The organism is Streptomyces sp. NPDC091376 (assembly GCF_044757085.1).
Lineage (GTDB): Bacteria > Actinomycetota > Actinomycetes > Streptomycetales > Streptomycetaceae > Streptomyces > Streptomyces pratisoli.
Window position 1 is genome coordinate 1 of the sequence record NZ_JBIVUF010000010.1, and the last position, 57,671, is coordinate 57,671.

The 57,671-nt window shown below is 71.5% G+C and carries 44 protein-coding genes (1 of these 44 running past the window's edge); 21 read left to right on the top strand and 23 right to left on the bottom strand.

Translation table 11 applies throughout. From position 1 onward, the window contains the following. Window positions 1-153: 153 nt before the first annotated feature. The 5 genes from mmsA to iolC are packed head-to-tail and all read right to left on the bottom strand — an operon-like array spanning window position 154 to window position 6,418. Entirely contained in the window at window positions 154-1,656 is a 1,503-nt protein-coding gene (gene mmsA / locus ACIQMR_RS21715) for a CoA-acylating methylmalonate-semialdehyde dehydrogenase (protein ID WP_401389621.1), read from the bottom strand. Window positions 1,657-1,679: 23 nt separating this feature from the next. Further along, window positions 1,680-3,554 carry a 3D-(3,5/4)-trihydroxycyclohexane-1,2-dione acylhydrolase (decyclizing) gene (gene iolD, locus ACIQMR_RS21720; RefSeq protein WP_401389624.1) on the bottom strand — a complete coding sequence of 625 codons (1,875 nt, stop codon included), beginning with the start codon at window positions 3,552-3,554 and terminating at the stop codon, window positions 1,680-1,682. Continuing rightward, complete coding sequence (iolB, locus tag ACIQMR_RS21725) at window positions 3,551-4,378, bottom strand: 5-deoxy-glucuronate isomerase (protein WP_401389627.1); 828 nt, start codon at window positions 4,376-4,378, stop codon at window positions 3,551-3,553. The genes iolD and iolB overlap by 4 nt, the downstream gene beginning before the upstream one ends. A gap of 16 nt (window positions 4,379-4,394) precedes the next feature. Continuing rightward, window positions 4,395-5,285: a deoxyribose-phosphate aldolase gene (locus tag ACIQMR_RS21730; protein ID WP_401389630.1), complete on the bottom strand. Its 891-nt coding sequence runs from the start codon at window positions 5,283-5,285 to the stop codon at window positions 4,395-4,397. Next, entirely contained in the window at window positions 5,282-6,418 is a 1,137-nt protein-coding gene (gene iolC / locus ACIQMR_RS21735; RefSeq protein ID WP_401389633.1) for a 5-dehydro-2-deoxygluconokinase, read from the bottom strand. Before iolC ends, ACIQMR_RS21730 begins: the two co-directional genes overlap by 4 nt. A 130-nt stretch (window positions 6,419-6,548) precedes the next feature. Here iolC and ACIQMR_RS21740 point away from each other — a divergent pair, with 130 nt between their 5' ends. Both ACIQMR_RS21740 and ACIQMR_RS21745 read left to right on the top strand, forming a co-directional pair. After that, the gene (locus tag ACIQMR_RS21740) at window positions 6,549-7,460 is read left to right on the top strand and encodes a sugar phosphate isomerase/epimerase family protein (protein ID WP_401389636.1); all 912 of its coding nucleotides are present in this window, start codon (window positions 6,549-6,551) and stop codon (window positions 7,458-7,460) included. 286 nt (window positions 7,461-7,746) lie between these two features. Beyond that, complete coding sequence (locus ACIQMR_RS21745) at window positions 7,747-7,944, top strand: AlpA family transcriptional regulator (protein ID WP_266374085.1); 198 nt, start codon at window positions 7,747-7,749, stop codon at window positions 7,942-7,944. Window positions 7,945-7,990: 46 nt separating this feature from the next. Here ACIQMR_RS21745 and ACIQMR_RS21750 read toward each other — a convergent pair whose 3' ends face one another. Both ACIQMR_RS21750 and ACIQMR_RS21755 read right to left on the bottom strand, forming a co-directional pair. Further along, window positions 7,991-9,046 carry a zinc-dependent alcohol dehydrogenase family protein gene (locus tag ACIQMR_RS21750; protein ID WP_401389639.1) on the bottom strand — a complete coding sequence of 352 codons (1,056 nt, stop codon included), beginning with the start codon at window positions 9,044-9,046 and terminating at the stop codon, window positions 7,991-7,993. Window positions 9,047-9,090: 44 nt separating this feature from the next. Next, entirely contained in the window at window positions 9,091-11,385 is a 2,295-nt protein-coding gene (locus tag ACIQMR_RS21755) for an MMPL family transporter (protein WP_401389642.1), read from the bottom strand. A 165-nt stretch (window positions 11,386-11,550) separates the two neighbouring features. Between ACIQMR_RS21755 and ACIQMR_RS21760 the strand changes: the two genes are divergently transcribed. Beyond that, entirely contained in the window at window positions 11,551-12,228 is a 678-nt protein-coding gene (locus tag ACIQMR_RS21760; RefSeq protein WP_401389645.1) for a TetR family transcriptional regulator, read from the top strand. A gap of 116 nt (window positions 12,229-12,344) precedes the next feature. Beyond that, the gene (locus tag ACIQMR_RS21765; RefSeq protein ID WP_401390297.1) at window positions 12,345-12,653 is read left to right on the top strand and encodes a heavy-metal-associated domain-containing protein; all 309 of its coding nucleotides are present in this window, start codon (window positions 12,345-12,347) and stop codon (window positions 12,651-12,653) included. Between the two features lie 834 nt (window positions 12,654-13,487). On the opposite strand, the gene ACIQMR_RS21770 is transcribed toward ACIQMR_RS21765, so the two are convergent. Together ACIQMR_RS21770 and ACIQMR_RS21775 are read right to left on the bottom strand one after the other, a co-directional pair. Then, window positions 13,488-14,777 carry a citrate synthase gene (locus ACIQMR_RS21770; protein WP_266374077.1) on the bottom strand — a complete coding sequence of 430 codons (1,290 nt, stop codon included), beginning with the start codon at window positions 14,775-14,777 and terminating at the stop codon, window positions 13,488-13,490. Between the two features lie 168 nt (window positions 14,778-14,945). After that, entirely contained in the window at window positions 14,946-17,174 is a 2,229-nt protein-coding gene (locus tag ACIQMR_RS21775) for an ATP-dependent RecD-like DNA helicase (protein ID WP_401389649.1), read from the bottom strand. Between the two features lie 305 nt (window positions 17,175-17,479). On the opposite strand from ACIQMR_RS21775, the gene ACIQMR_RS21780 reads away from it, so the two are divergent. Next, a complete protein-coding gene (locus tag ACIQMR_RS21780; protein WP_401389652.1) occupies window positions 17,480-18,001 on the top strand; it encodes a DUF937 domain-containing protein in 522 nt (173 codons plus the stop codon). A gap of 72 nt (window positions 18,002-18,073) precedes the next feature. Here the strand turns inward: ACIQMR_RS21780 and ACIQMR_RS21785 are convergent, their stop codons facing one another. The 3 genes from ACIQMR_RS21785 to ACIQMR_RS21795 form a co-directional block, all read right to left on the bottom strand. Further along, entirely contained in the window at window positions 18,074-18,871 is a 798-nt protein-coding gene (locus ACIQMR_RS21785; RefSeq protein ID WP_401389655.1) for a sugar phosphate isomerase/epimerase family protein, read from the bottom strand. Between the two features lie 95 nt (window positions 18,872-18,966). Continuing rightward, window positions 18,967-20,133, bottom strand: coding sequence for a dihydrodipicolinate synthase family protein (locus ACIQMR_RS21790; RefSeq protein ID WP_401389658.1), 1,167 nt, complete (start codon window positions 20,131-20,133; stop codon window positions 18,967-18,969). Continuing rightward, the gene (locus ACIQMR_RS21795) at window positions 20,130-21,281 is read right to left on the bottom strand and encodes a Gfo/Idh/MocA family protein (protein WP_401389661.1); all 1,152 of its coding nucleotides are present in this window, start codon (window positions 21,279-21,281) and stop codon (window positions 20,130-20,132) included. Before ACIQMR_RS21795 ends, ACIQMR_RS21790 begins: the two co-directional genes overlap by 4 nt. A 130-nt stretch (window positions 21,282-21,411) precedes the next feature. Here ACIQMR_RS21795 and ACIQMR_RS21800 point away from each other — a divergent pair, with 130 nt between their 5' ends. From ACIQMR_RS21800 to ACIQMR_RS21825, 6 genes are all read left to right on the top strand, one after another. Further along, the gene (locus ACIQMR_RS21800; protein WP_401389664.1) at window positions 21,412-22,509 is read left to right on the top strand and encodes a LacI family DNA-binding transcriptional regulator; all 1,098 of its coding nucleotides are present in this window, start codon (window positions 21,412-21,414) and stop codon (window positions 22,507-22,509) included. Window positions 22,510-22,623: 114 nt separating this feature from the next. Next, on the top strand, window positions 22,624-23,568 hold the full coding sequence (locus tag ACIQMR_RS21805) for a GNAT family N-acetyltransferase (RefSeq protein WP_401389667.1): 945 nt from the start codon (window positions 22,624-22,626) through the stop codon (window positions 23,566-23,568). Further along, a complete protein-coding gene (locus ACIQMR_RS21810; protein WP_401389670.1) occupies window positions 23,565-24,347 on the top strand; it encodes a sugar phosphate isomerase/epimerase family protein in 783 nt (260 codons plus the stop codon). Before ACIQMR_RS21805 ends, ACIQMR_RS21810 begins: the two co-directional genes overlap by 4 nt. Window positions 24,348-24,524: 177 nt before the next feature. Then, the gene (locus ACIQMR_RS21815) at window positions 24,525-24,941 is read left to right on the top strand and encodes a hypothetical protein (RefSeq protein ID WP_401389672.1); all 417 of its coding nucleotides are present in this window, start codon (window positions 24,525-24,527) and stop codon (window positions 24,939-24,941) included. 393 nt (window positions 24,942-25,334) lie between these two features. After that, window positions 25,335-27,164 carry a glycoside hydrolase family 3 protein gene (locus tag ACIQMR_RS21820; protein WP_401389675.1) on the top strand — a complete coding sequence of 610 codons (1,830 nt, stop codon included), beginning with the start codon at window positions 25,335-25,337 and terminating at the stop codon, window positions 27,162-27,164. 121 nt (window positions 27,165-27,285) lie between these two features. Continuing rightward, window positions 27,286-27,912, top strand: coding sequence for a hypothetical protein (locus tag ACIQMR_RS21825; protein WP_401389678.1), 627 nt, complete (start codon window positions 27,286-27,288; stop codon window positions 27,910-27,912). A gap of 112 nt (window positions 27,913-28,024) precedes the next feature. Here ACIQMR_RS21825 and ACIQMR_RS21830 read toward each other — a convergent pair whose 3' ends face one another. The 4 genes from ACIQMR_RS21830 to ACIQMR_RS21845 form a co-directional block, all read right to left on the bottom strand. Then, window positions 28,025-29,536, bottom strand: a complete 1,512-nt coding sequence (locus tag ACIQMR_RS21830) for an aminopeptidase (RefSeq protein ID WP_401389681.1) — start codon at window positions 29,534-29,536, stop codon at window positions 28,025-28,027. Window positions 29,537-29,627: 91 nt separating this feature from the next. Further along, window positions 29,628-30,008, bottom strand: a complete 381-nt coding sequence (locus ACIQMR_RS21835) for a hypothetical protein (protein ID WP_266374051.1) — start codon at window positions 30,006-30,008, stop codon at window positions 29,628-29,630. A gap of 105 nt (window positions 30,009-30,113) precedes the next feature. Further along, on the bottom strand, window positions 30,114-33,842 hold the full coding sequence (locus tag ACIQMR_RS21840) for an ABC transporter ATP-binding protein (RefSeq protein ID WP_401389684.1): 3,729 nt from the start codon (window positions 33,840-33,842) through the stop codon (window positions 30,114-30,116). A 183-nt stretch (window positions 33,843-34,025) separates the two neighbouring features. After that, window positions 34,026-34,928 (bottom strand): serine hydrolase, encoded by a 903-nt coding sequence (locus ACIQMR_RS21845; RefSeq protein ID WP_401389687.1) that lies wholly within the window; start codon window positions 34,926-34,928, stop codon window positions 34,026-34,028. A gap of 226 nt (window positions 34,929-35,154) precedes the next feature. On the opposite strand from ACIQMR_RS21845, the gene ACIQMR_RS21850 reads away from it, so the two are divergent. Continuing rightward, window positions 35,155-35,532: a hypothetical protein gene (locus ACIQMR_RS21850; RefSeq protein WP_401389690.1), complete on the top strand. Its 378-nt coding sequence runs from the start codon at window positions 35,155-35,157 to the stop codon at window positions 35,530-35,532. A 121-nt stretch (window positions 35,533-35,653) separates the two neighbouring features. On the opposite strand, the gene ACIQMR_RS21855 is transcribed toward ACIQMR_RS21850, so the two are convergent. The 3 genes from ACIQMR_RS21855 to ACIQMR_RS21865 form a co-directional block, all read right to left on the bottom strand. Further along, complete coding sequence (locus ACIQMR_RS21855; RefSeq protein ID WP_401389693.1) at window positions 35,654-37,369, bottom strand: thiamine pyrophosphate-binding protein; 1,716 nt, start codon at window positions 37,367-37,369, stop codon at window positions 35,654-35,656. 464 nt (window positions 37,370-37,833) lie between these two features. Next, window positions 37,834-38,811 carry an agmatinase gene (speB, locus tag ACIQMR_RS21860; protein ID WP_401389695.1) on the bottom strand — a complete coding sequence of 326 codons (978 nt, stop codon included), beginning with the start codon at window positions 38,809-38,811 and terminating at the stop codon, window positions 37,834-37,836. Between the two features lie 60 nt (window positions 38,812-38,871). Beyond that, window positions 38,872-40,359 (bottom strand): sodium:solute symporter, encoded by a 1,488-nt coding sequence (locus ACIQMR_RS21865; protein WP_401389698.1) that lies wholly within the window; start codon window positions 40,357-40,359, stop codon window positions 38,872-38,874. Between the two features lie 201 nt (window positions 40,360-40,560). Between ACIQMR_RS21865 and ACIQMR_RS21870 the strand changes: the two genes are divergently transcribed. Continuing rightward, a complete protein-coding gene (locus ACIQMR_RS21870) occupies window positions 40,561-42,225 on the top strand; it encodes a PucR family transcriptional regulator ligand-binding domain-containing protein (RefSeq protein WP_401389701.1) in 1,665 nt (554 codons plus the stop codon). 106 nt (window positions 42,226-42,331) lie between these two features. Continuing rightward, window positions 42,332-42,826 carry a hypothetical protein gene (locus tag ACIQMR_RS21875; RefSeq protein WP_401389704.1) on the top strand — a complete coding sequence of 165 codons (495 nt, stop codon included), beginning with the start codon at window positions 42,332-42,334 and terminating at the stop codon, window positions 42,824-42,826. Between the two features lie 4 nt (window positions 42,827-42,830). Here ACIQMR_RS21875 and ACIQMR_RS21880 read toward each other — a convergent pair whose 3' ends face one another. Continuing rightward, the gene (locus ACIQMR_RS21880; protein ID WP_401389707.1) at window positions 42,831-44,153 is read right to left on the bottom strand and encodes an MFS transporter; all 1,323 of its coding nucleotides are present in this window, start codon (window positions 44,151-44,153) and stop codon (window positions 42,831-42,833) included. Between the two features lie 175 nt (window positions 44,154-44,328). On the opposite strand from ACIQMR_RS21880, the gene ACIQMR_RS21885 reads away from it, so the two are divergent. Together ACIQMR_RS21885 and tesB are read left to right on the top strand one after the other, a co-directional pair. Next, window positions 44,329-45,486, top strand: a complete 1,158-nt coding sequence (locus ACIQMR_RS21885) for an acyl-CoA dehydrogenase family protein (protein ID WP_401389710.1) — start codon at window positions 44,329-44,331, stop codon at window positions 45,484-45,486. Window positions 45,487-45,491: 5 nt separating this feature from the next. Next, complete coding sequence (tesB, locus tag ACIQMR_RS21890) at window positions 45,492-46,367, top strand: acyl-CoA thioesterase II (protein ID WP_401389713.1); 876 nt, start codon at window positions 45,492-45,494, stop codon at window positions 46,365-46,367. Between the two features lie 87 nt (window positions 46,368-46,454). Here the strand turns inward: tesB and ACIQMR_RS21895 are convergent, their stop codons facing one another. After that, the gene (locus tag ACIQMR_RS21895) at window positions 46,455-49,355 is read right to left on the bottom strand and encodes a BTAD domain-containing putative transcriptional regulator (RefSeq protein ID WP_401389716.1); all 2,901 of its coding nucleotides are present in this window, start codon (window positions 49,353-49,355) and stop codon (window positions 46,455-46,457) included. Between the two features lie 165 nt (window positions 49,356-49,520). Between ACIQMR_RS21895 and ACIQMR_RS21900 the strand changes: the two genes are divergently transcribed. Further along, the gene (locus tag ACIQMR_RS21900; protein WP_401389719.1) at window positions 49,521-50,567 is read left to right on the top strand and encodes a class I SAM-dependent methyltransferase; all 1,047 of its coding nucleotides are present in this window, start codon (window positions 49,521-49,523) and stop codon (window positions 50,565-50,567) included. Between the two features lie 70 nt (window positions 50,568-50,637). Beyond that, entirely contained in the window at window positions 50,638-51,729 is a 1,092-nt protein-coding gene (locus ACIQMR_RS21905; RefSeq protein ID WP_401389722.1) for a cation diffusion facilitator family transporter, read from the top strand. Window positions 51,730-51,740: 11 nt separating this feature from the next. Here ACIQMR_RS21905 and ACIQMR_RS21910 read toward each other — a convergent pair whose 3' ends face one another. Beyond that, window positions 51,741-52,520, bottom strand: coding sequence for a phosphatase (locus ACIQMR_RS21910; protein WP_401389725.1), 780 nt, complete (start codon window positions 52,518-52,520; stop codon window positions 51,741-51,743). A gap of 71 nt (window positions 52,521-52,591) precedes the next feature. After that, window positions 52,592-53,185 (bottom strand): TetR/AcrR family transcriptional regulator, encoded by a 594-nt coding sequence (locus ACIQMR_RS21915; protein WP_401389728.1) that lies wholly within the window; start codon window positions 53,183-53,185, stop codon window positions 52,592-52,594. Between the two features lie 99 nt (window positions 53,186-53,284). Here ACIQMR_RS21915 and ACIQMR_RS21920 point away from each other — a divergent pair, with 99 nt between their 5' ends. The 3 genes in view from ACIQMR_RS21920 to ACIQMR_RS21930 are tightly spaced (at most 29 nt apart) and all read left to right on the top strand, a layout consistent with a single transcriptional unit that may run on beyond the window. Next, entirely contained in the window at window positions 53,285-54,901 is a 1,617-nt protein-coding gene (locus ACIQMR_RS21920; protein ID WP_385477912.1) for a carboxyl transferase domain-containing protein, read from the top strand. A 29-nt stretch (window positions 54,902-54,930) separates the two neighbouring features. Continuing rightward, window positions 54,931-56,916: a biotin carboxylase N-terminal domain-containing protein gene (locus tag ACIQMR_RS21925; RefSeq protein WP_401389732.1), complete on the top strand. Its 1,986-nt coding sequence runs from the start codon at window positions 54,931-54,933 to the stop codon at window positions 56,914-56,916. A gap of 26 nt (window positions 56,917-56,942) precedes the next feature. Then, window positions 56,943-57,671, top strand: the 5' portion of a protein-coding gene (locus ACIQMR_RS21930; RefSeq protein WP_401390299.1) for a hydroxymethylglutaryl-CoA lyase. Its footprint extends 207 nt past the window's final position; only the first 729 of its 936 coding nucleotides appear in the window; its start codon is at window positions 56,943-56,945; the stop codon falls past the right edge of the window.

A 57,671-nucleotide genomic window follows, 5' to 3' on the forward strand; every position in this document is an offset into this window, starting at 1 on the left:
CTCGTGCCCGGCGGCGGGGGCCCCCGGCGCCCGGGCCCACCCGCGCGCTGGCGGCCGGGGTGACGGGGGGCCGCCGGGGGGGGGGGGGGGGGCGGGGGGGGGGGGGGGGGCCCCGGCGCCCCCCCGCGGCGCTCTTCGTCCGACGAGTCGGCGTCAGTGGTTGCGGGGGAAGCCCAGGTCGACGCCGATGTGGCCCTCGGAGGGGTCGGGCCAGCGGGTGGTGACGACCTTGCCGCGGGTGTAGAACTGCACGCCGTCGTTGCCGTAGATGTGCAGGTCGCCGAAGAGCGAGTCCTTCCAGCCGCCGAAGGAGTGGTAGCCCACCGGGACCGGGATCGGCACGTTGACGCCGACCATTCCGGCCTCGACCTCCAGCTGGAAGCGGCGTGCGGCGCCGCCGTCGCGGGTGAAGATCGCGGTGCCGTTGCCGAACGGCGAGGAGTTGATGACCGCGAGGCCCTCCTCGTACGTCTCGGCGCGCAGCACGCACAGCACGGGGCCGAAGATCTCGTCCCGGTAGGCGTCGGAGTCCGTGGCGACCTTGTCGAGGAGGGACAGGCCGATCCAGTGGCCGTCCTCGAAACCGTCCACCGTGTAGCCCGTGCCGTCGAGCACGACATCGGCGCCCTGGTCCGCCGCGCCGTGGACGTACGAGGCGACCTTGTCGCGGTGGGCCTTGGTGATGAGCGGGCCCATCTCGGACGTCGGGTCGTTGCCCGGGCCGATCTTGATCTTCTCCGCCCGCTCGCGGATCTTGTCGACGAGCTCGTCGCCGATCGCGCCGACCGCGACGACCGCGGAGATCGCCATGCAGCGCTCGCCCGCGGAACCGTACGCGGCGGAGACGGCGGCGTCCGCGGCCGCGTCCAGGTCCGCGTCCGGGAGGACGAGCATGTGGTTCTTGGCGCCGCCGAGCGCCTGGACGCGCTTGCCGTTGGCGGAGGCGGTGGTGTGGATGTGCCGGGCGATCGGCGTCGAGCCGACGAAGGAGATCGCCGAGACGTCAGGGTGCTCCAGGAGACGGTCCACCGCGACCTTGTCGCCGTGGAGCACGTTGAAGACACCGTCCGGCAGGCCCGCCTCGGCGAGCAGCTCGGCGATCTTCAGCGACGGCGACGGGTCCTTCTCGCTCGGCTTGAGGACGAAGGTGTTGCCGCAGGCGATGGCGAGCGGGAACATCCACATCGGCACCATCGCCGGGAAGTTGAACGGGGTGATGCCGGCGACGACACCGACGGGCTGGCGGATGGACGCCACGTCCACCCGGTTCGACACCTGGGTGGACAGCTCGCCCTTGAGCTGCGTGGTGATCCCACAGGCCAGGTCCACGATCTCCAGACCGCGGGCCACCTCACCGAGCGCGTCCGAATGGACCTTGCCGTGCTCCGCGGTGATCAGCTCGGCGATCGCGTCACGGTTCGCGTCGAGCAGCGCGCGGAAGCGGAAGAGGATGGTGGTGCGCTGGGCCAGGGAGGACGTGCCCCAGGTCTCGTACGCGGCCTTCGCCGCGGCGACCGCCGCGTCGACCTCGTCGACGGAGGCCAGGGCGACCTGCGTGGTCACGGCCCCGGTCGCCGGGTCGGTGACCGGGCCCCAGTTGCCGGACGCGCCCTCGACGGTCTTGCCACCGATCCAGTGGTTGACGGTCTTCGTCATGTCGGAAAGCTCCTTCGGGTCCCTCAGAGATGGCGGCGTCGGGCTGCGACTTGCCGGTCGTACTCACCTCGTGCCTTGACCGCCGACGGGCGGGTCGCGGTCTCGGCCACAGGAACATCCCACCACGCCTGCGCCGGGGGCGCGCCCGACACAGTGTCTGCCGTTTCGGTCTCGGTGTAGACACATGTGGGGCGGTCCGCCTCACGCGCCTCAGCGAGGGCTTCGCGCAGGTCACGCACGGTCTTGGCGCGGATGACCCGCATCCCGAGGGACTCCGCGTTGGCCGCGAGGTCGACCGGGAGCGGCGCTCCCGTGTACGCCCCGTCGGACTCTCTGTAGCGGTAGGCCGTGCCGAACCGCTCGGAGCCGACCGACTCGGACAGTCCGCCGATCGACGCGTATCCGTGGTTCTGCAGGACGACCACCTTGATCGGGATGTTCTCCTGCACCGCGGTCACGATCTCGGTCGGATTCATCAGATACGTACCGTCACCGACGAGCGCCCACACCGGCCGTCCGGGCGCGGCCATCGCGACGCCGATCGCGGCCGGGATCTCGTATCCCATGCACGAGTAGCCGTACTCGACGTGGTACTGGTCGCGGGAGCGGGCGCGCCACAGCTTGTGGAGGTCCCCGGGGAGCGAACCGGCCGCGTTGATCACGATGTCGTCCTCGGTGACCAGGCCGTCGAGCACGCCGAGGACCTGCGGCTGCGTGGGGCGCATGTCCTCGTCCGCCGCCTCGTAGGCGGCGTCGACGCGGTGCTCCCACCGCTCCTTGGCGTCCGTGTACTCCGTCGCGTAGCCGTCCTCCACATGGTGGCCGTGGAGGGAGGCCATGAGGCCGTGGAGGCTCGCCCGGGCGTCCGCGACGAGCGCGAGCGCGGAGAGCTTGTGGGCGTCGAAGCCGGTGATGTTGAGGTTGAGGAAGCGGACTCCGGGACGGGTGAAGAGGGTGGCGGAGGCGGTGGTGAAGTCGGAGTAGCGGGTGCCGACGCCGATGACCAGGTCCGCGGCGCGCGCCAGCTCGTCGGCGGTCGCGGTGCCGGTGTGGCCGATGCCGCCGACGTCCTGCGGATGGTCGTGGCGGAGCGAGCCCTTGCCCGCCTGGGTCGAGGCGACGGGGATGCCGGTGGCCTCGGCCAGCGTCTTCAGGGCCATCTCCGCGCGGCTGTGGTGCACGCCGCCGCCCGCGACGATCAGGGGACGCCGGGCCGACCGTACCGCCGCTGCCGCCGCCGCCAGTTGGTCCGGGTCGGGCTGCGGACGGCCTACGTGCCAGACGCGCTCGGCGAAGAACTCCTCGGGCCAGTCGTACGCCTCCGCCTGCACGTCCTGCGGAAGCGCGAGCGTGACCGCGCCGGTGGCGGCCGGGTCGGTGAGCACCCGCATCGCCGCGAGTGCGGCAGGGATCAGCGCTTCGGGGCGGGTGATCCGGTCGAAGTACGCCGACACCGGGCGCAGGCAGTCGTTGACGGACACGTCGCCCGCGTACGGGACCTCCAGTTGCTGGAGGACCGGGTCGGCGGGGCGGGCCGCGAAGACGTCGCCGGGGAGGAGAAGGACCGGCAGGCGGTTGATGGTGGCGAGGGCGGCGCCGGTGACCAGGTTGGTGGCGCCCGGCCCGATGGAGGTGGTGACGGCGTGGGTGGAGAGCCTGCCCGACTGGCGGGCGTGGCCGACGGCCGCGTGCACCATCGCCTGCTCGTTGCGGCCCTGGAAGTAGGGCATGTCCTCGGCGGATTCGAGGAGGGCCTGGCCGATCCCCGCGACATTGCCGTGGCCGAAGATGCCCCAGGTGGCGCCGATCAGCCGCTGTCTGTGACCGTCGCGCTCGGCGTGCTGACGGGCCAGGAAGCGCACCAGCGCCTGGGCGACGGTCAGCCTCTGTGCGCTCATCGGTAGCCCTCCGTGTGGTCGGGGTGGAAGCAGATCCGCCATTCCCGCTCGGGCCCGGGGCCCGCCATGACGTTCAGGTAGTACATGTCGTGCCCGGGAGCGGCGATGGACGGGCCGTGCCATCCGTCGGGGACGAGGACGGCGTCTCCGCTGCGGACCTCGGCGAGCAGATCGGTGCCGCCCGGGCGGGACGGGGACACCCGCTGATAGCCGAATCCGTGCTCGCCCCGGATCTCGAAGTAGTAGATCTCCTCCAGCTTCGTCTCCTCGCCGGGCCGCTGCTCGTCGTGCTTGTGCGGCGGGTACGACGACCAGTTGCCGCCCGGGGTCAGCACCTCGACGGCGATGAGACGGTCGCAGTCGAAGGAGCCGGCGGCGGCGAAGTTGTTCACCCGGCGGGCGCAGCTGCCCGAGCCCCGGTCCTCGACGGGGACCTCCGGCGCGGGGCCGTGGCGAGCGGGGAGTCGTCGCTCGCATTTCGCTCCTGCCAAAGCGAAGCGGCCTCCCGCGCCGGAGGCGATCTGCGCATGGGCGTCGCGCGGAACGTACGCGAAGTCGGTGACTCCCGCGAACACGCTGTCCCTGCCCAGCAGTTCCATGGTGATGCCTTCGGTCTGCACCGTGCATCCGCCGCTCAGCGGCAGCACGATCCACTCGCTGTCCCCTGTGCCCAGGAGGTGGGAGCCGCCCGGGGGAAGCTCCAGGATCCGCAGCGCGGAGTAGCCCCAGCCCGCCGTCTTGGGATCGATGTCGAGCGCGTACGGCCCGTCGGCCGCGGTACCCGCCCGTACGTGCCTGTCGTGTGCGGTGTCCCTGTGGTCCATGAGTTCTCCGTACCCCCTAGAGCAGCCCTACGGCCGTATCGACCGCTCCCGCGACGTCTCCGTCGACCGGATAGAGCAGCGAACGGCCCACCACCAGACCCTGGACGGTGGGAAGTTGCAGCGCGCCCCGCCACTTCTCGTACGCCGCCGCCTGGCCGTCGGCGGAATCGCCCACGTCACCGCCGAGGAGCACCGCGGGCAGCGTCGAGGTCTCCATCACCTGTGCCATGTCGTCGGGGTCGTCGGTGACGGGAATCTTCAGCCACGTGTACGCCGAGGTGCCGGCGAGGCCCGACGCGATGGCGATGGAGCGGGTGACCGCCTCGGCGGACAGATCGTTGCGCAGGACCCCGTCCACCCGGCGGCAGATGAACGGCTCGACGAAGACCGGCAACCGGTGGGCCGCCATCTCGTCGATGGCGCGGGCGGTGGAGTGGAGAGTGGCGAGGGAACCGGGGTCGTCGTAGTCGATACGGAGGAGCAGCTTCCCCGCGTCGAAGCCGAGCCGGTCGAGGTCCTCCGCGCGGTGACCGGTGAACCGGTCGTCCAGTTCGAAGGCGGCGCCCGCGAGACCGCCCCGGTTCATCGAGCCCATGACGACCTTGTCGTCGAGGGCACCGAGCAGGAGGAGGTCCTCCAGGATGTCGGCCGTGGCGAGGACGCCGTCGACGCCGGGACGCTCCAGCGCGGTGCAGATCCGCTCCAGGAGGCCGAGGCGGTTGGCCATGGCGAGCCGCTGGTCGCCGACGGAGAGCGCGCCTCGGGCCGGATGATCGGCTGCGATGATCATCAGGCGGCCGCTGCTCCCGACGAGCGGGCGCCTGCGCCGGCGGACGGCCGCTTCGGCGACGGCCTCGGGGTGATGAGCCCTGATCCTGACGAGGTCGGCGACATCGACGCGGGTCACGACGCCGCTCCGGACTCCGAAGCCTTCCCGGATTCCGGCGCTGCTCCGGGCGCCGAAGCCTTTCCGGATGTCGTCGCCGGCCCGGATGCCGTCGCCATCCCGGGCCGGGGAGCGGAGGTCGGGTCGGGACCGGGAGTGAGGTCGGGAGCGGAGGTCGGGACGGGACCGGGTGCGTGGCCGTCGAGGAGGGCGTCCACCTCGGCGGCGTAGGGCATCGCCGAGGAGCAGGCGAGCCGGGCGGCGACGATCGCTCCCGCGGCGTTCGCGAACCGCATCACCCGCTCCAACTCCCAGCCGGCCAGCAGTCCGTGCACCATGGCCCCGCCGAACGCGTCTCCCGCACCGAGCCCGTTGACCACATCGACCTCCACCGGTGGAACTTCGGCGGTCGTGCCGTCCCGGCGTACGGCCAGCACCCCCTTCGGCCCCTGCTTCACCACCGCCAGCTCGACTCCCGCCCCGAGCAGCGCCCGGGCCGCGGCGTACGGCTCGCGCTCGCCGGTCGCGATCTCGCACTCGTCGAGATTGCCGACGGCGACGGTCGCATGGGCGAGCGCCCGGGCGTAGTACGGGCGCGCCTCGTCCGGGGCCGTCCGTGCCGTGCCCTCCCAGAACATGGGCCGCCAGTCCAGGTCGAACACGGTCGTCCCGGACTTCGCCCGGTGCTCCAGCGCAGCCAGGGTCGCGGCCCTGCTCGGCTCGGCGCACAGCCCCGTGCCGGTCATCCAGAACACCCGCGCCGAACCGGTCGCCGCCAAGTCCAGCTCATCCTTGTGCAGTTCGAGATCGGGCGCTTTGGGCTGCCGATAGAAGTACAGCGGGAAGTCGTCCGGCGGGAAGATCTCGCAGAAGGTGACGGGCGTCGGCAGCCCCGGCACCGGCGTCACCCAGCGGTCGTCGACCCCGAACTCGCGCAGCGCCTCGTGGAGATACTCCCCGAAGGCGTCCTGCCCGGTGCGGGTGATCACCGCGGTGCGCCGGCCGAGCCGGGCGGCCGCGACCGCCACGTTGGTGGCGGAACCGCCGAGGAACTTCCCGAAGGTGTCGACCCGCGCCAGGGGAACCCCGGTCTGGAGGGGGTAGAGGTCCACTCCGATCCGGCCCATCGTGATCACGTCGTACGGCTGAGGCATACGTGTCCCTTCGGTTCCACGCCCGGCTGTTCCCTGGTCTAGCCCGCCTCCCGGAGCACTGTCAACATTTTGTCCTTACATTCGGACGAAAGCTTGACACCTTTCTCCGGCGGCCGGAAAGCTGACCGCCATGACCTCCTCCGCACCCTCGCTCAACCGCATCCGGATCGGGTCGGCCCCGGACTCCTGGGGCGTGTGGTTCCCCGACGATCCGCAGCAGGTCCCCTGGCAGCGCTTCCTCGACGAAGTCGCTCGGGCCGGTTACGAGTGGATCGAACTCGGCCCCTACGGCTACCTCCCCACCGACCCCGCCCGGCTCGCCGAGGAGACCTCCGCCCGGGGGCTCAAGGTCTCGGCCGGAACCGTCTTCACCGGACTGCACCACGGGCCGGCCGTCTGGGAGAAGACCTGGGCCCATGTCGCCGACATCGCCGCTCTCACCCGCGCGATGGGGGCGGACCATCTCGTCGTCATCCCCTCCTTCTGGCGTGACGACAAGACCGGCGAGGTGCTGGAGGACCGCACCCTCACGGCCGGACAGTGGCGCGACCTCGCCACTCAGACCGAGCGTCTCGGCCAGGAGGTCGGCGACCGGTTCGGGCTGCGGATCGTCGTCCATCCGCACGCGGACACCCATATCGACAGCGAGGACAACGTCAGCCGCTTCCTCGACGCGACCGACCCGGATCTGGTCTCGCTCTGCCTGGACACGGGGCACTACGCCTACTGCGGCGGTGACAGCGTCAAGCTCATCGAGACCTACGGCGAGCGGATCGGCTACCTCCATCTCAAGCAGGTGGACCCGGAGGTCCTCGCCGAAGTGACCGCGAACGAGATGCCGTTCGGCCCTGCCGTGGCCCGTGGTGTGATGTGCGAACCGCCGGCCGGCGTACCCGCCCTGGAGCCGGTGCTGGCAGCGGCCCAGCGGCTCGACGCCGAACTCTTCGCCATCGTCGAGCAGGACATGTACCCCTGCCCTCCGGACAAGCCCTTCCCCATCGCCGAACGCACCCGCCGCTTCCTCCGCTCCTGCGGCGCATGACACCCCGCCAGGCCTGCCACACGGTCGGCGTCGGCCGGGCGGTCGTTGCCGAGCCGTGGCCAACCGACCCCGTCACCCCTTGATCCGCTTTACGTCACAGCAGTCGCCTCCTCGTCACACATGTCTCCGTTACGCGGGGCTTCCGTCACAGGCCCTCAACAGCCCCTCCCCTGTCATCACTCTGCGTCGTTCAACGGACACAGGCTCAGTGATCGCCAACGCCCGCGCCGCAGCTCCCCCGACGGCTCCCTGCCGCCGCTGCGGTGCGCGCAGGGAGGTGCCCCGGATGACGGACAGAAAGCTCTGGTCGTACAAGGAGATCGCCGCACACATCAAGGTGCAGCCGGACACGGTTCGTTCGTACCGCAAGCACGGCCTGCTGCCCCCTCCGGACCATGTGGAAGCGGGCAAGCCCTACTGGTACGCCGACACCATCCGCATCTGGGTGGCCAATCGCCCAGGCAACAGGGGACGAAGGGAGTGAGTTCCCCGGGGCCTTACCCGCAGGCGCTGGGCCGGGGCGTGATGGATCAGCCGCGGGCCGGCTCGATGACCGTCACGCCCGCGCCCGGCGCCTTGCCCATGGCGGACAGAGCGGCGGGTGCGGCATCCAGAGAGATCACCGACGTCACCAGGAGGTCCGGCCGCAACGCCCCGGAACGGACCATCTCCAGCATGGGACCGTAGGCATGCGCGGCCATTCCATGGCTGCCGAGGATCTCCAGCTCCTCCCCGATGACCCGGCCCATCGGCACCACGGGGTCTCCCGCGGCCGACGGCAGCAGACCCACCTGCACATGCCGTCCCCGCCGGCGCAGGCCCTGCACCGAGGCCACGCAGGTGACCTGAGAACCCAGCGCGTCGAGCGAGAGATGAGCGCCGCCGCCCGTCAGCTCACGCACCGCCTCGGCCGTACCGCCCGCGCCGGTGGGAGCCGTGGCGTCCACGCACTCCGTGGCGCCGAACTTCCTTGCCAGCTCCAGGGCCCGGGGCGAGACGTCCACCGCGACGACCCGCGCCCCGCAGGCGGCCGCGATCATCACCGCGGACAGCCCGACCCCGCCACAGCCATGGACCGCGACCCATTCACCCGCGGCCACCCGGCCCTGGGCGACCACGGCACGGAAGGCTGTGGCGAAGCGGCAGCCGAGTCCCGCCGCCGTCGCGAACGACAGTTCCTCGGGCACGCCCACCAGATTGACGTCCGCGTGCTCCAGCGCCACATACTCGGCGAAGGATCCCCAGTGGGTGAATCCGGGCTGCGTCTGGCGCTCACAGACCTGCTGGTCCCCCACCGCACAGGCGGCACACCGGCCGCAGGCGCAGACGAAGGGCACGGTGACCCGGGCCCCTGGCCGCCAGTTGACGACCCCCGGACCGACCGCCTCGATCACTCCTGCCAGCTCATGGCCGGGGACATGCGGAAGGGTGATGTCCGGGTCGTGGCCCATCCAGCCGTGCCAGTCACTGCGGCAGAGGCCGGTGGCCTCGACGCGAACGACCACACCGTGCTCCGACGGCTCCGGGTCAGGCACCTCGCGCACCTCGGCGTCCTGCCCGTACTGCTCGAACACCACAGCCCTCATCGGCCCGGCCCTTCCCTCGCTCCGCCCGTCGGCTCGGCTCGAACCTATCCGCCCACCGGGACGTTGTCCCGGTCCCGGTCACCGTCCCGGCCCTCGACGACGCCTCCCCCGGCGAGGCGCTCCGCCGGGGCCGGCCCGGGTATCTCGCCCTCGCTGAGCCCGAACCGTGCGTGGAAGGCCCGCAGCGGAGCAGGTGCCCACCAGGTGGCCCGTCCCGTCAGCTTCATCACCGACGGCACCAGGAGACTGCGCACCACCATCGCGTCCATGACGACGGCGAGGGCGATCCCGAGGCCGAGCATCTTGGTGTTGGTCACCCGCGAGGCGCCGATCGCGACCATCACCACCGCGAGGATCACGGCCGCGGCCGTGATCAGCCCACCGGTGCGGCGCAGTCCGTGAGCCACGGCGTGCTCGTGGTCGCCCGTCCGGTCGTACTCCTCCTTGATACGGGAGAGCAGGAACACCCCGTAGTCCATGGAGAGTCCGAAGGCGACACAGAACATCAGCACCGGAAGCGTCGTCTCGATGTCGCCGGTGGAGGTGAAGGAGAGCGGCCCGGAGAGGTTCCCCTCCTGGAAGACCCAGACGACGGCACCGAACATCGCCGTGAGACTGAGTCCGTTGAGCACGACGGCCTGGAGCGGGATCAGCACGCTGCCGGTGAGCAGGAAGACCAGCAGCAGCGTGACGACGACGATGATGGCCGCCGCATACGGCAACCGGTCGCCGATCGCGTCCTTGGAATCCACGAGCATCGCCGCCGCGCCGGAGACGGACGTGTCGAACGGGGCCGGCTCCGCACGCAGTTCCCGGACGAGACGCTGGGACTCCTCGCCCACGGCCTCCTCCTCGGGCAGCACCGTGAACACCGCGTGCCCAGCGGAGACGAGCGGTCCGTCCACCCGCAGCACCCCGGGGAGGGCCTCGACACGAGTGCGGTACTCGGTGTACTGCGCGGAGGTGGCCGCACCCTCGGCGAGGACGTCGAGACCGCCGCCTGGGCTACCGGGGAACCCGTCCCTGAGGTGCTGCTGCACGACATGCGACTCGGCGGTCGGCGGCAGCTGACGGTCGTCCGCGGGCCCGAACTTGACTCCCAGGAACGGCAGTCCGAGTAGCACCAGCCCGGCGGAGGTGGCCACGGCGAAGACCGGCGCCCGGCGCATCACCAGGGCCACGAGTCTGCCCCAGCCCGCGCCGTCGGTGTCGCCCGTGGAACCGGAGCCTGCGGCGGAGGGCGACGGAGACGACGAGTCCGTCCGGTCCTTGCTGCCGCGGCGCAGCAGGCGGCGCAGGTCCAGTGCGTTCACCCGCTCACCCAGCAGCATCAGGGCGGCGGGAAGCAACACGAGTGCGGCCGCGGCCGCCAGCAGCACCACCGCGATCCCGGCATAGGCGAACGATCGCAGGAAGTACTGCGGGAAGACCAGCATCGCGGCGAGTGACACGGCCACCGTGAGCGCCGAGAACAGCACCGTACGGCCCGCGGTGCGGAGGGTGGTCCCGATCGCCTCCCGGGTGTCGGCTCCGCCGGCCAGCTCCTCCCGGAATCTGCGCACGATGAACAGGGCGTAGTCGATGGCGAGTCCGAGGCCGAGGGCCGTGGTCAGGTTCTGTGCGAAGACCGAGACATCGGTGAACTCGGTGAGTCCGCGCAGGACCGCGTTCGTCCCCAGGATGGCCACGATGCCGATGCCCAGGGGCAGCAGGGCCGCGACCGCGCTGCCGAAGACCATCACGAGCAGCACCAGGGTCACTGGGAGGGCGATCATCTCGGCCCGGAGCAAGTCCTCCTGGATGATCGTCTGCATGTCGTGCATGACCGCGACGGGGCCGCCGACGGAGACCTTCACCGGGCCGTGCGTGCCCCGGTACTCGGGCGCGATGCGCTCCAGCACCTCGCCGGCGGCCTTCTCGTCGCCTTCTATGCGGGCGGCGATGAGTGCTTCGCGGCCGTCCTCGGCGCGCAGGGCGGGCGACTTGGTCTGCCAGTACGAGCCGACGCCGGTGACGCCCTTCTCACGCGCGAGCCGCTCGGTCAGGCGGGCCGCCTCCGCGGCGACGGCCGGATCGTCCACGCCCGCAGGCCCGCTCGCGACGAGCAGCAGCAGATTGGGCCGCGCGGCCGGGAACTCGCGGTTGAGCACCTCGGTGGCATACGTCGACTGCGCGTCAGGGTCTTCCCATCCCCCGCTGCCCATGCGGTCGGCCACCCCGCTGCCCGCGAACACGACGAGCGCCGTGACGACCAGGGCGAACAGCAGCGACAGCCGTGGTCGCGCCGTGACGAGCCGGGTCCAGCCGCCGAGGCGCGGCCCACTGTTGACATCGGACATGGTGCGGTGTCCCCCCTACGCCGAGACCGTGTTACGCAGTAGGCAGCACGAATCGGCCGTTGCCATAGACTGACAAACACGAGTCTTCGCTCGCGTTTCTCAAGAATGCGAGCGACTACTCGCGTTTGTCAACCCAACCTGGAAAGCCGGGGATTGGTGGTCCACATGCCAGAGGCACCCGACGACGGGGAGCAGGCCAAACCCGCACAGCCGCGCCGCCGCCAGGCCCGGGGCGAGCGCCGCATCGCCCAGCTCCTGGAGGCCGCGGCAGGGGTGTTCTGCCGCAGCGGGTACACCGCCGCCAGCACCAACGCCATCGCCCGCGAGGCAGGCGTCTCTCCCGGCACGCTGTACCAGTTCTTCCCGAACAAGGAGGCCATCGCCGTCGAACTCGGCGGGCGGCTGATGCAGCGCTGGCGCGAGACCCATGGCGCCGCATTCGACGCGCTCGACCCCGCCCTGCCGCTCGACGAGCTGCTGAACTCGGTCCTGGACCCGCTGATCGAGTTCAACTGCGAGAACCCGGCCTTCGCCGTCCTCATGCACGGCTCCGAGATCCCGGGCCGGATCACCGAGGAGCACGACGCCGTCCACTCCGCGCTGCTGGAGCGCGTCGAGGGAATCCTCGGCGACTTCCTTCCGGACGCCGGCCCCGCCGAGCTCAAACGCACGGCGAACATGACGTTCTGCGTGGTCAAGGCGGGACTGGAGCTGATCCTCGCGTACGAGGGGGACGAGAGGAACGCCTACAAGGCGGAGCTGAAAGCGCTGGTGTACCGCTACCTCTCGCCACTCTTCGACGAGACGTCACGGCCGGGCCGGACTCCGATTCATACCCCCTAGGGGTATCATTGGGCGAGAGCCGGGGAGTCCCGTCTTCCCCAGGACTTCCCTGAGGCACCATGACTTCGTTGCACGAAGTGATCGCGAAGCGACACACCCTCGAAGAGGAGAACGCCATGACCGCCGAGACGACGACCGCAACCCCCGCCGCCACCGGCTCCTGCTGCTCGCCCTCCGGTTCCTGCCACGGCGGCGCGGCCGACATCCAGGTCGGCAGCACCGCGGTGTACGAGGTGAAGGGCATGACGTGCGGCCACTGCGAGGGGGCCGTGACCGAGGAGATCTCCAGGATCCCCGGCGTGACGTCCGTCAAGGCGGTCGCCGCGTCCGGCCAGGTCACGGTGGTCTCCGCCGCACCCCTGGAGGAGTCCGCGGTACGCGCCGCGATCGACGAGGCCGGCTACGAGCTGGTCGGCCGGGCCTGATTCCCGCCAGGCCGGGCCGCCCCCATCGGCGGGAGCCCCCCGGTGGGGGCGGCCCGCGCCCGACGCCGGCGTCGCCCACGGTGGCGGCGCCGACATCACCGCCCTCTCGCCGCCCTCATCGAGAGGGGCGAGAAGGACGGGCCGCGCGGCCGCATGAGCGGCAGCATCTGCCGCGCGCGCCACAGCGGCGCACAACGCCCTCCGGCCGCGCGCGAGACGTTCCGTGCCGCCACCCCGGACGGATCCGTTGCCGCCGGCCCTCGCGAACGTCACCCCGGTGGTCACACGATCGTCACCGTCAGGCCTCACGGCGATCAAGGGGGACTCTTTTCGAGACGTCGTCCGCGGCCTCGCGACGCCGCCGCCGACCCCCTCCGACCTGCCGAATCCCATGATCACGGGAATTTCCACGGCTTTCTCGTACGTTTTCGTGGTCAGCAAGAGGCTTCGTCTGCGATCCTTCACGTGGTACACAGGACCTTCACAAAGAGATCCAGATCACAGATATTTGAGGGTAACCATTCGGGCTCTTCGCGAGTCTAAGTGGGCGATGCCAGAGCGTCTTGGGGGACGTTCATGGGATGTCTTGGGGGACGTCCCAGGCAAGCGTTGGCCGGGGCACGTACGACAGGGGAGCTTTGAGCGGCCCTCCCGTAGATACGTACCCCGGCAGACCGCGCGAAGAGCTTCTGCTGGACTACCAGCAGACGCCCGGCCGGATCCCGTGGGGGGAATCCGCACCGGGGATATGGGAAGCGCCCCGCTCGTCGACCCGTGGGGGGATCGGCAGCGGGGCGCTTCTCGTCGTTCCAGGTCCCGGAGTACCTGGACGGGTCAGCGGGCCTCGACCGGGACGAAGTCGCGCAGGACCTCGCCCGTGTAGATCTGGCGCGGGCGGCCGATACGGGAACCCGGCTCCTTGATCATCTCGTGCCACTGGGCGATCCAGCCGGGCAGCCGGCCGAGGGCGAACAGCACCGTGAACATCTCGGTGGGGAAGCCCATGGCCCGGTAGATCAGGCCGGTGTAGAAGTCCACGTTCGGGTAGAGGTTGCGCGAGACGAAGTACTCGTCGGAGAGCGCGTGCTCCTCCAGCTTGAGGGCGATGTCGAGCAGCTCGTCGGACTTGCCCAGCGCCGAGAGGACGTCGTGCGCCGCCGCCTTGATGATCTTGGCGCGGGGATCGAAGCTCTTGTAGACGCGGTGGCCGAAGCCCATCAGGCGAACGCCGTCCTCCTTGTTCTTCACCTTGCGGATGAAGGAGTCGACGTCACCACCGTTGGCCGAGATGCCCTCGAGCATCTCCAGCACCGACTGGTTGGCGCCACCGTGCAGCGGGCCCCACAGGGCGGAGATGCCGGCGGAGATCGAGGCGAACATGTTCGCCTGCGAGGAGCCCACGAGGCGCACGGTGGAGGTCGAGCAGTTCTGCTCGTGGTCCGCGTGCAGGATGAGCAGCTTGTCGAGCGCCGCGACCACGACCGGGTCGAGCTCGTACTCCTGCGCCGGGACCGAGAAGGTCATCCGCAGGAAGTTCTCCACGTACCCGAGGTCGTTACGCGGGTAGACGAAGGGGTGACCGATCGACTTCTTGTAGGCGTACGCCGCGATCGTCGGCAGCTTGGCCAGCAGCCGGATCGTGGAGAGGTGACGCTGCTTCTCGTCGAACGGGTTGTGGCTGTCCTGGTAGAACGTCGACAGCGCGCTGACCACGGAGGACAGCATGGCCATCGGGTGGGCGTCGCGCGGGAAGCCGTCGAAGAACCGCTTGACGTCCTCGTGCAGGAGGGTGTGCTGGGTGATCTCGCCCCGGAAGGCGGCCAGCTCGTCGACGGTCGGCAGCTCACCGTTGATCAGCAGGTACGCCACCTCGAGGAAGGAGGAGCGCTCGGCCAGCTGCTCGATCGGGTAGCCGCGGTAGCGCAGGATGCCCTGCTCGCCGTCGAGGTAGGTGATCGCGGACTTGTAGGCGGCCGTGTTGCCGTACCCGCTGTCCAGGGTCACCAGACCGGTCTGCGCCCGGAGCTTCCCGATGTCGAAGCCCTTGTCACCAACGGTGCTCTCGACCACCGGGTAGGTGTATTCACCGTCCGCGTACCGCAGTACTACAGAGTTGTCGCTCACGTCATCCCTCACCGACGTAGTGCCTCTTCTTCGAGGTGCCCTGACTGTCTCTACCATCCCCCATTTGGCTGAGGAGAGTGCACTCGGGGTCGACCATTCGGCCGCTCGACGGCACTCAGTGCCGTCCAGCCTGCTCATCCTGCCCCCTTCGCCCCGGTTCCGGAAGTGTTAGGTGATCTTTCCCACGAAGCCTCCACCTGCCAGCCGATGGTCGAGTGCGGTAAAACGCCGCCCTGCCGAAACCGTGCGAACCGCCTGCCCTATGGCCTTGCGGGAGCCGACGAGCACCACGAGCCTCTTGGCGCGCGTGACGGCCGTGTAGAGCAGATTGCGCTGGAGCATCATCCAGGCCCCGGTCGTGACCGGGATCACCACGGCCGGATACTCGCTGCCCTGGGAGCGATGGATCGTCACGGCGTAGGCGTGTGCGAGCTCGTCCAGCTCGTCGAAGTCGTACGGCACCTCCTCGTCCTCGTCCGTCAGCACCGTCAGCCGCTGGTCGTCCGGACTGAGCGAGGTGACCACGCCGACCGTGCCGTTGAAGACTCCGTTCTGGCCCTTCTCGTAATTGTTGCGAATCTGGGTGACCTTGTCGCCGACGCGGAACACCCTTCCGCCCAGTCTCTTCTCCGGAAGATCGGGACGGGCGGGAGTGATCGCCTGTTGCAGCAGCCCGTTCAGGGTGCCGGCCCCGGCGGGGCCGCGGTGCATGGGGGCGAGCACCTGCACATCGCGCCGCGGGTCCAGCCCGAAGCGGGCGGGGAGGCGCCGGGCCGCGACGTCCACGGTGAGCCTGCCCGCCTCCTCGGTGTCGTCCTCGACGAAGAGGAAGAAGTCGTCGAGGCCCTGGGTGAGGGGGTGCGACCCGGAGTTGATGCGGTGGGCGTTGGTGACGACCCCGGACTGCTGGGCCTGGCGGAAGATGCGGGTCAGACGGACGGCCGGGACCGGGCTGCCGTCGGCGAGCAGGTCACTGAGCACCTCGCCGGCGCCGACGCTCGGCAGTTGGTCCACATCCCCGACCAGCAGCAGATGCGCGCCCGGGGCCACGGCCTTCACCAGTTTGTTGGCCAGCAGCAGATCCAGCATGGAGGCCTCGTCGACCACGACCAGGTCGGCGTCGAGCGGACGGTCCCTGTCGTACGCCGCGTCGCCGCCCGGCTTCAGTTCCAGGAGCCGGTGCACGGTGGACGCCTCTGCTCCGGTGAGCTCGGCAAGCCGCTTGGCCGCCCGTCCCGTCGGCGCGGCGAGCACCACCTTGGCCCTCTTGGCGCGGGCCAGCTCGACGATCGAGCGCACCGTGAAGGACTTGCCGCAGCCCGGGCCGCCGGTCAGGACCGCGACCTTCCGGGTGAGGGCGAGGCGCACGGCCTGCTCCTGCTCGGGCGCCAGCTCCGCGCCCGTGCGCTCCGAGAGCCAGGCCAGCGCCTTGTCCCAGGCAACGTCCTGGAAGCCCGGCATACGGTCCTCGTCGGTGCGCAGGAGCCGGAGCAGCTGGGCGGACAGGGACAGCTCCGCGCGGTGGAACGGCACCAGATAGACCGCGGTGACCGGATCCCCGCCGTCCGGTCCCGGCACCTGCTCGCGCACGACTCCTTCGGCGTCGGCCGCGAGCTCGGCCAGGCAGTCGATGACCAGGCCCGTGTCGACCTGGAGGAGCTTCACGGAGTCCGCGATGAGCTGCTCCTCCGGGAGGTAGCAGTGACCCTGGTCCGTGGACTGCGACAGGGCGTACTGCAGACCGGCCTTGACCCGGTCGGGGCTGTCGTGGGGTATCCCTACCGCCTGGGCGATCCGGTCGGCGGTGAGGAACCCGATGCCCCAGACGTCCGCCGCCAGGCGGTACGGCTGGTTCTTCACCACGGAGATCGAGGCGTCGTCGTACTTCTTGTAGATCCGCACGGCGATGGAGGTGGAGACGCCCACTCCCTGGAGGAAGACCATGACTTCCTTGATGGCCTTCTGCTCCTCCCACGCGGCGCCGATCATCTTCGTGCGCTTGGGGCCGAGGCCGGGGACCTCGATGAGCTTCTCGGGCTCCTGCTCGATGACGTCGAGGGTGCCCGCGCCGAAGTGGTCGACGATCCGCTCGGCGATTCTGGGGCCGATGCCCTTGATGAGGCCGGAGCCGAGATAGCGGCGGATGCCCTGAACGGTGGCGGGGAGGACCGTCGTGTAGTTCTCGACGGTGAACTGCTTGCCATACTGGGGATGGGAGCCCCAGCGGCCCTCCATCCGCAGTGATTCACCCGGCTGTGCGCCGAGGAGCGAGCCGACGACCGTGAGGAGCTCACCGCCGCCACGACCGGTGTCGACGCGGGCGACCGTGTACCCGTTCTCCTCGTTGGCGTAGGTGATCCGCTCGAGCACCGCTTCGAGCACCGCGGGATTGGACATGAGCCGACGCTACCGCCCGGGTCGGACACCGTGCCGGGCCTGTGGAAAACCTCGCGCGACCGCGTCGGCAACGACATCCGGCGGCATCTGGCGCAGCTCCGGGGCAACTTCAAGGGGCCCGGTCGATCGACCGGGCCCCGCGTACCCCCCGCATTCAGAGCTCCCCGATCCCCCCAGACCCCTCCCCGGGAACCCTGACACCACGTACGACTCACGTCACGCCGGAAGGGTTGCACGACTGCGGGCAGTAATTTTTCCGGAATCTCGAAATGCCGACACAACGGGGCACCCTTAGCGTTTTCGCCATGAGCGACGATTCGTTTCAGCGCGAAGTACTGAACGAGCTCGGGGACGGCGGGCTTCAGGAGATCGCGGACGCGCTCGGTACCGACGCGACCGGGGCGCAGGATGCCGTCGGCACCTCTGTGTCCGCCCTGTCGGGCGGTCTGCGGGAGGCCGCGGCCGAACCGGCACAGGCCGATGAGGTGCGCGAGGCCGTCGGCGAGATCTCCGAACCGCCCCTGGAGGGCGTCGTGACGCTGGGCGGCGGGCTGGGCGGCGGCCTGATGGCGGGAGTCCTCGCCAAGCTGGCCAGGCCCGCCGCCGCCGCGCTCGCCAAGCGGACCGGCATGCCCGTGGCCACGGTCAGCCGGGTCTTCGAGGTGGTGATCCCCGTCGTGGTGACCGTCCTCGCTCAGCGCGCGGCGAGGCGCCGGTCCGCGGGGGCCGCACCCGGTTCCCCCGGTTCACACGGCGCGCCCGGCTCCTCGACGGGCAGCGTGGGCGATGTGCTCGGCGATCTGCTGGGCGGCCCGCGCAAGCCCTGACCGCAGGGGTGAGGGCGCCGCGGGCCACACCGGCAGGGGCGTGGACGCCGGCGGGTGGTGCCGCAGCACCGGCTACACCGCGTGCCGCACGTACCGCATCGCCGTCTCCGACAGGACCTCGACGCCGTCCCGCGCCCACAGCTCGTCGTTGAAGAGTTCCACCTCGATCGGGCCCGTGTAGCCCGCCGCGTCGACCTGTTCGCGCCACGCCCGCAGGTCGACCGCACCGTCGCCCAGCTGACCGCGGCCGTTGAGCACCCCCGCCGGCAACGGAGTGACCCAGTCGGCGAGCTGGAAGGAGTGGATCCGGCCGCCCGCGCCCGCTCGTGCGACTGCCGCGGGCGCCTGGTCGTCCCACCAGATGTGGTACGTGTCCACGACGACACCCACCTGCTCCGCGGGGAACCGCTCCGCGATGTCGAGCGCCTGGGTCAGCGTGGAGACCGCACAGCGGTCGGCCGCGAACATCGGGTGCAGCGGCTCGATCGCGAGGCGGACGCCGTGCTCCTGTGCGTACGGAGCGAGGATGCCGAGTGCGTCCGCGATGCGCTCTCGCGCGCCGGGCAGATCCCGGCTGCCGGGCGGGAGCCCGCCCGAGACCAGGACGAGTGTGTCCGTGCCCAGCGTCGCCGCTTCGACGACGGCCGCGCGGTTGTCCTCCAGTGCCCGGTTCCACTCGTCCGCGTCCGTCGCGGTCAGGAAACCGCCCCGGCACAGCGTGGTGACGGTGAGCCCCGCCTCGCGCACGAGCTTGGCCGCCGCCTCGACGCCGTACGCCTGAACGGGTTCGCGCCAGAGGCCGATCCCGGGGACGCCGAGCCCCAGGCACGCCTCCGTGAGCTCCGGCAGGGTGAGCTGCTTGACGGTCATCTGGTTGATGCTGAACCGGGAGAGTCCGCAGGAGGTACCGGGCCGGCCGGGGGAACCGGCGTCCGCGGTGCGGGGTCGAAGGTGAGGTCGGTCGGTCACTGGGTGGCTCCGTACACCGTGAGCAGGGATGTCATCCGGACTTCGGCCAGCTCCGGGTCCGGGAACAGGCCCAGCCGGTCGGCCAGTTCGTACGCCCGCGCGAGATGGGGCAGCGACCGCGCGGACTGGAGGCCACCCACCATGGTGAAGTGCGACTGGTGGCCCGCCAGCCACGCCAGCAGGACGACTCCCGTCTTGTAGAAGCGGGTCGGCGCCGCGAAGAGATGGCGGGACAGTTCGACGGTCGGGTCGAGCAGTTCGCGGAAACCCTTGGCGTCGCCCGTGTCCAGGACGCGGACCGCTTCGGCGGCCAGCGGTCCCAGGGGGTCGAAGATGCCGAGCAGTGCGTGGCTGAAGCCCTGGTCGTCACCTGCGATCAGCTCGGGGTAGTGGAAGTCGTCGCCCGTGTAGCAGCGCACCCCCTGGGGGAGCCGGCGCCGCAGGTCGATCTCGCGCTGGGCGTCCAGGAGGGAGATCTTGACGCCGTCGACCTTGTCGGGGTGTTCGGCGATCACCTTGAGGAAGGTCTCGGTGGCCACGTCGAGGTCGGTGCTGCCCCAGTAGCCGTCGAGGGCGGGATCGAACATCGGCCCGAGCCAGTGGAGGACGACCGGCTCTGACGCCTGCCTCAGGAGGTGGCCGTAGACGGCGAGATAGTCCTCGGGGCCGCGGGCGGCCGCGGTCAGGGCCCTGGACGCCATGAGGACCGCCTGGGCGCCGCAGTCCTCGACGAGCGCGAGCTGCTCCTCGTACGCCGCGCGGACGGTGGCGAGGCCGGCGGGGCGGTCGGCCGGGACCAGCTGGTCGGTTCCGGCGCCGCACGCGATCCGGCCGCCGACCGCCTTCGCCTCCGACGCCGAGCGCCGGATCAGCTCCGCCGCGCCCGCCCAGTCCAGCCCCATTCCCCGCTGTGCGGTGTCCATCACCTCGGCGACACCGAGCCCGTGCGCCCACAGATGGCGCCGGAAGGCGAGCGTGGCGTCCCAGTCGACGGCGGCCGGTCCGTCCGGGGTCGTGTCCGCGTACGGATCCGCGACGACGTGTGCCGCCGAGAAGACCGTACGGGAGACGAGCGGAGCACTGCCTACTCCGTAGGCAGTGCGTTCGGTGCGCGGCTCGTACGTACGGAAGGTGCCGTCCGCGCCGGGGAGTCGGATCGTCACAGGGTCAGCTCCGGCACGTCGAAACGGCGCCCCTCCGCGGACGACTTCAGCCCCAGCTCGGCGAGCTGGACGCCCCGCGCGCCCGCGAGCAGATCCCAGGTGTAGGGCTCCCCCAGGGCGACGTGCTTCAGGAACAGCTCCCACTGCGCCTTGAAGCCGTTGTCGAAGACGGTGTTGTCGGGCACTTCCTGCCACTGGTCGCGGAAGGACTCGGTGGCGGGCAGGTCCGGGTTCCACACGGGCTTCGGTGTGGCACTGCGGTGCTGGACACGGCAGCGGCGCAGCCCCGCGACGGCCGATCCGTGCGTACCGTCCACCTGGAACTCGACGAGTTCGTCGCGGTTCACACGGACCGTCCACGAGGAGTTGATCTGGGCGACGGCCCCGCTCTCCAGCTGGAAGACGGCGTACGCCGCGTCGTCGGCGGTCGCCTCGTACGGCTTGCCGCGCTCGTCCCAGCGCTGCGGGACGTGTGTCACGACGTGCGCCTGAACGCTCGTCACCCGGCCGAAGAGCTCGTGGAGTACGTACTCCCAGTGCGGGAACATGTCGACGACGATGCCGCCGCCGTCCTCGGAGCGGTAGTTCCAGGAGGGACGCTGGGCCTCCTGCCAGTCGCCCTCGAAGACCCAGTAGCCGAACTCTCCGCGCACGGAGAGGATCTCGCCGAAGAAGCCCCCTTCCACCAGGCGCTTCAGCTTCAGCAGTCCCGGCAGGAAGATCTTGTCCTGGACGACGCCGTGCTTGATGCCGGCGGCCTGCGCGAGGCGGGCCAGTTCGAGGGCGCCCTCCACGTCGGTCGCGGTGGGCTTCTCCGTGTAGATGTGCTTGCCGGCGGCGATCGCCTTCCTGATGGCGCCGACCCGGGCGGAGGTGACCTGCGCGTCGAAGTAGATGTCGATCGTCTCGTCGGCGAGGACCGCGTCCAGGTCCGTGGACCACTCGGTCAGCCCGTGGCGCTCGGCGATCTCCCGCAGAGCCGGCTCGCGGCGGCCGACGAGGACCGGCTCGGGCCACAGCACCCCGCCGTCACCGAGGTCGAGACCGCCCTGCTCACGGATCGCGAGGAGCGAGCGCACCAGGTGCTGCCGGTATCCCATCCGCCCCGTGACGCCGTTCATGGCGATCCGCACTGTCCTGCGTGTCACGAAGTTGCCTCCATGTTTCCTCGATACGGCAGCGAAACGGTTATAGCAAGCGCTTTCTATACGCTATGACGCTAGCCTGCGGACAGCAGCCCGGACAAGGGCCTGGCGAGATCTCCCTCGGAGGAAAGCGATGACAGTCACGCTGGCTGATGTGGCGGCCCGCGCCCGGGTGTCCCCGGCCACCGTCTCCAGGGTTCTCAACGGCAACTACCCGGTCGCCGCGTCGACACGGGAACGGGTGCTCCGTGCGGTGGACGAACTCGACTACGTGCTCAACGGACCGGCCAGTTCACTCGCCGCCGCCACGTCCGACCTGGTCGGAATCCTCGTGAACGACATCGCCGACCCGTTCTTCGGGATCATGGCCGGGGCGGCTCAGACCGCGATCGGCGAGGGCGCGTCGGGCCGGGCCGGCGGCGAGAAGCTCGCGGTCGTATGCAACACGGGCGGCTCGCCGGAGCGCGAACTGACCTATCTCACGCTGCTGCAACGGCAGCGGGCAGCGGCGGTCGTCCTCACCGGAGGGGCGCTGGAGGACCCGGCCCACATCGCCGCGATGTCGGCGAAGCTGGCGAGGCTCGCGGACGCGGGCACGACGGTGGTGCTGTGCGGCCGGCCGCCCATGTCCGGCGGCGCCGTCACGGCGACCCTCACCTTCGACAACCGGGGCGGCGGGCGCCGGCTCGCCGAACACCTGATCACGCTCGGCCACCGGCGGATCGGGTACGTCGCGGGCCCGGCGGAACGGACGACGACCCGGCACCGGCTGGAGGGCCACCGGGCGGCGCTGGCCGCGGTGAGCGCCGCCGGCGGTGCGGACGGCGGCGCCGGGACCGGGCCCGTGCCCGACGATCAGGATCGGCTCACGATCCACGGCCCCTACGACCGCCGTTCGGGTTACGACGCCACGCTGGAACTGCTGCGCCGGGATCCGGACCTGACCGCGATCGTCGCGGCCAACGACACCGTGGCACTGGGTGCCTGCGCGGCCGTGCGGGATCTGGGACTGCGCATTCCGGAAGACGTCTCGGTGGCCGGCTTCGACGATCTGCCGTTCTCGGTGGACGCGGTGCCGGCACTGACGACGGTGCGGCTGCCGTTGCACGAGGCGGGGGTGCGGGCGGGCCGGCTCGCCATGGGCAAGGAGGCCCCGCCGCCGGGCGGTATCGCGACGATCGGTGCCGAGCTGATGGCGCGGGAGTCGACGGCGCCACCGCGCAAGCTCTGACCTGCCGGTTTCCACCCTGACAGGGCGGGCAGGCCGGACTTTTCCACAGGCCTTGCCGGGGGTTGACGCCTGAACCTAACCTTGACTCAGTCAAAGGAAAGGTCGGGGCACGTCATGGCCGTTCACGAGATCCGCGCCTTCAACCGCTTCTACACGAACCTCATCGGCGCACTCGACTACAGCAAGCACCTCTACACGCCGTACACGCTCACGGAGTCGCGGGTGCTCTACGAGCTGGCCCATGCCCCGCGCACCGACGCCGCCGACCTCAGGCTGGAGCTGTCCCTGGACGCGGGCTACCTGAGCCGGCTGCTCGGCAAGTTCGAGCGCGACGGGCTGGTCGAGCGCTCCCCTTCCGCGGTGGACTCGCGTCGCCAGCGCATCACCTTGACGACGCGCGGGCGCGAGGCGACCGCGCTGCTGGACGAGCGGTCCCGGGAGGCCGTGGGCAAGCTCGTGGCCGCCGTGCCCGCGGACGACCGGCCCCGTCTGACGGAGGCGATGCGCACGGTGCGGGACATACTGGCCGAGGCCAGGCCCGACCAGGGAGCGCGCGGCGAGGGTCCGGTGCTGCGTGATCCCGCACCCGGCGACCTGGGCTGGATCGTCCAGCGCCACGGCGCGCTCTACGCCGCCGAGTACGGGTGGAACACGGACTTCGAAGGCCTGGTCGCCCGAATAGTCGCCGACTTCGCCCAGGACCACGACCCGCATCTGGAGCGCGTGTGGATAGCCGAGCTGGACGGCCGCCCGGTCGGCTCGGTGATGTGTGTGCGGGACGAGGCGCCGGCCACCGCACGGTTGAGGCTGCTCCTGGTCGAGCCCTCGGCACGCGGACACCGCCTCGGAGAACGACTGGTGGGCGCCGTCGTGGATTTCGCCCGTGAGGTGGGATACCGGGAGCTGGTGCTCTGGACCAACGATGTCCTGGCCTCCGCCCGCAGGATCTATCAGCGCGCCGGGTTCACTCTCGTCGCGGAGGAACCGCACCGCTCGTACGGGGCCGATCTCGTCGGCCAGGACTGGCGGCTTCCCCTCCAGGAAGGATCACCCAAGTGAAGTTCGCGTTCTCGACCCTCGGTGTCCCCGGTATGCCCGTCTCCGAGGTGGCCGACCTCGCCGTCACGACCGGCTGTCACGGCGTGGAGCTGCGCACCCATCCGGAGGAGCCGGTGCACCTGCGGATAGGGGCGCGTGAACGGGCGGCGGTGCGGGAGGAGTTCGCCCGGGCCGGAGTGGAGATCCTGACGGTCGCCGGTTACGCACGGGTGGCGGCCGCGGGCGACGAGGAGGCCGTGGCCGAAGAGCTTTCGGAACTGGTCTGGCTGGCCAGGGACTTGGGAGCGTCCTTCGTGCGGGTCTTCCCCGGCGGCGGCGACCAGGATCCGGAGACCGCGGACGCGACGGCAGCCCGCCGGCTCGCCCTCGCGGCGGAGACCGCGGCCGACGCGGGGGTGCGGATCGCGCTGGAGACCCACGACTCCCACCGCACGGGCGCGGCGGTGTCCCGCGTCGTCGGCCGGGTCGGCCACAGGCAGGTGAGCGCGCTGTGGGACGTCATGCATCCCTGGCTGGGGCATGAGCGGCCCGCAGCCACCCATGCGGCGCTGAGTCCCTATCTCGGCTATCTCCAGGTCAAGGACATCGCCTCGGCGGAAGACCTGACCCCGCTGCCGCTCGGAGCCGGTGTGCTGCCGCTCGCGGAGTGCCTGGCGCTCACCGGCGACGACGGCTGGGTCTGCTGGGAGTACGAGAAGCGCTGGCACCCGGACGCGGAGGACCTGCCGGGGATACTGGCGGCGGGGCGGGAGCATCTGGAGTCACTGGCCCACGCCTGACGCACACCGGCCCACGCCCTGCGCACCGGGGCGAGCATGGTGACGGCGCCATGCTCCGGCGGGACACCGTGGGCACGGCACCCCCTGCCGGGCACCGCCGAGCGGGCACATCGGAGAGATCACCCGCGGAGCCGGCGCAGTAGGCTGATCTCCATCGGCGACCCGTGGAGAACGCCAGTGAGCCACCGCCCTGAGGACCCGCAGCATCAGGACCCCGCCGTCATCGGCTGGAGCCACGGCGACCATGCCGTCCGCTGGTCGCACGCGGACCGGACGGTGGAGAAGGAGTTCGCCGGCCCCACGCAGGCCGCACTGGCGTGGGGCAGCCGGATCCTCGTGGTCGAGGCGCTGGACGACACGCCGTACACCCCCACGGACAACGCGGTCGTGTACGAGGCCGACGGGACGGAGCTGGTCCGGCTGAGGCCGCCGCGGGACCTGGTCGCCGAGCCGTCGTGGGTGTTCGGGTTCTTCACGGCGCACCTGGACAGCGAGGGGCGGCCGGTGCTGGTGATCGCGACCCAGGTCGGGGACTTCTGGGGGCATCCGGACCTGGCGACGGGCACGGTCGTCGACGTACAGGAGTGGCGCTGAGACCGGAGGGACACAGCGGGGTGCACAGGGCCACAGCGGAATGAAAGGGCCGCATCCGCACCATCCACACCTTCGTCAGGAAACCCAAGAACCTTCGCAAGACGGGAACCCGTGACGCCTCCTCGGCGTCCAAGTGCCGTGCTGCCGGTGAGTCACCGCAGAGCGGCGTCGGCCTCGTTGCCGGCGCGATCGCTGACTCCCTCTCCAGCCGTCTGCGGCCTGCGGCACGCCGCCACCGGTGCGCCCCCTCCCCTGCTCCGGTGGCGGCCCCTCGTCGGCGTTCCCGCCCCCAACCACCCCGTCCCGCGCGCCCGTCCAGCCGAATCCCTTGACTGGCAGTAACTTTCCGGATATCCGTGACCCTTGGAAGTTTCCTTCACGGAAGGAGCACTCGTGCCCGCCCGGAGCACCCCGTCCAGACGTACCCTCCTCGCCGCGACCGCGGCCGCGGCCTCCGCCGCCCTCGTCTCCCAACCCGCACACGCCGCCAGCCCCGCCACCCACACCGGCACCCGTGACCGTCTCCGGCGGCTCATCTCCCGGATGAGCCTCGAGGAGAAGGTCGGCCAGCTCTTCGTGATGCGGGTCTACGGACACTCGGCGACGTCCCCCGACCAGGCCGACATCGACGCCAACCTCAACGAGATCGGCGTCCGTACGGCGGCCGAGCTGATCGAGCGCTACCACGTCGGCGGGATCATCTATTTCGCCTGGGCGCACAACACCCGCGACCCGCACCAGATCGCCGATCTCTCCAACGGCATCCAGCAGGCGGGCCTCGCGAAGCCCACGCCCATACCGCTACTGGTCTCCACCGACCAGGAGCACGGCATCGTCGCACGGGTCGGCAAGCCCGCCACGCTCGTACCGGGCGCGATGGCCCTGGGCGCGGGCGGTTCCCGCTCCGACGCTCGCGAGGCCGCGCGGATCGCGGGTGCCGAGCTCGCCGCGATGGGCATCGTGCAGAACTACGCGCCGGTCGCCGACGTGAACGTCAATCCGGCCAACCCGGTCATCGGCGTACGGTCGTTCGGCGCCGATCCGCAGGCCGTGGCCGGACTGGTCGCCGCACAGGTCCGCGGCTACCAGGGCGCGGGCATCGCCGCCACGTCCAAGCACTTCCCGGGGCACGGCGACACCAAGGACGACAGCCACTTCGCGCTGCCCACGATCCATCACACCCGCGAGCAGTGGCTGGAGTTGGACGCTCCGCCGTTCCGGGCCGCGATCGCGGCCGGTATCGACTCGATCATGACCGCGCACATCGTGGTCCCGGCGCTGGACCCGAGCGAGGACCCGGCGACGCTGTCGCGCCCCATCCTGACCGGCATTCTGCGCGAGGAGCTGGGATACGACGGCGTCGTGGTCACGGACTCGCTCGGCATGGCGGGCGTGCGGGAGAAGTACGGCGACGACCGTGTTCCCGTGCTCGCGCTGAAGGCCGGCTGCGACCAGTTGCTCAACCCGCCCAGCCTGAGCATCGCCTGGAACGCCGTCCTCCAGGCCGTGAGGAACGGCGAGCTGACGGAGGAGCGCATCGAGGAGTCGATCCTGCGCATCCTGCTCCTGAAGTCGAAACTGGGTCTGTTCCGCGATCCGTTCGTCTCCCACCGGGACGTGGACCGCACGGTCGGCAAGCGGTCCCATCTGGCCGCCGCCGACCGGATCGCCGAGGAAACCACCACCCTGCTCGCCAACGAGAACGGCATCCTGCCGCTCTCCCGCCGCACGCACCGCAACGTCCTGGTCGTCGGCGCGGACCCGGCATCCCCGTCCGGGACCACCGGCCCGCCGACGACCACGCTCGCCAGCGCCTTCACCGAACTGGGATTCACCGCGACCGCCCTGTCCACCGGCATCACCCCGACCGCCGCGAAGATCGACGAAGCGGTGGCCGCGGCAGCCGGGAAGGACGTGGTGATCGTCGGCACGTACAACGTCTCGGCGACCAGTCCGCAGCGCACCCTGGTCTCCCGGCTGGCCGCGACCGGTGTGCCGGTGGTCACCGTCGCCATCCGCAATCCGTACGACATCGCTCAGCTGACGGGCACCGGCTTCGCGGCCTCGCTCGCCGCGTACAGCTGGACGGACGTCGAACTGCGGGCGGCCGTCAGGGCGATCGCGGGCCGGTCGGAGCCGGAGGGCAGGCTTCCCGTGCCCGTGCAGCGAGCGGACGACCCGACGCAGGTGCTGTACCCGATCGGATACGGCCTGAGGTACTAAGACGTAGCGCGGTGTACGCCGCGCTACCGGCGCACCACCCTCACCCGACGGAAAGCCCCCTGCTCCACTGGCGTGCGCCCGCACCGGCGGGTCACGCTGGGTCCACCGAGCAGGGGGATCCATGCGTGTACGGCGTCTTTGGGTGGTGGGGGTGGTGTGCGTGCTCGCCATGGCCTGCCAACGGATTCCGGGAAGCGACGGAAGCCATGCGTCCGGCGGCGGAGGGCTCCGGGAGACGCAGAGCGCGGCCCGGTCCGGGTACGGGGCGGTGTTCCTGGACCGGGGCGACTGCAGCGGCCGGGACGGGAACGGCGTCCGCGAGGTGCCCTGCACGAGCGAGAAGGCGGCGGCTCGCGTCCTCGCACGCCACGAGGGAAGGGGGACGGACGGTCATGCCTGCCCGGCCGTCACCGACTTCGTGCTGCACCTCTCGGAGCGCCGCCCGGGGCTCGACGAGGACGGCGACGGTTCGGTGTCCCAGGGATACGCCTGTATGCGCAATCTGGAGCCGCCGCACCCCGGCGATCCAGGAGGCGGCGGCGGACCGCACACGGTGGTCGGCGACTGTCTCTACAGCTCTCGCAAGGGCCAGGTGAAGGAGACGGCCTGCGACGAATCGGGCGGGCAGCGGCCCGAGTTCGAGGTGGCGGCGGCCGTGGACAAGCGGTCCACCTGCCCGCCTTCGACCGATCTGTTCGTACAGCTGCCGGCCGGGAAACGGCCGGTGGGCTGTGCCCGCCGCGTGTGACACACCCGGTCAGGCACAGCCCACAGCGACCCACAACTCCTACAACACCTTCATGCCGACCTGCCTACGCACCCACGCACCTACGCACCTACGCACCTACGCACCTACGCACCTACGGGCGCAGCATGAACGGCTCACGCTCGACGTCCCGCTTGTCGAGCTTCGCGTCGTACCGCGTCAGCCGCTTCGCGAGCCCGGGGTTCTCCTGGACGGCGGCCGGGGCGACGCCCGCCCACTGAAGGATGCGCGCGGTCGCCTTCGTGCGGTCGGCGTCCCGCAGGCCCGAGACGCTGGCGCCGTGGTTGCCGCCGTACTCGGTGAAGACGTACGCGTCGCGCGAGCCCTTGCCGGTGCGGAAGCGCTCCGCGCCCCACGGGTCGTTCTCGCCGTACACCCACATCATGCGCTGGGCGTTGTGCCGCAGCCAGCCGTCGACGTCCGCCATCGCCCGCCGGTCGAACTTCGGCATCGGGATGTCACGCGGCACGTACGAGCGCGGGCTGAAGTGGCCCGGGTAGCGCAGCAGGTCCTTCAGCCGCGGGTGGGCGAGCGTGGGCGCGCCGAGCTGGGTGCCCGCCTGGTAGTAGTACGGCGTGTACGGCTCCAGGCCCTGGTCGGTGTAGAAGGCGAAGCCCGAGATCGCGTCGAGGGAGTCGTGGATCTCCTGGTCGGTCGCGGTCCTCGCGTCCGGCACGGAGGCACAGTCGGCGAGCAGGCTGTACTGCCAGAAGGCCCAGGCGTAGTCCGAGACGAGGCTCTCGTACGCCTTGTCGAGCGAGCCCATGGTGCGGAAGGTGCCCGCGTTGGCCGTGGCCCACTCCCGGTACATGGCGGTGAGCGCGGCGCGCCGCTTGCCGAGCGCCTCGCGCTGCACGGCCGTCAGCCTGTCGCGGCACTCCTTGGTGCCGACCTTCTCGAAGAACCGGTCGTACGCCGAGTCCTCCTTGTCGTTCACGTCGTTGGGGGCGACGTACGCGACGATGCCGTCCATGTCCCGCGGGTAGAAGCGCTCGTAGTACGTCGCCGTCATCCCGCCCTTGGAGATGCCGGTGGCGATCCACTTCTTTCCGTAGATCTTCTTCAGCGCGGCGAAGACCCGGTGCTGGTCGCTCGCGGCCTGCCAGATGTCCAGCTTGCTCCAGTCGGCGGGACCGGGGCGGGAGGGGGTGAAGAAGCGGTACTCCATGTCGACCTGGTTGCCGTCGACGATCTGGGTGGGCTCACGGCGGCGCGGGGTCGTTCCGACGTGGTAACCGCTGGTGTAGAAGACGGTCGGTCGGGCGGTGTCCTTGTGCAGCACGGTGATGCGCTGCTGGAAGGTGCCCTTGGACGGGCGCCGGTGGTCGACCGGCTGGGTGTACTCGAGGACGAAGTAGCGGTAGCCGGGGTACGGCTTCTCCTCGACGAGACTCATCCCGGGGATCGCGAGGATCCGGTCCTTGATGTCCTCGGACGTACCGTCCTGGGACGTGGTGTCCCCGGACGTGGTGTCTCCGGGCGCGGTGCTCCGGGGCGTTCCCGGTGAGCCGATGGCCGGCTCGGCGGCGGTGGCCGCACTCGCCGTCGTCCCTGCCATGCCTATGAGCACCACGAGCGACAGCAGCCATCTCAGCGTTCTGCGCATGCGCACACTCCCCTTGGTTCACAGCGGTCGCGGTGAACCTAGCGGTGTCAATGCTCATACCGCCAGGGCAAGTTGTACGGGATCGCGGAAGTCAGCACAGGATCCAGCCGGTCGAGGCGCTCTTCCCGGCGACGGCGCCCGAGACGCGGACGCAGCGGTTGAGGGCGTGCACGGTGACCGGGCCCGCCTGCCGGGTGAAGTCTCCCTTGTCGACGGCCGCACGCCCGCCGCGCGGCTGGAGGGACACCGACATCGCCCTCCGGGTGCCGGGGTTCTTGGCGACGGTCATGGCACACGCGTACTGCCGCTGCTTGTAGACGCGCAGTTCCCCGGTGGCGAACCCCACCGTCTTCACCGGTCGGCCGGCGCAGGCGGACATGGCCTCGGCCGACTGCACGCCCGGACCCGTCAACGACACGGCCCCCACCATCGCGAGCACCGCGAGTACATGCCTCAGCAGTCTTCCGAACACACTTGCTCCCCTCCTTCACCGAGCCGTACTGACGTACGACGCAACGAGGGCCCGGACGGTTGCCGTCCGGGCCCTCGGCCGTGCCACATCAGGTCACGCGCCTGCTCATGCCGGGGTGGGTGCCTGCTCCCCGATGAACGTCCGCCACAGCTCGGCGTACCGCCCCTCCAGTGCCAGCAGCTCGTCGTGCGTGCCGTCCTCGACGACGCGGCCGTGGTCCATGACGACCACGCGGTCCGCGCGGGCCGCGGTGGTGAGGCGGTGGGCGACGACCAGCGTCGTACGTCGGCCGGTGAGCCGGTCGGTGGCCTGGTTGACCTGCGCCTCGGAGGCGAGGTCCAGCGCCGCGGTCGCCTCGTCGAGCAACAGCACGTCCGGATCGACAAGTTCCGCCCGGGCCAGGGCGATGAGCTGGCGCTGGCCGGCGGAGAGGTTGCGGCCGCGCTCGGAGACCTCGTGGAGATAGCCGTCGTCCAGCGTGGCGATCATGTCGTGCGCCCCGACCGCGCGGGCGGCCGCCTCGACCTCCGCGTCGCTCGCACCGGGCCGCCCGTACGCGATCGCGTCGCGGACCGTACCGGCGAAGAGGTACGCCTCTTGCGGGACGACGCCGAGGCGGTGCCGGTACGCCGTGAGGTCCAGGTCGCGCAGATCGGTGCCGTCGGCCGTGACCCGTCCGCTCGTCGGGTCGTAGAAGCGCGCCACGAGTTTGACCAGGGTCGACTTGCCCGCGCCGGTCTCGCCGACGAACGCGACGGTCTGTCCGGCCGGGATCCGCAGATCGATGCCGCCGAGCGCCGCTTCCTCCCCCTTGCCGGTGTCGCCGCCGTAGCGGAAGGAGACGTTCTCGAAGGCGATCTCGCCGCGCAGCGACAGCACGTCGAGGGGCTTGCGGGCCTGCGCCGTCGACGTCGGCTCACGCAGCAGCTCGCGGATCCGGCCCAGCGACACCGTGGCCTGCTGATAGCCGTCGAAGACCTGGGACAGCTGCTGCACGGGGGCGAAGAACAGATCGATGTAGAGGAGGTAGGCGACGAGCGCGCCCGTGGTGAGCGTGCCCGCCTCGATCCGGCCGGCGCCGACGATCAGCACGGCCGCCGCGGCCACCGAGGACAGCAGCTGTACGAAGGGGAAGTACACGGAGATCAGCCACTGGCCGCGTACCCGCGCCTCGCGGTAGCTCTCGCTGCGCTCCACGAAGCGCCGGTTCCCCGAGCGCTCACGGCGGAACGCCTGCACGATCCGCAGCCCGCTCACGGACTCCTGCAGGTCGGCGTTGACGGCGCTGATCCGCTCGCGGGCCAGCTCGTACGCCTGCACCGACCGGCGGCGGAAGAAGAACGTCCCGACGACGAGCACCGGCAGGGTCGCGAAGACCACCAGCGCCAGCTGCACATCGAGCACGACCAGCGCGACCATGATCCCGAAGAAGGTGACGACGGAGACGAAGGCGGTGACCAGCCCGGTCTGCAGGAACGTGGACAGCGCGTCCACGTCCGTCGTCATCCGGGTCATGATGCGGCCGGTCAGCTCGCGCTCGTAGTAGTCGAGGCCGAGCCGCTGCAGCTGGGCGAAGATCTTCAGCCGCAGGGCGTAGAGGATGCGTTCGCCCGTGCGTCCCGTCATCCGGGCGGCGCCGATCTGACCGGCCCACTGGATGAGGACGGTCAGCAGCGCCAGCGCGGAGGCCACCCACACCGCGGCCATCACGGCCCGCTCGACGCCCTGGTCGATGCCGTGCCGGATCAGCACCGGAAGCAGCAGGCCCATGCCCGCGTCGATGGCGACCAGCAGCAGACTGAACAGCAGCGGCAGCCCGAAGCCGCCCAGCAGCCGGCGCAGACCGTACGACTCCTCGCGCATCACGGCCCGCGCCTCGTCGACCTGCGGGGTGTCCTCGGCCGGCGGCAGCGCCGCGACCTGGGCGAGGAGTTCGGGGGTGGCACCGGCCACCTCGTCCTCCTCCGCCTCCTCCTTGCGGACCCACAGCGGCGGCGTGATGCCGCGCTCCGCGTCGAACTCGGCGTCCATCTCGGCACGCAGCGTGCGGTCCTCGGGGATCTCGACGGGGAAGGTGTGGCCCGGGGAGACTCCGCCCAGCTCGTCGGGGTCGGTCAGCAGCCGCCGGTACAAGGCGGAGCGTTCCTGCAGTTCGTCGTGGGTGCCGATGTCGGCGAGCCGGCCGTCGTCGAGGACGGCGATACGGTCGGCGAGTCCGAGGGTGGAGCGGCGGTGTGCGATCAGCAGGGTCGTGCGCCCGGCCATCACACCGCGCAGCGCCTCGTGGATCTCGTGCTCGACGCGTGCGTCGACGGCGGAGGTGGCGTCGTCGAGGAGCAGCAGCCGGGGATCGGCGAGGATCGCGCGGGCGAGCGCGATGCGCTGGCGCTGGCCGCCGGACAGGGTGAGGCCGTGCTCGCCGACCTTGGTGTCGTAGCCGTCGGGCAGTTCGCTGATGAAACGGTCCGCCTGTGCCGTTCGCGCGGCCTGGACGATCTCCTCGTCCGTCGCGTCCGGCTGTCCGTACGCGATGTTGGAGCGGACGGTGTCGGAGAAGAGGAAGCTGTCCTCCGGTACGAGCCCGATGGCGGCCCGCAGCGAGTCCAGGGTCAGCTCGCGGACGTCGTGTCCGCCGACGAGGACGGCGCCGTGGGTGACGTCGTAGAAGCGCGGCAGCAGCAGCGAGACGGTGGACTTGCCGCTGCCCGAGGAGCCGACGACGGCGACGGTCTCGCCGGGGCGGATCTCCAGCGAGAAGCCGTCGAGGACCGGGCGTGCGCTCTCCCCCTCCCCGTAGGAGAAGGCGACGTCGTCGAACTCGACGGTCGCCGGGGCGTCGGCCGGGAGTTCCTTGGTGCCGTCCTTCATGGTCGGCTCGGTGTCGATCAGCTCCAGCACCCGCTCCACACCGGCCTGCGCCTGCTGGCCGACGGTGAGCACCATGGCCAGCATCCGCACGGGCCCGACGAGCTGGGCGAGATATGTCGAGAAAGCGACGAACGTTCCGAGGGTGATCTGCCCGCGGGTGGCCAGCCAGCCGCCGAGCGCCAGCATCGCCACCTGCCCGAGCGCGGGCACGGCTTGCAGGGCCGGGGTGTACTTCGCGTTCAGCCGCACGGTGCGCAGCCGGCCGGCGAACAGCCTGCGGCCGACGTCCCTCAGCTTTCCGGTCTCCTGCTCCTCCTGGCCGAAGCCCTTGACGACCCGGACACCGGAGACGGCCCCGTCGACGACTCCCGCGACGGCGGCCGCCTGCTGCTGTGCGTACCAGGTGGCGGGGTGGAGCGTCACCCGGCTGTGCTTGGCGATGAACCAGAGGGCCGGTGCGACGGCGAGCGCGACCAGGGTGAGGGGCAGCGACAGCCAGGCCATGATGCCCAGGGAGATGAGGAAGAGCAGGAAGTTCCCGATGGTCATCGGGAGCATGAAGAGCAGGCCCTGGATGAGCTGGAGGTCGCTGGTGGCGCGGCCCACGACCTGGCCCGTGGACAGCTCGTCCTGACGGCGCCCGTCGAGCCGGCTGATGGTGCGGAACATGTCGGTCCGCAGGTCGTGCTGGACGTCGAGAGCAAGACGTCCGCCGTAGAAGCGGCGGACGTAGGTGAGCGCGTAGACGACGACCGCGGCGGCGACCAGCAGACCGGTCCAGACGGCCAGTGACCGGGAGTGGTTGCCGATGACGTCGTCGATGACGACCTTGGTGATCAAGGGGACGACGGCCATCACGGCCATTCCGGCGAGGGACGACCCGAGTGCGAGCACGACGTTCCGCCGGTAGCGCCAGGCGTATCCGGCCAGCCGTCGTGCCCACGTATGCTCTGCCGCCGACGTCACCGATACCTCCCGTTGTCCTGCTCTGCCGGAAGGCTGCAACGCGGACGGGAGCGGATTTCATCCCGCCGCGACGTGCCGGGACGAAGTACGGTCCCTGGTCCTAGGACCAGGGACCGTACGCGTACGTCGTACGACCGGCACTCATGCGTCGTGCAACGGACGGGACGACGAGGCCGGGGTCGGCTACCGGAGCGCCGGGTTGGCAGGCACCGCGTCCCGCGCCGGGCGTCCCGGGACGGCCGGGATCGCTTCCTCCGGAGTGGCCGTCGGTACGTAGCCGAGGCGCGCCGGGGCGGTGGGGTTGAGGTCCTTGTGGACGGCACGGGCGACGGCCTGGATGGTGTTGATGCCGTCGTTCATGGTCTTGTTGTCGTGCGTGAGCACGGTGATCTGGTAGTTGTGCGTCGGGCCGGTGAAGGCGCCGATCGAGTGGACCCGCCAGCCGTGCGTGGACCGCGACAGCCAGCCGTTCTTCACGTGGATCTTGGCCGTGGAGGGCGCTCCGGCCGGGGTGCCCCAGCGCTGCGACGACACCACGGAGTTCATCAGCTGCAGGACGTAGCCGCGCGAGGCGTCCGTCAGGACGGTGTTCTTCGCGGTGAGCATCCCCAGCAGTTTCTGCTGGTCACGGGCGGTGATCTGGGTGAGCCCCCAGTAGCCGTTGGCGCCCGGGACGGTCTTGGTCATGCCGACCGCGGTGAGGAAGCCCTTGACCTTGGTCGTACCGAGCTGCTTCCACAGCGCGCTGGTGGCGTCGTTGTCGGACTTCGTGATCATGGCCGTGGCGCGCGACTTCTCCGTGGCGGTCAGCTGGCGGCCCGTCTTCTGCGCGTCCCAGAGGAGGGTCGCGAGAACGGTCACCTTGACCACGCTGGCGGAGTCGAACTGCGTGTCCGGCCGGAGTATGCAGCTGGTCTTGGTGACCCTGTCGTTGACCAGCACGGCGGTGGTCGAGGCCCGGCCCTTGAGGGCCGCGGTGATGTCCGTGACCAGCTTGGCCGCGAGACCGGCCTTCTGCGAGGTGCAGGCCACGGCGGGCGTCGCGGCGCCGGCGGAGTCCTGGGTGGCGCTGACGGTGATCGGCACGAGGACGCCGAGGGCCGCGGCCGCACAGAGAGCCCCGCGTCTTCGGCGAGGTATGGAGTGTCTCTTCACGCCTAGATGACTCCGCAGGGCACGAAAGGTTGTAGGGGAACCGGCTGGTTGTGCGAAGTGGCACGACGCGTCCGAGGCGCGGGGCCTGGGTAGTCATGACCGGCACGCGTCGGACGGGGCCGACAGGCCGGGCGGCGGGAACGGGGGAGGTCGGTCGATGGCGGACGAGCAGGAGAGCGAGGCGTACCGGTGCGGGCGGTTGTGGGCGGCCCTGCACACGTTACGTTCCCTGGGTGGCGGCAGGGACAGGCGGAAACTGGCGGCGCCGGACGAGGTCCGTCAGGCGGAGAAGCAGCCGCACATCCACATCCCGCGGCAGCTGGACAAGATCGGCGGGCATTTCCTCGCGGCCCGCAAGCGGGGCGCCGCGCACGGGAAGGCGGCCGACGCGCTCGTCAGAACGGCCCTGGACCTCCTGCCGGGCGGCGTCACGTTCCCCCAGAACCGGACCGTGGCCGAGCAGGACGACTTCCGCAAGGGGTTCCACGCCGGACTGAGCCACTACGAGACCACGCACCGGTCACTCATGGAGTGACCGGTGCGTGGCTGGAGTGACCGGTGCGTGGCGTGGCTGGAGTGACCGGTGCGGAGCCGCGCGACGATGTGCCGCGTGACGGTGTGACCGCGTGACCGCGTGGCGGTGTGACCGCGTGGACTCAGAGATGCGTCGGTGCGAACATCCGCAGCAGCGCGGGCAGCACGACGACCGAAGGACCGGGCTGTGCGAAGGCCTTCGTCAGGTCCTCGCGGAGCGACTCCGTCGTCGTACGGACCGCCGGCACGCCGAACGACTCGGCGAGCGCCACGAAGTCCGGGCGGGACAGCTCGGTCGCGGTGGCCTCGCCGAAGGCGTCGGTCATGTACTCGCGCAGGATGCCGTAGCCGCCGTCGTCGACGATCAGCCACGTCACCGGCAGGTTGTACTGCCTGGCCGTCGCCAGCTCCGCGATCGAGTACATCGCGCCGCCGTCACCGGACACCGCGAGCACCGGCTTCGTACGGTCCGCGGCGGCGGCGCCGATGGCGGCGGGGAAACCGTAGCCGAGGCCGCCCGCGCCCTGTGCGGAGTGCATCGTGTTCGGGTGCCGGGCGTCGAACGCGGACCAGGCCCAGTAGGCCAGGATCGTCATGTCCCAGAAGCTCGGGGAATCGTCCGGAAGTGCCTCACGGACCGCGGCGAGCACCTCCTGCTCCAGGGTCAGGTCCTGGCCGGCGATCCGCTCCCGCACCTTCGCCAGCAGGGTCGCGACCCGCTCGGCGCCCGACGGGCCGCGGCTCCCCCGTGGTTCCTCGGGCACCGGAGGTGACCCCGCCTCCACCGTCTCCAGGAGCGCGGCGAGCGCGATCCGGGCGTCGGCGTGGATGCCGAGGCAGGCGTGGTTGGACTCCAGCTTGCCGAGGTCGGCCTCGATCTGGACGACCCGGCCGCGCGGGGCGAACGTGTGGTAGTTCGACGAGAGTTCGCCGAGCCCCGAGCCGACGACCAGCAGGACGTCGGCGTCCTCCAGCAGGTCCGTGGTGTGCCGGTCCTCCAGCCAGGACTGCATCGACAGCGGGTGCTCCCACGGGAAGGCGCCCTTGCCGCCGAAGGTCGTGACGACCGGCGCGTCCAGCTTCTCGGCGAGCGCCCGCAGCTTGCCGGACGCGTCGGCGCGTACGACACCGCCGCCGGCGATGATCGCCGGGCGCTCGGCGTTCCGCAGCAGATGCGCGGCGACAGCGGTGAGTTCGGGGCGGGGCACGAGGTCGTGCGGGGTCGCGTCCATGGCCGTGACGACCGGCAGGGTGGTCTCGGCGAGCAGCACGTCCTGGGGGATCTCCACCCAGACGGGGCCGTGCGGGGCGGTCAGCGCGGACTCCCAGGCGGCGGCGATCGCGGACGGGATCTGCGAAGCGGTGCGGACGGTGTGCACGGACTTCACGATGTCGCGGAACGAGGCCTTCTGGTCGCGCAGTTCGTGCAGATAGCCGTGGCGGCCGCCGCCGAGACCCGCGGACGGGATCTGGCTGGAGATCGCCAGCACGGGGGCGCTGGCCGCGGCGGCCTCCTGGAGCGCGGCGAGCGAGGTCAGCGCGCCGGGTCCGGTGGAGAGCAGCAGCGGGGTGGCCTGGCCGGTGATCCGGCCGTACGCGTCGGCGGCGAAGCCCGCGTTGTTCTCGACCCGCAGCCCGACATACGTCAGGCCGGAGCGCCGCAGCGCGTCGAACATGCCGAGCGCGTGCTGTCCCGGCAGGCCGAACACGGTGTCCGCGCCGAGCCCGGTCAGCGTCTCGATGACGAGGTCACCGCCATTGCGCCCGGCGGGCGGGTTGAGCGCGGCAGCGGTCTGCTGCGGCGTCGGCCGCAGTACGAGGTCGTGGTCGTGGGTCATGCGGTGTCCCTTTCTTGGTGCCCGTCCGCCGAAACGCACCGGCCGCCGTGGTCGTGGGCGCCGGCCGGGCCGTGACCACCCTGGGCTCGGTACCGGCCCCGGTTCCGGCCCGGGCTCCGGCTCCGGCTGCCGCCCGGTGCCTGCGCCGACGCCGGGCCCGGGTCCTGCTCTTGGGTCTGTTTCCGGTTCTCTCGCCGACGGTGGCGGTCGGCCGGGTCCGGTCGCCCGGTCCGGCCGGGGCCGGCCGCCGGCCGCCGCCGCGGCTCGAATCGGGCCCGAGCGGCGGCCCGGCCCGGGCTCGATCCCCGCCCGGCCGGATGCTCCGGCCGATGGTCCGGGACCCGTCCCGGTCTCGTCCCGGTCCCGATCCGGGCCCGGCCGGTCCGGTGGACCGGCCGTCCGGCGCGCCGTGTTCCGCGGGCGAGGGCCCGGCTCCGGACCCTCGCGCGCGGAACCGCGCGGAACTACTCGGCGCCGGTCGCCCGGCCCGCCGCGATCTGGCGGGACATGATCGTGGTCAGCTCGTAGGCGGTGTGCGAGGCCGCGACCGAGGTGATCTCGGCGTGGTCGTAGGCGGGGGCGACCTCGACGACATCGGCGGACACCAGGTTGCAGGAGGCGAGCCCCCGCAGGATCTCCAGCAGCTCGCGGGAGGTGATGCCGCCGGCCTCGGGGGTGCCGGTGCCGGGCGCGTGCGCCGGGTCGAGGACGTCGATGTCGATCGAGATGTAGAGCGGACGGTCGCCGATGCGCTGGCGGAGCTGGTCCGCGACCTCGTCCGCGCCGCGCCGGTAGACGTCGGCCGAGGTGACGATGCCGAAGCCCATCTTCTCGTCGTCGGTCAGGTCCTGCTTGCCGTAGAGCGGGCCGCGCGTACCCACGTGCGACAGCGCCTCGGTGTCGAGGATGCCCTCCTCGACGGCCCGGCGGAACGGAGTGCCGTGGGTGTATTCGGCGCCGAAGTACGTGTCCCAGGTGTCCAGGTGGGCGTCGAAGTGGAGCAGCGCGACCGGTCCGTGCTTCTTGGCGACCGAGCGCAGCAGCGGCAGGGCGATGGTGTGGTCGCCGCCGAGGGTCATCATGCGGGCGCCGGTGCCGAGGATGTCGTCCGCGGCGGCCTCGATGGTCTCGACGGCCTCGTTGATGTTGAACGGGTTGGCCGCGATGTCACCCGCGTCCGCGACCTGCGCGAGCGCGAAGGGCGAGGCGTCCTGCGCCGGGTTGTACGGGCGCAGGAGCCTCGACGCCTCACGGATGGCGTTGCCGCCGAAGCGCGCGCCGGGCCGGTAGGAGACCCCGGCGTCGAAAGGCACACCGACGACGGCGACATCGGTGGTGCCGACCTCGTCGAGCCGTGGCAGCCGGGCGAACGTCGCGGGTCCGGCGTACCGCGGGACGCGGGACGAGTCGATGGGGCCGCGCGGCGTCTCGTTGCTGCTCATGACCTATGCCTTCTTCCTACGCTTTTCCTACTGTTCGCAGTCGTTCGACTGTAACGGGGTTCAGGGGGTGGCCGGGACCGACGTCGGGTCGGCCGGCTGCTCGGCGGACTCGGGACCGCCGCGGCCCGCGAGGCGCTCGCGCCAGTTGGCCAGGATCGCCTCGTCCGTCGGCTTGGTGGCCAGCGAGACGACGACGTACGTGACGAGGGAGGCGAGCAGGCCGTAGTAGATGGGCTCGTTGGCGAGGATGCCGAACTTCCACATCAGGGAGATGACGGCCAGTCCGCCGACGACCACGGCGGACAGCGCGCCGTGCACGGTGCCGCGCTTCCACAGCAGTCCGCCGAGGATCGGGACGAGCAGCCCGCCGACGAGCAGGTTGTAGGCGACCGTCAGGGCCTCGACCACGTTGTTCAGGGCGATCGCGATGCCGATCACGCCGACGCCCATCACCAGGATGAACATCCGGTTGCCCTTGACCTCGTCGTGCGCTTCGCCGTCGGCGCGGTGACGGGTGACGGCGCCGCGCAGCCGCTGCCAGATGTCGTTGTTGGCGACGGTGGCGCAGGCGATCAGGGCGCCGGAGGAGGTGGACATCACCGCGGCGAGCGCCGCGGCCAGCACCAGGCCGCGCACACCGATGGGGAGTTCGTTCTTGACGATGGTGGCGAAGGCGTCGTCGGCGTTGGCGAGGTTCGGGTAGAGCACCTTCGCCGCCGTGCCGATGACGGCGCCGGCGAGGGCGTAGACCAGGCAGTACGTACCGGCGACGGTGCCGCCCCAGCTGGCGACCTTGTCGTTGCGGGCGGTGAAGACGCGCTGCCAGATGTCCTGGCCGATGAGCATGCCGAATGTGTAGATGAGCACGTACGTGAAGATCGTCTCGCCGCCGATGCCGAGCGGGGCGAAGTACTCGGTGGGCAGCTGGGCCTTCATCTCGGCGAAGCCGCCGGCCTTGATCACGGCGATGGGCAGCAGCAGGATCAGCACGCCGATCGTCTTGACGACGAACTGCACCATGTCGGTGAGGGTGATCGACCACATGCCGCCGAGCGCCGAGTAGGCGACGACGATCGAGCCGCCGAGGATGATCGCGATCGTCCGGTTCATGTCGAAGAGGACGTCGAAGATCGTGGCGTAGGCGATGGTCGAGGTCACCGCGAGCATCAGGGTGTACGCCCACATGACGACGCCGGTGATGAGTCCGGCCCTGCCGCCGTAGCGCAGGTCGAGCATCTCGGAGACGGTGTAGACCTTCAGCCGGGCGATGCGCGCGGAGAAGAAGACCGAGAGGGCGAGGAGGCCGAGGCCGATGGTGAAGACCATCCAGGCGCCGGAGAGCCCGTACTTGTAGCCGAGGCCCACGCCGCCGATCGTGGAGGCGCCGCCGAGGACGATCGCGGCCATGGTCCCGGAGTACATCCAGGGTCCGAGCCGGCGGCCGGCGACCAGGAACTCGCTCTTGGACTTGGCGCGGCGCATGCCCCACCAGCCCATCGCGAGCATGCCGGCCAGATAGACGACGATCAATGCGTAGTCGACGGCCATGGGGCCCTCCTTCGTTACCTCGGTGGCGTGTCGTGCAGAAACGCGTCGTGCAGAAACACGAGGGGGACGCAGCGGCTCTTGCGCGGGGACATCCGCCCGTACCCGCGGCCGCTGGACGACTCGACGATAGGTGGCCGAAAAGCGACGATGAAGTGTACGTTTCCTCCATTCTCGAAGACGATCACGGATGGAACGTCCACCATGCCGGACCGCACCGCTCACTCCGCCGCCCCCTTGCCCCCCTCCGTCCCTTCGGCCCCACCGGCCCCACCGGTTCCGCTGGCCGCGCTGCTGGCCCATGAGGACCTGGGGCTGCGGCTCGTCGCCGGCCCAGAGGACGTCGACATCCAGTGGGTCCACACGTCGGAGATGGCCGACCCGTACCCGTACCTGCTGGGCGGCGAGCTGCTGCTGACGGCGGGCGTCCTGCTGGAGGACCCGGAGATGTACGCGGCCCGGGTGGTGGAGGCCGGCGGGGCGGCGATCGGTTTCGGTGTCGCCCCGGTGTACGACACGGTCCCGGACGCCCTCGTCGCCGCGTGCGAGCGGCTCCGGCTGCCGCTGATCGAGGTGCCGCCGCAGACCCCCTTCACCGCGATCGCCCGCGCGGTGTGGCGGCTGATGGCACAGGCCCGCCTCCGGGAGGTGCGCCGGGTGAGCGAGGCCCAGCAGGGCCTGGCCGTCGCGGCGGCCAGGCCGGACCCGGTCCCGGCGGTGCTGCACCAGCTGGCCTCGCGCCTGGGCGGCTGGGCGGTCCTGCTGGCCCCGGACGGTTCGGCGCTGCAGACGGCCGGTCGGGCGCCCTCACGGGAGGCCCGCGAGGCACTGGGGCGGCTGGCGCGGGTGGTGAGCCCTGAGGCGGAGGACGAGGAGGTGGGGGCGGGGGACCCCGGGTCCCGCGCGGGCGCCGGGCACCCGGAGGCCGGCGGACCCTCCCCCGCCGCGGGAGGGTCCGCCGGGGAGGGCCGGCCCCCGGGAGACGGACGCTCCGGCCCCGACGGATGGTCCCCGGCCGACGCGCGAACGGAGCCCGGCGCCCCGGCCGCGGGAGCCGCGCGCCGGCCCCCCTCATCCGCGACCGATTCCGTCGGGGACACCCATCTCGCCGCCTACGCCCTCGGGGGCGCCGAGGGCCTCGTCCTCGGCGTCGCCGCCGAGGGGCGCGAGACCGGCGGCCACACGATCGCGGGTGTCGCCGTCGTCCTGCTGTCGCTGCTGACGGCACCGCACCAGGGGACCGGCGCGACCGGGCGGGCCGCCGCGCTGGTACGGCTGCTGCTGGGGGCCGCCCCCGCCGAGGTGGCCCCGGCGCTGGGTCACGGGCCGTGGACCGTGGTGCACGGGACACGTCCGGGGCAGCCCGACCGGATCGCGGCGTCGGCGCTCGGCGCCGCGCTGGGCAGCGCCCTCGTCGACGGGGACGGCGAGACCGTACGGATCCTGCTCTCCGGCGACCGGCGGATCGAGCCGCAGCCGGGCTGGACCCTGGGCGTGAGTGCCCCGGCCGGACCGGCGGACCTCGCCGCCGCCGACACCGCCGCGGCACGGGCCCTGCGCCGGGCCGAGGCGACCCGGGTCCCGCTCGCCCGCCAGCGCGACGCGGGCCTCGGCGAGCTGATCGCCCCCGACGAGGCCGCCGCCCACGCCCGCACCCTGCTCGCCCCGGTCGCGGACTCCCCCGCGCTCACGGAGACCCTGCGCGTCTGGCTCTCCCTCCACGGCAGCTGGGACCGCACGGCCGTGGCCCTGGGCGTCCACCGCAACACCGTCCGCCAACGCATCGCACGCTGCGCGTCGCTCCTCGGCGTCGACCTGGACGACGCCGACGTACGGATGGAGCTGTGGTTCGCGCTGCGGTACGTGTGACGGGGCCGCGGCGTCGCGGTTCCGTCGGGAGTCCACGACTCCCGCGCCGGAACGCTGTGGGCATCACGCCAAGTCCCTTGCGCCACAGGCGTGTTGGAATGCCCGCATGACATTGTCCACCGACGGAACTCTGACCCTGACCCCGGGCGACCCCGGGCGCCACCTGCGTGCCGAGGTCGAGCGGCTGCGGGAGGAGGCGGCCCGGCAGCGGGCGCTGGCGCACAAGCGGGCGGACTTCTGGACCCGGCTGGACATCGCGCTCGGCTTCCCCGCGGCGCTGCTCGCCGGCACGGCGGGCGCGGCCGGTCTCGCCACGGCGGACGCGCGCGTCCCCGCCGCGCTGATCGCGCTGGCCTCCGCCGGCTTCGCGGCCGGCGCGGGCTTCCTGCGCAGCGACACCCGCCGCCGGGCCAACAAGCGCGCCCGGCACGCCTGGGCCGACGTGGAGGGCCGGGCCACGGTGAAGCTGGCCCAGGAGCGCCTGACGCCCGAGGACCTCGCCGAACTCCTCGCACGCCGCCAGGCGGCGCTGGCGGCCTACGACGGCGAGGCGCCCCCGCCGGAGCCACCGCCCGGCCCGCCACCGCTCACCCCCGGCTGAGCCCTCAAGCGTCCCCATCCGCCGCGCCGAGGTCCCGGACGGCCGCACACCGTTCGTCCCGCCCTGCCGCCGGGCGCCGTTCCTCGCCGTCGTCGACGCGGGCCGACCGCACGGCCGCCGCCGGGGCGCGGCGGAGGCGGCGGATGGGAGGCGCCGCGACGAGGGCGACGGCACAGCACAGGCCGACGAGGGCGGCGACCAGCAGGAGTCGGTGAATGCCGAAGAAGGTCCCGGCGGGCCCGGCGATCGCGTAGCCGAAGGGGACGGCGAGGATGGAGCCGCCGATCTCGTAGGCGGCGACCCGGTTGAGGCGGTCCTCGGGGATCTGGGTCTGCACGGTGGTGGCCCACTGGACGCTCCAGAACGCCCAGCCCACCCCGCTCGCCGCGTACCCGAGCATGATCAGCGGCAGGCTCGGGACGAGGGCCGCCGCGAGCGGCATCAGCGGGAACAGGAACATCGCGAGCCCGCCGCCGAAGAGCGGGCGGGCCGGGCGGATCCGGTACGCGACCAGTGCCCCGAGGACACAGCCGGCACCGAACGCGCCCTCGGCGAAGCCGAACGCGGCGTTGCCGTGCGCGGCGATGACGGAGGCCGCGCCCAGCGGGGTGACCGGGCCCCAGACGAGGACGCCGAGCACCCACCAGATGAGGATGACGCCCCACAGCCAGGACCGGGAGCGGAACTCGTCCCAGCCGGTGCGCAGGTTCTCCAGGGTGGACGCCGACCGGTCCACCTCGTACCTGGGCAGCCGCAGCGCGACCAGGCAGATCCCGCTGACCGCGTAGGTGGCCGCGTTGAGGGCGAACGCCGAGGCCGCCGAGGTGGTGGCGACGAGCACTCCGGCGATCGCGGGCCCAGCCATCGCCGAGATCCCCTCGCTCAGACGCACCACCGCGTTGGCCTTCTGCGGGTCGGTGGCGACCTGCGGCACCAGACCGGAGACGCCGGGCTGGAACATGGCGGTCGCGATCCCGCGGAGCGCCGCGCCGACGATGATGAACCACAACGGCGGATGGCCGAACCAGAGGTACGCCGCGAGCCCGCCCTGGATCAGACACCGGGCCGCGTCGGAGCCGATCATCAGCGGCCGGGGGTGGAACCGGTCCGCCAGCACTCCGCCGAACACGACGAAGAGCGCGAAGGCCCCCATCCAGGCGGCGAGTGCGAACCCGACTCCGCTCACCCCGTACCCGAGCGAGAGCATCGCGACCGACAGCGCGACCGGGACCATCGCGTCGCCCAGCATCGAGACGATCCGGGCGGTGAAGTAGAGGCTGAAGTTCCGGGTCCAGAGCCGGGACGGCGCGGCGGCAGACGAGACCACGCGGGCACCCTGTCAGCGGGTCGCTTCCCGGACAACCCAATTACGCCATGTTCACGACCCTGCGCGCTCCGGAGGGTGGCCACCCTCACTCTGGACAGACGTGCGAACCGCCGGGTAACTTTGTCTGAGCAAGCGCTTAGACAGTCGGCACCCACGCAGTTACGAGGAGGCGTCCGTGCGCCGGACCGTATTCAACGAGGACCACGAAGCGTTCCGGGAGACCATCCGCGCCTTCATCGAGGCCGAGGTCGCCCCCGTGTACGACGAGTGGTTCGCCGCCGGCCAGGCGCCGCGCGATTTCTACTACAAGCTCGGCGAGCTGGGCGTCTTCGGCATCAACGTCCCCGAGGAGTTCGGCGGCGCGGGCCTGGACACGCACAAGTTCGAGGCCGTGCTCTACGAGGAGACCTCGCGCGCGGGCGTGAACTTCGGCGGCTCCGGTGTGCACGTGCTGCTCGCCCTGCCGTACCTCAAGATGCTCGCCACCGACGAGCAGAAGAAGCGTTACCTGACGAAGTTCGTCACCGGCGAGGAGATGTGGGCGCTGGCGATGACCGAGCCGGGCACCGGCTCCGACGTCGCCGGCATGAAGACCACCGCCAAGCTCTCGGAGGACGGCAGCCACTACGTCCTCAACGGCGCCAAGACGTTCATCACCGGCGGCGTGCACGCCGACCGCGTGATCGTGTGCGCCCGCACCTCCGCCCCGCGCGAGGACGACCGCCGCTTCGGCATCTCCCTCTTCGCGGTGGACACCACGTCCGCGGGCTACTCCGTGGGCCGCAAGCTGGACAAGCTCGGCCTGCGCACCTCCGACACCGCCGAGCTGGCCTTCGTCGACGTCAAGGTCCCGGTCGAGGACCTGCTCGGCGAGGAGAACAAGGGCTTCTACTACCTCGGCCAGAACCTGCCCTCCGAGCGCTGGGGCATCGCGTTCGGCGCGTACGCCCAGGCCAAGGCCGCCATCCGGTTCGCCCAGCAGTACGTGACGGACCGCACGGTCTTCGGCAAGCCGGTCGCCAGCTTCCAGAACACCAAGTTCGAGCTGGCCGCCTGCCAGGCCGAGGTGGACGCCGCCGAGGCCGTCGCCGACCGTGCCCTGGAGGCGCTGGACGCCGGCGAGCTGACCGCGGCCGAGGCCGCCTCCGCGAAGCTGTTCTGCACCGAGGTCGCCCACCGCGTCATCGACCGCTGCCTCCAGTTGCACGGCGGCTACGGCTACATGAACGAGTACCCGATCGCCCGCCTCTACGCCGACAACCGTGTCAACCGCATCTACGGCGGCACCAGCGAGGTCATGAAGTCGATCATCGCCAAGTCGATGGGCCTGTAGTCCAGGTGACGAAGGCGCTCGACGACCTGCTCGATCTGCTCGACCTGGAGCAGATCGAGCAGGACTACTTCCGGGGCCGCTCGCGGTCGGCGATCGTGCCCCGGGTCTTCGGCGGACAGGTCGCGGCCCAGGCGCTCGTCGCCGCGGGCCGCACCGTCCCCGACGACCGCACGGCCCACTCCCTGCACGCGTACTTCCTGCGCATGGGCGACCCCGGTGCCCCGATCGTCTACACGGTCGACCGCATCCGTGACGGCCGCTCCTTCACGACCCGCCGGGTCGTCGCCGTCCAGCACGGCCAGCCGATCTTCCATCTCTCGGCGTCCTTCCAGACGTACGAGGAGGGGCTCGACCACCAGGCGCCGATGCCGGCCGCCCCGGACCCGGAGACCCTGCCGACGGCGGAGCAGACCCTGCCCCGCTATGTGGACAGGTTCGTCCACCCCAGCGTCGTGGACCGGATGCTGGAGGCCCGGGCGGCCGTCGACCTGCGGTACGTGGACGCTCCTCCGTACGCCAGCGTCGGTGAGCCGCGCGAGCCGCGTTCGCAGGTCTGGTTCCGCACGAACGGCGAGCTCGCGGACGACCCCCTGCTGCACGTCTGCCTCGCGACCTACGTCTCGGACATGACGCTGCTCGACTCGGTGCTGCTGGCCCACGGGCGCGGCGGCTGGTCGGTGGGCGATGTCGTGGGGGCGTCGCTGGACCACGCGATGTGGTTCCACCGGCCGTTCCGCGCCGACGAATGGCTGCTGTACGACCAGGAGTCGCCCAGCGCGCACGGCGGGCGGGGCCTCGGCCAGGCCCGTATCTACACCCAGGACGGGCAGCTGGCGATCTCGGTGATCCAGGAGGGCGTGGTCCGCGTCCCGCACGACTAGTGCCGGTCACAGCACTGGCCACAGCGCACCGGCTCGTGCTGTGACAGCGCCGCGGTAGTGCCCTGGCAGCTCGCGCTCCGGCCGGGCTCAGGGCGGGGCCAGATGCCGTTCGATCGCCCGGCGGGCGGTCTCCAGGACCGCGGCACGGCTGGGGGCCCGGGTCGCGGGCGCACTCACGCTCGCCGGGTGCGGCGAGGAAGGCCCGTCGTCGCGCGGGCCGTTCACGACGGGCGCGTCGGGAGCCAGTGCGGCCGCGGCGTCGATGAGCGCGGCCGGTTCCTCGTCGCCGAGCCGGCGCAGCAGCTCGGCGAGGTTGCGCAGGGTGGTCCACAGATGCGTCCAGTTGCCGGTGCGGGCGAAGTAGTCGATCACGTCGCGGTAGCCGGCGAGCGCCTCGTGGACACGGCCCGTGGACGCGCGCACCGACTGGAGCCCGACGGTGGCGACGCCGACGAGGAAGGTGGCGCCCGAGCCGCGGGCCAGGTCGATGGCACGGACGTAGTTCCGCTCGGCCTGCTCGCCGTGGCCCGCGAGGCTGTCGATCTCCCCGGCGACGTACGCGCCCCAGGAGAGCATCGAGGGCGACACCGCGGCGGCCAGGCCCCGGTCGTTCAAGGTCCGCGCCCCGTCGAGATCGCCGGCGTAGGCCTTCGCGAGGGCGGCGATGCCCAGGCACTCCCGGTGCGGGCCGAGGAGCGCGGCCGCGGCGAGGGCGTGCTCGACCACGTCGCCGTAGGCGCCGCGGGCGAAGTCGGCCACCGAGAGCACCATCAGACAGCGCCCCGACCCGACGCTGTCCGTCGTCGTCTCCAGTCCTCTGCGGGCGAGCCGGTCCGCCTTGCGGTAGTCACCGCGGTGGTAGGCGGCCTCCGCCGCGGTTCCGAGTACGGCGCTCGCACGCGGGTGTGCGGCGAGCGCCTGGTCGTCGGCGAGTTCCTCCGCCCAGGCCCGGATCTCGACGAGGTCGCGGTAGGTGATCGCGTCGTACAGCGCGACGATCATCGCCGAGGCGTCCTCCAGGGAACTCCGGCCGCGCGCGAGGCGCCACGCGGCCCGCAGGTTCGCCAGCTCGCGGCGCAGGACGGCATCGGCCTCGGGCTCCCGCTCGGTGGTCATGGCCGTGGCGATCCACGAGGTCAGCTCGACGGCCCAGCGCAGCATGCGCTCCGCGGCGGCCTCGTCCTCGCCGGCGGCGGCCAGCCGGTCCTGCCCGAACGCCCGCAGCGTGTCGAGCATGCGGTACCGGGTGGCTCCCTCGAAGGAGGCATCGAGCACGGAGGCGTCGACGAGGCGGGCCAGTGTGCTTCCTGGGTCGCTCTGCGGGCTCAGTTCGGCGGCCAGCCGCTCGGCGCTGTCGAGGTCGACGCCGTCGGCGAAGACCGACAGCCGCCGGAACAGCCGCCGTTCGTCCTCCGTGAGGAGCCGGTACGACCAGTCGATGGTCGCCCGCAGCGTCCGGTGCCTGGCGTCCGCGCCGGTGCTGCCGCCGCCGAGCAGGTCGAGCGCGCGGTCCAGGCGGTCGCGCAGATCGGTGAGGGAGAACGTGGAGAGCCGGCCGGCCGCGAGCTCGATGGCCAGCGGCATCCCGTCGAGCCGGTGCACGATCTCGGCGACCGTACGCAGCTCCGCGGACGTCGGGGGCGGTCCGGGGCGGACCCGGCGGGCCCGGTCCAGGAAGAGGGCGGCGGACGGCACCTGCGAGGGGTCCTGCCCGGGGTGCGGCAGCGGGAGCGGCGCCAGCCGCCAGACGTACTCCCCGGGCAGGCCGAGCGGTTCGCGGCTGGTGGCGAGCACCGAGATCCGGGGGCAGGAGGCGAGCAGCACGTCCACCGTGTCCCGGACACCGTCGAGCAGGTGCTCGCAGTTGTCGATGAGCAACAGGCCGGGGGTGTCGCCCAGCAGGGCGACACAGGCGGCGAGCACGTCGCCCTGGTCGGTCTTGAGGTTCAGGGCCGCCGTCAGCGCGTAGGGAATGGCGGCGGGATCGGTGACCGGTGCGAGCAGCAGGACGGTCGCCGCGCCGCTGTGTCGCGCGACCTCCTGGGCGACGCGGGTCTTGCCGACGCCGCCCGGCCCGACGAGCGTGATGAGCCGCTCGGCCGCCAGCAGCCGGTGCAGGGAGGCGACCTGCGCGTCGCGGCCGATCAGCGCGGTGGCCGGCCGGGCGCTCTCCCCGGGCGGGGCGGGCGTCCGGCCGCCTCCGCTGATGATGTCGCGTTCGAGTTCGTCCAGCGCGGGTGAGGGGTCGAGGCCGGTCTCGTCGGCCAGCCGGCGCCGGTAGTCCCGTCCGATGCGCAGCGCCTCGGGCGCCTGCCCGGCCACCGCCCGCGCCCGCATGTCCAGGAGGACCGCGGGCTCCCGCAGCGGGTCGGCCGCCGAGGACGCGGCTGCGAGGCCCAGGACCTCCTCGGCCCGTCCTGCGTCGACGGCGCTCGCGACCAGCGCGTCGGTCACCTCGTGGTGCAGCTGCGCGTACTCCTCGACCGCGGCGGCGATGGGCGCGACGTCGGTGAGATCCGCGAGAACCGGGCCCCGCCACAGTCCGTGCGCCTCCTGGAGCAGGCAGAGCGCACCGGCGGGCTCCCGCCGGACCGTCGTACGTGCCGTGGCGAGCAGCGTCCGAGCCTGTGCCGCGTCCAGTTCGTCGTGGCCGAGCGCCAGCCGGTAGCCGTCGTGGCACGTCTCGAGCCGGGCAGCCGCCGGGCCGAGGTGCCCGCGCAGCCGGGACACGTGGTTGTGCAGGGCCTGCCGCCCCGATTCCGGCACCTGGGACGGCCACAGCGCGTCGAGGAGGCGGTCGACGGTCACGATCCGTCCCTCGGCGAGCGCGAGCAGGGCGAGCACCGCCCGCCGTTTGGTACCCGGTACGTCCACCGGAGCGCCGTCGACGAGCAGCCGCAGCGGCCCGAGCACTTCCGCCCGGACCGACGACGGCGGCGGTGGCGGTGGCTGACGACCGGCTGCCATGGCTTCCCTCGTGTCCCGCATGTCCTGTGACCATGGTCCGCGACGGCGGCGGACTCGGCCTGTCAGCGCGGCGACGGCTCGTGCGAGGGCCGTGACAGCTCGTGCGAGGGCCGTGAGAGGTCTCCCGTCGAGGCTTTCTGCCGTGACCGGAACGGTCCGGTCCGGCGGCAGGGAAGGAGCCCGGTGATGGACCACGACAAGGTGCAGGAGTTCCTCGGGCGGTTCGTGGCGGACCTGGGCGCCGCCGGCGCCGCCGGATCGGTGGTGATCGGTCACCGGCTCGGCCTCTATCGCGCGCTCGCCCAGGGCGCGGCGACGCCTGAGCAGTTCGCCGAGCGGACCGGTTGCCACGTGCGGTATCTGACCGAGTGGCTGCGCGGACAGGCCGCGGGCGGGTACGTGAGCTACGACCCGGCGACGGAGGCGTTCTCACTGACCGAGGAGCAGGCGTTCTGCCTGGCCGACCCGGACGGCCCGGACGTGCCGGCGGCGTTCCTCGTCGTGCTCGGGTATCTGCGCGCCGAGCCGCGCATCACCGAGGCCTTCCGTACCGGCGAGGGTGTCGCCTGGCACGAACACGACGAGGACGTCTTCGTCGGGTGTGACGCGTTCTACCGGCCCGGCTACGTGGCCGAGCTGATCCCGAACTGGATCCCGGCGCTTGACGGCGTCGACGAGAAGCTGACCGCCGGGGCCCGCGTGGCCGACCTCGGCTGCGGCCTCGGCTCCTCGTCGCTGCTCCTGGCCGAGGCCTACCCCCGTACCTCCGTCGTCGGCTCGGACTGCCACGCCGAGTCGATCGAGCGGGCGCGCAAGAAGGCCGCGGAAGCCGGGAGCGGCGGCCAGGTCGCCTTCGAGGTGGCGAGCGCGCAGACCTTCTCGGGCACGGACTACGACCTGGTCATGATGTTCGACTGCCTGCACGACATGGGCGATCCGCTCGGCGCCGCTCGGCGGGTGCGGGAGGCGCTGGCCCCGGACGGCACATGGCTGCTGGTGGAGCCGTTCGCCTCCGACGAGGTCGAGGAGAACTTCAACCCGGTCGGTCGGCTGTACTACAGCGGCTCCACGTTCCTGTGCGTGCCCAACGGGCTCTCCCAGCCGGGCGGCCGTGCACTGGGCGCGCAGGCCGGCGAGGCCGCGATCCGCCAGGTGATGGCCGACGCCGGCTTCACCCGGTTCCGTCGCGCCGCCCGGACCGCGTTCAACCTGGTGTACGAGATCCGGCCGTGAGCCTCCGGTGGCGCGGGCGTGGAGGAACGACGCCCGCGCGGCCCGGACACAACGGACATACGCTCCCTTCATGGCGAGCGACAAGATCACCGGCGGCGGCCCGGAGCGACCGGGCGGTCCCGTCGGACCGCCCGGCGGCCCCGTCGGTGAGCCGGCCGACGCCCCCGTACCGCCGCCGGAGCGGATCGAGCCCGGGGAGGTGCCGGAGAGCACCTTCACGGTGATCGTCGCGGCGTTGGCGAATCTCGGCATCGCGGTGGCGAAGGCCGTCGCCGGAGTGATCAGCGGTTCGAGCGCGATGCTCTCCGAGGCCGCCCACTCGGTCGCGGACACCGTCACCGAGGTGCTGCTGCTGACCGCGCTCAAGCGGAGCGCGAAGCCGGCCGACGAGGAGCATCCGCTCGGGTACGGGCCCGAGCGGTATGTCTGGGCGATGCTCGCGTCCGTCGCCACGTTCGTCGGCGGTGCGGTCTTCTCCGTCTACGACGGCGTCCACACCCTCGCGCGGGGCGAGGAGCTGGGCGATCCGCTGCCCTCGTACATCGTGCTCGCCGTCGCCGCCGTGCTGGAGGGCTACTCGCTGCGGACCGGTGTACGGCAGATCCGCGGGGAGGCGGCACACTTCGGCACGCCCGCGCGGCGCTATCTGCGCTACACCCCGGACACCGCGGTCAAGGCCGTGGTGATGGAGGACGCCGCGGGGCTGAGCGGTCTGCTGCTGGCGGCGGGCGGTCTGGCCGGGGCGCAGCTCACGGGCTCCTCCGTCTGGGACGGCATCGCCTCGATCCTCATCGGGCTGCTGCTGGTGTACGTCGCCTGGGTGCTGGGCCGCAGCAACGCCCAGCTGCTGATCGGGCGGCCGCTGCCGCCGTCGATGCGCGACGCGGTGCACGAGGAGCTGCTCACCGTGCCGCACGTCGTCGACGTGCTGGAGCTGACCACGCTGATCCAGGGCCCCACCGAGATCCTGATCGCCGCGAAGGTGAACTTCCGGGACGTCGCCTCGGCCGAGCAGGTCGAGTGGGCCTGCGAGGACGCCGAGGAACAGCTGCGCCAGCGCTTCCCGGCGATCCGCAGGGTGTATCTGGACGCGACACCGGGGGTGCACCAGGTACGGCCCGCGGGTGTGCACGACGCACGGCCGCCCGACGGGGGCCGGTGAACCGTCCGGGGTCAGAGAAGGCCCGCGGCCTCCAGGAGGTAGGCCGTCAGCGGGTCGTAGAAGCGCGGGTCCGTGACGTGGTCGTCCAGCGGGACGGTGACCTGGAGGGTGCCCTCCGCCTCGGCGATGAACAGCGCCGGGTCGTTGCAGTCGGCGTATCCGACGGCGTCGATGCCCCGCTGGCCCGCGCAGCCCGCCCAGCCGTGGTCGGCGACCACGAGGTCCGGCCGGGGCCGTCCCTCCCGCTCCAGTCCGTCGAGGATCGCGGCCATCGGCGCCGGGGAGTGGGTGTGCCAGAGCGTCGCGCCGCGCTCCAGCATCGCGACATCGGCGAACTGGAAGACCATGCCCTCGTCGGCCATGAGCCCGGACGGGATCCGGACGATCTCGCAGCCCGCGGATCTGAGCGCGTCCGCCGTCTGCCGGTGCACGTCGAGCAGCCCGCCCGGGTGACCGGTCGCGAAGAGCACCGACTCCTGTCCCGCGGCGGCCTCCTTCAGCCGTGCGGCCATCCGGTCCAGCGCGTCGACGGTCAGCTCCGGGTCGATGGTGTCCTGCCCGAACCGGTACTGCGGATCGTCGTTGACCCCGCAGCGCTCGGCCATGACGGCCAGTACGTCCTGCTCGTCGCTCCAGCGGTCGCCGAGCTCCAGGCCGAGCCAGTAGTGGCGGTCCCCGTTGGCGAGCTTGCGGTAGTGGGAGAGGTTGTTGTCGCGTGGGGTGGCGACGTCTCCGGCGATACGTGTGCGGACGAGGTGGTCGACGAGAGCGGCACGGTTCGGTATCGGCATGTGCCCATTGTGCCGTCCGGTGTGCGGAGCGTGCTTGGCGTCCCGGTGGCCGGACGGCCGTCGCGGCCGTTTCACGCCGACAGTGACGCGAACGCCCCGTGGGCCAGCTTGCGCAGCAGCACCTCCATGGCGGCACGGCCCGGCAGGCCGTTCCCGTACGAGCCGAGGTGGGGAGTGGAGTTGAGCAGGCCGAACACGGCGTGGACGGCCGCCCGGACCTGGCCCTCGGTGGCGTCGGGGTGCAGGGTGCGGACCACGTCCACCCACAGCTCGACGTACTGGCGCTGCAGCTGCCGCACGAGCTTGCGGTCGCTGTCGCGCAGCCGGTCCAGCTCGCGGTCGTGCAGGGTGATCAGCGGACGGTCGTCGAGGGCGAAGTCGATGTGCCCGTCGATGAGCGAGGAGAGCACCTGCTCCGGGACGCCGTCGGCCTCGGCGACCCGGCGCCTGCCGCCGTCCAGCAGCCGGCCGGAGATGCCGACCAGCAGCTCGGCGAGCATCGCGTCCTTGCCGGCGAAGTGCCGGTACAGCCCGGGCCCGCTGATACCCACGGCGGCGCCTATCTCGTCGACGCCGACGCCGTGGAAGCCGCGCTCGGCGAAGAGCCGGGCGGCCTCCTTGAGGATCTGTTCGCGGCGGGTCGGCGCGTCGGTCCTGGTGGTCATGCCATTGATTCTAGACAAGCCAGTTAGCGCTCGTTAACCTGTGGGAAATGGGTTAACGCTCATTAACAAGAACGATGCTCTGACAGGGGGCTCGACACGATGCGGCAAGCACCTGTGCTGACGAGTGCGGCGGATCCCGCCTCCGATGCCTGGCAGGCCAACGAGGCGGCACACCACGCCCTGGCCGACACGCTGCGCGCGAAGCTGGCGGCGGCCCGGCTGGGCGGCGGGGAGAGAGCCCGGGCGCGGCACACCGCGCGCGGGAAGCTGCTGCCCCGGGACCGCGTGGACACGCTGCTGGATCCGGGCTCTCCGTTCCTGGAGCTGGCCCCGCTCGCGGCCGACGGCATGTACGACGGGCAGGCCCCGGCCGCCGGGGTGATCGCCGGTATCGGCCGGGTCAGCGGCCGCGAGGTGGTGGTCGTCGCCAATGACGCCACGGTCAAGGGCGGCACGTACTACCCGATGACGGTCAAGAAGCATCTCCGCGCCCAGGAGGTGGCGCTGGAGAACCGGCTGCCGTGCGTCTATCTCGTCGACTCGGGCGGCGCCTTCCTGCCGATGCAGGACGAGGTCTTCCCCGACCGTGAGCACTTCGGCCGCATCTTCTACAACCAGGCACGGCTCTCCGGTGCCCGGATCCCGCAGATCGCGGCGGTGCTCGGCTCCTGCACGGCCGGCGGCGCCTACGTCCCGGCGATGAGCGACGAAGCCGTGATCGTGCGGAACCAGGGGACGATCTTCCTGGGCGGACCGCCGCTGGTGAAGGCCGCGACGGGCGAGGTCGTCACGGCCGAGGAGCTGGGCGGCGGCGAGGTCCACTCCCGCGTCTCCGGTGTCACGGACCATCTCGCGGAGAACGACGCGCACGCGCTGAGGATCGTGCGGAACATCGTGGCGACCCTGCCGGAGCGCGGCCCGCTCCCCTGGTCGGTGGAGCCGGCCGAGGAGCCCAAGGTCGATCCGTTCGGGCTGTACGGTGCGGTGCCGGTGGATTCCCGCACGCCGTACGACGCGCGTGAGGTCATCGCCCGGATCGTGGACGGCTCGCGGTTCGCCGAGTTCAAGTCCGAGTTCGGCACGACCCTGATCACCGGCTTCGCCCGGATCCACGGCCACCCGGTCGGGATCGTCGCCAACAACGGCATCCTGTTCGCCGAATCCGCCCAGAAGGGCGCGCACTTCATCGAGCTGTGCGACCAGCGCGGGATCCCCCTGCTCTTCCTGCAGAACATCTCGGGATTCATGGTCGGCAAGGACTACGAGGCCGGGGGCATCGCCAAGCACGGCGCGAAGATGGTGACGGCCGTCGCCTGCACCCGCGTGCCGAAGCTGACGGTCGTCGTCGGCGGCTCGTACGGCGCGGGGAACTACTCGATGTGCGGACGGGCCTATTCGCCGCGCTTCCTGTGGATGTGGCCCAACGCCAAGATCTCGGTCATGGGCGGCGAGCAGGCCGCCTCGGTGCTCGCGACCGTCAAGCGCGACCAGATCGAGGGCCGCGGCGAGGCGTGGCCGGCCGAGGAGGAAGAGGCCTTCAAGGCCCCGATCCGCGCCCAGTACGAGCAGCAGGGCAACGCCTATTACGCGACGGCCCGGCTCTGGGACGACGGGGTCATCGACCCGCTGGAGACCCGGCAGGTGCTGGGTCTGGCTCTGACCGCGTGCGCCAACGCCCCGCTGGGTGAGCCCGGCTTCGGCGTCTTCCGGATGTGAGGACTGCTGTGACACTCGAAGGACAGGCAATGTTCGACACTGTTCTGGTCGCCAACCGAGGCGAGATCGCGGTCCGCGTCATCCGTACGCTGCGGGCCCTGGGGGTGCGTTCGGTCGCCGTGTTCAGCGACGCGGACGCCGACGCCCGGCACGTCCGGGAGGCGGACACGGCTGTGCGGCTGGGGCCGGCGCCGGCGGCGGAGAGCTATCTCTCGGTCGAGCGGCTCCTGGACGCGGCCCGCCGCAGCGGGGCCCAGGCGGTCCACCCCGGTTACGGCTTCCTCGCGGAGAACGCGGGATTCGCGCAGGCCTGCGCGGACGCCGGCCTGGTCTTCATCGGGCCGCCGGCCGAGGCGATCTCCCTGATGGGCGACAAGATCCGCGCCAAGGAGACCGTGCGGGCCGCCGGAGTGCCCGTCGTGCCGGGCTCCTCGGGCTCAGGTCTCACGGACGACCAACTGGCCGAGGCCGCCCGGGAGATCGGGATGCCGGTGCTGCTGAAGCCCTCGGCGGGCGGCGGCGGCAAGGGCATGCGCCTCACGCGCGTCGAGTCGGCGCTGCTGGAGGAGATCGCGGCCGCCCGGCGCGAGGCTCGGGCATCGTTCGGCGACGACACACTGCTCGTGGAGCGGTGGGTCGAGCGTCCGCGGCACATCGAGATCCAGGTACTCGCCGACGGGCACGGGAACGTGGTGCATCTCGGCGAGCGCGAGTGCTCGCTGCAGCGCCGCCACCAGAAGATCATCGAGGAGGCGCCGTCCGTCCTCCTGGACGAGAAGACCCGCGCGGCGATGGGCGAGGCGGCGGTCCAGGCGGCTCGCTCCTGCGGGTACCGGGGCGCGGGCACGGTCGAGTTCATCGTCCCGGGCGGCGACCCGTCGTCGTACTACTTCATGGAGATGAACACCCGTCTCCAGGTCGAGCACCCGGTGACCGAGCTGGTCGTGTCGATCGCGGGGGGCGGCCTGGACCTGGTGGAGTGGCAGCTCCGGGTCGCGGCGGGCGAGAAGCTCCCCTTCACGCAGGACGACATCAGCCTCACCGGCCACGCCGTCGAGGCCCGTATCTGCGCCGAGGATCCTTCCCGTGGATTCCTCCCCTCCGGTGGCACGGTCCTGTCCCTGCGCGAACCCCAGGGTGACGGTGTCCGCACCGACTCGGGCCTGACCGAGGGCGTGGAGGTGTCCAGCCTCTACGACCCGATGCTGTCGAAGGTCATCGCGTACGGCCCCGACCGCGCGACCGCGCTGCGCAGGCTGCGCGCCGCCCTGGCGGACACGGTCATCCTGGGCGTTCCGACGAACGCGGGCTTCCTGCGCCGGCTGCTGGCCCATCCCTCGGTGGTCACGGGCGACCTGGACACGGGGCTCGTGGAGCGCGAGGTGGACGGGCTGGTCGACACCGTCGTGCCCACGGAGGTGTACGAGGCGGCGGCGCTGCTGAGACGGCCGGCGCCTGCCGCCGGCCCGGACGGCTGGGTCGACCCGTTCTCGGTCCCGAGCGGCTGGCGGCTCGGCGGCGAACCGGCGGCGGCGGTGCACCACTTCCGGGTCCCGGGCCACGACCCCGTCGAGGTCCGCTCCCCCGGGAACACCCGGGGCGCCGCACCGGACGGGAGCACCGTCACCGTCGAACTGGGCGGTGTCAGGCACACCTTCAGCCACGCCACGGCTCCCGGAGGGAGCTGGCTCGGCCGGGACGGCGACTCGTGGCACGTCCAGGACCACGATCCGGTCGCGGCGGATCTCGGCGGCGCCGCCCACGCGGGCGCGGACACGCTCGCCGCGCCCATGCCCGGCACCGTCACGGTCGTGAAGGTGGCGGTGGGCGAGGAGGTCGCCGCCGGGCAGAGTCTGCTCGTGGTCGAGGCGATGAAGATGGAGCACGTCATCTCCGCCCCGCACGCCGGCACCGTCACCGAGCTGGACGTCACACCGGGCGCCACGGTCGCCATGGACCAGCTGCTCGCTGTCGTCACCCCGCACCAGGACGGCGAGAAGGAGGGCGGGCGATGAGCGAGGTACTGGCACTGGGGTTGCCGATGGAGGTGCCCGCCACGGACCTTCCGCCGCGGGTGCGGATCCATGAGGTCGGCCCCCGGGACGGGCTGCAGAACGAGAAGGAGACCGTCCCGACGGACGTCAAGGCGGAGTTCGTCCACCGGCTCGCCGGCGCCGGGCTGACGACCGTGGAGGCGACCAGCTTCGTCCACCCCCGGTGGGTGCCGCAGCTGGCCGACGCCGAGGAGCTGTTCCCCCGGCTCGCGGACATCGAGGGCGTCGCCCTGCCCGTCCTCGTGCCGAACGAACGCGGACTGGACCGTGCCATCGCCCTCGGTGCGCGCCGGATCGCGGTGTTCGGGTCCGCGACGGAGACCTTCGCGGCCCGCAATCTCAATCGCACGATCGACGAGTCGCTCGCGATGTTCGAGCCGGTCGTTGCCCGCGCCAAGGACGACAAGATCCATGTCCGCGGCTATCTGTCGATGTGCTTCGGCGACCCCTGGGAGGGCAAGGTCCCGGTCCACCAGGTCGTCCGTGTGGCCAGGCGGCTGATGGACCTGGGCTGCGACGAGCTGAGCCTCGGCGACACGATCGGTGTCGCCACCCCGGGCCACGTCCTCTCTCTCCTCGCCGAGCTGAACGAGGAGGGCGTGCCCACCAGCGCCATCGGGGTGCACTTCCACGACACCTACGGCCAGGCGCTGGCCAACACCTTCGCGGCACTGGAGCACGGCGTCACCACCATCGACGCCTCAGCGGGCGGCCTG

What these genes read in the sequence shown, in the direction of transcription:
- ACIQMR_RS21865 (WP_401389698.1), bottom strand. Translation starts at nt 40,359, where the DNA reads ATGGCCGTCGACTACGCATTGATCGTCGTCTATCTGGCCGGCATGCTC.
- ACIQMR_RS21915 (WP_401389728.1), bottom strand. Translation starts at nt 53,185, where the DNA reads ATGACCACCAGGACCGACGCGCCGACCCGCCGCGAACAGATCCTCAAG.
- ACIQMR_RS21900 (WP_401389719.1), top strand. Translation starts at nt 49,521, where the DNA reads ATGGACCACGACAAGGTGCAGGAGTTCCTCGGGCGGTTCGTGGCGGAC.
- ACIQMR_RS21805 (WP_401389667.1), top strand. Translation starts at nt 22,624, where the DNA reads ATGGCCGTTCACGAGATCCGCGCCTTCAACCGCTTCTACACGAACCTC.
- ACIQMR_RS21785 (WP_401389655.1), bottom strand. Translation starts at nt 18,871, where the DNA reads ATGACCGTCAAGCAGCTCACCCTGCCGGAGCTCACGGAGGCGTGCCTG.
- ACIQMR_RS21800 (WP_401389664.1), top strand. Translation starts at nt 21,412, where the DNA reads ATGACAGTCACGCTGGCTGATGTGGCGGCCCGCGCCCGGGTGTCCCCG.
- ACIQMR_RS21825 (WP_401389678.1), top strand. Translation starts at nt 27,286, where the DNA reads ATGCGTGTACGGCGTCTTTGGGTGGTGGGGGTGGTGTGCGTGCTCGCC.
- ACIQMR_RS21875 (WP_401389704.1), top strand. Translation starts at nt 42,332, where the DNA reads ATGACATTGTCCACCGACGGAACTCTGACCCTGACCCCGGGCGACCCC.
- ACIQMR_RS21765 (WP_401390297.1), top strand. Translation starts at nt 12,345, where the DNA reads ATGACCGCCGAGACGACGACCGCAACCCCCGCCGCCACCGGCTCCTGC.
- ACIQMR_RS21895 (WP_401389716.1), bottom strand. Translation starts at nt 49,355, where the DNA reads ATGCGGGACACGAGGGAAGCCATGGCAGCCGGTCGTCAGCCACCGCCA.
- ACIQMR_RS21760 (WP_401389645.1), top strand. Translation starts at nt 11,551, where the DNA reads ATGCCAGAGGCACCCGACGACGGGGAGCAGGCCAAACCCGCACAGCCG.
- ACIQMR_RS21755 (WP_401389642.1), bottom strand. Translation starts at nt 11,385, where the DNA reads ATGTCCGATGTCAACAGTGGGCCGCGCCTCGGCGGCTGGACCCGGCTC.
- iolC (WP_401389633.1), bottom strand. Translation starts at nt 6,418, where the DNA reads ATGCCTCAGCCGTACGACGTGATCACGATGGGCCGGATCGGAGTGGAC.
- ACIQMR_RS21780 (WP_401389652.1), top strand. Translation starts at nt 17,480, where the DNA reads ATGAGCGACGATTCGTTTCAGCGCGAAGTACTGAACGAGCTCGGGGAC.
- ACIQMR_RS21745 (WP_266374085.1), top strand. Translation starts at nt 7,747, where the DNA reads ATGACGGACAGAAAGCTCTGGTCGTACAAGGAGATCGCCGCACACATC.
- iolD (WP_401389624.1), bottom strand. Translation starts at nt 3,554, where the DNA reads ATGAGCGCACAGAGGCTGACCGTCGCCCAGGCGCTGGTGCGCTTCCTG.
- ACIQMR_RS21850 (WP_401389690.1), top strand. Translation starts at nt 35,155, where the DNA reads ATGGCGGACGAGCAGGAGAGCGAGGCGTACCGGTGCGGGCGGTTGTGG.
- mmsA (WP_401389621.1), bottom strand. Translation starts at nt 1,656, where the DNA reads ATGACGAAGACCGTCAACCACTGGATCGGTGGCAAGACCGTCGAGGGC.
- ACIQMR_RS21830 (WP_401389681.1), bottom strand. Translation starts at nt 29,536, where the DNA reads ATGCGCAGAACGCTGAGATGGCTGCTGTCGCTCGTGGTGCTCATAGGC.
- ACIQMR_RS21920 (WP_385477912.1), top strand. Translation starts at nt 53,285, where the DNA reads ATGCGGCAAGCACCTGTGCTGACGAGTGCGGCGGATCCCGCCTCCGAT.
- speB (WP_401389695.1), bottom strand. Translation starts at nt 38,811, where the DNA reads ATGAGCAGCAACGAGACGCCGCGCGGCCCCATCGACTCGTCCCGCGTC.
- ACIQMR_RS21925 (WP_401389732.1), top strand. Translation starts at nt 54,931, where the DNA reads ATGTTCGACACTGTTCTGGTCGCCAACCGAGGCGAGATCGCGGTCCGC.
- ACIQMR_RS21750 (WP_401389639.1), bottom strand. Translation starts at nt 9,046, where the DNA reads ATGAGGGCTGTGGTGTTCGAGCAGTACGGGCAGGACGCCGAGGTGCGC.
- ACIQMR_RS21870 (WP_401389701.1), top strand. Translation starts at nt 40,561, where the DNA reads ATGCCGGACCGCACCGCTCACTCCGCCGCCCCCTTGCCCCCCTCCGTC.
- ACIQMR_RS21905 (WP_401389722.1), top strand. Translation starts at nt 50,638, where the DNA reads ATGGCGAGCGACAAGATCACCGGCGGCGGCCCGGAGCGACCGGGCGGT.
- ACIQMR_RS21910 (WP_401389725.1), bottom strand. Translation starts at nt 52,520, where the DNA reads ATGCCGATACCGAACCGTGCCGCTCTCGTCGACCACCTCGTCCGCACA.
- iolB (WP_401389627.1), bottom strand. Translation starts at nt 4,378, where the DNA reads ATGGACCACAGGGACACCGCACACGACAGGCACGTACGGGCGGGTACC.
- ACIQMR_RS21855 (WP_401389693.1), bottom strand. Translation starts at nt 37,369, where the DNA reads ATGACCCACGACCACGACCTCGTACTGCGGCCGACGCCGCAGCAGACC.
- ACIQMR_RS21740 (WP_401389636.1), top strand. Translation starts at nt 6,549, where the DNA reads ATGACCTCCTCCGCACCCTCGCTCAACCGCATCCGGATCGGGTCGGCC.
- ACIQMR_RS21775 (WP_401389649.1), bottom strand. Translation starts at nt 17,174, where the DNA reads ATGTCCAATCCCGCGGTGCTCGAAGCGGTGCTCGAGCGGATCACCTAC.